Raw genomic sequence first — 57,671 nt, forward strand, 5'->3', positions numbered from 1 at the left:
GCAGCGCAGGATGGTGTTGCCATTGCGCACGCGGTGCGGGCCATTGCCCGGATGCACCATGGCGCCGCGCGCGTCGAGCATGGCGCGGCCATCGGAGGCAAAGCGGTAGCCGGCCGTGTCGTGCTCGACAAAGGCGCTGACATTCATTTGCCAGCCGGCCGCGCCGTGCGTGTGCGGCTTGCTGCCGAACACCTGTTCGTAGCGGTTGGCGGCCTTGCGCATCATGTTAATGGTCCAGGCGGCGTTGCGCTTGGCCACATTGTCTTGCCACAGGGTGTGATCCCAGGTGTGGATGCCGCACTCGAAACCGGCATCGCGCACGGCGCGCAATTGCGCCGCGCACTGCTTGCCGATATCGGGTCCCGGCAGCAAGGTGCCGTACATCAATGTTTTCAAGCCGTAGTGCTCGACCACCGACGTGCGCGAGACCTTGCTGAAAAAGCCGGGCCGCAAGGCGCGCCGCAGGGCCCAGCCCGTGTGGTCGGGGCCCAGCGAGAACAGAAAGGTGGCCTTGGCCTGGTGCGCGGCCAGCATGCGCACCAGATTGCCCATGCCTTCACGGGTGCCGCGATAGGTATCGACGTCGATTTTGAGGGTCAGGAACGGCTTGCTCAACATTAATCCATCAGGGCTTTGGCTTGGGCTACCTGGCTGCGGTAGGCGTCGAAAATATTGCGCAGGGAATCGGCCATGGTGGTGGTCGGCGCCCAGCCCAGCTCTTCGCAGGTATTCGTGATTTTCGGCACGCGGTTCTGCACGTCCTGGTAGCCGGCGCCGTAGTAGGCGCCCGAGGTCGTTTCCACGATTTTCACGTGTTTCGCGCCTTCGGCGTATTCCGGGTATTCGGCGGCCAGGGTCAGCATCATGCCGGCCAGGTCGCGGATCGAATAGTTATTGGTCGGATTGCCAATGTTGTAGATCTTGCCGCTGGCGATGCCGTTCTTGTTGGCGATGATGCGGATCAGCGCATCGATGCCGTCGTCGATATAGGTGAACGCGCGTTTCTGCGCGCCGCCGTCGACCAGCGAGATGTTTTCGCCGCGCACGATGTGGCCGAAGAATTGCGTCACCACGCGCGAGGAACCTTCTTTCGGCGTGTGGATCGAGTCCAGGCCCGCGCCGATCCAGTTGAATGGACGGAACAGGGTGAAGTTCAAGCCTTCCATGCCGTAGCCCCAGATCACGCGGTCCATCAGCTGCTTGGCGTTCGAATAGATCCAGCGCGGCTTGTTGATGGGGCCGCAGATCAGTTCCGAGTTTTCCGGATCGAATTCCTCGTCATGGCACATGCCATACACTTCCGAGGTCGACGGGAAGACCAGGTGCTTGCCGTACTTGGCGGCCGAGCGCACGATAGGCAGGTTGGCTTCGAAGTCCAGTTCGAAGACGCGCAGCGGCTGCTTGACGTAGGTCGACGGCGTGGCGATGGCCACCAGCGGCAGGATCACGTCGCATTTTTTGACGTGGTACTCGACCCATTCCTTGTTGATCGTGATGTCGCCTTCGAAGAAGTGCATGCGCGACTTGTAGTTGTCATCTTCCAGCAATTCCGTGATGCGGTCCGTGTTCATGTCCATGCCGTAGACATGCCAGTCGGTGGTTTCCAGGATGCGCTTGGACAGGTGGTGGCCGATGAAACCGTTGACGCCTAAGATGAGGACTTTTTTCATATGAGATTCTCTTGAGTGATATCAGTGTGTGCTGACGCGGGCGGTCAGACTTGCTTGCAATTGCTGAGCCGAAATCGGCTCCCCGGCAGCCCTCAGCGCGGAAATGGCCAGCATGCGGCCGTCTCCGCAGACGCCAAAGATGCAATTATCCACTACCGCCAAGCCCGCTGGCAAACTTCCTGCTGAATGCTTGCTTAAACGGGCTTTTTCGATGGTGTAAACGACATTGTTGACTTCGGTGAACGCGCCAGGATACGGGGGCGCGACGGCCCGGTGCAGGTTGTACACCTGCTGCGCGGGTAACTTCCAGTCGATGCGGCCGTCTTCCGGCGTGCGGCCGCCAAAGTAGCCGCCCTGGCGTAAATCGTTGAGCTGGCGCGGCGCCGTGCCGTCCAGCAAGGCTGGCAGCACGTTCCACAAGGTTTGCTCCGCCGCCACCGTGACCTTGCCGAAGACTTCGAACGCCGTGTCGTCGGGCAGGATGGGCACGGCCGTTTGCGCGACGATGGCGCCGGCATCGGGCTTGACCGTCATTTCATGCAGGGTGGCGCCCGTTTGCGGGGCGCCATGCAGCACGGCCCAGTTGACGGGCGCGCGGCCGCGGAACTGCGGCAGCAGCGAGCCGTGCATATTGTAGGCGGGCGCGACTTCCAGGAGGCTGGCCGGCAGCATGTGGCGGTAGTAAAAGCTGAACAGCATGTCCGGCCTGGCCGCCTGCACCTGCGCCAGCAGCTCGGGCGCGCGCGCGTCCGGAGGCGTGATGTACGGGATGCCTTCGGCCTGGCACAGGCTGGCGACGGATTCGAACCACAGGTTTTCCGTGGGGCTGTCTTCGTGCGTGACGACGAGGGCGATATCGACGCCGCCGGCCAGCAGCACCTTGATGCAGCGCACGCCCACATTGTGGTAGCCGAAGACGACGGCGCGCGGGGCGCCCATCAGCGGCTCACCTGGCGCTTTTCCAGGCGCACGTACGATGGCGCCTCGGCTTCCGCCTGGACCATGCCATCCTGCAGGATGGTTTGCACCACATAGCGGGGACGGGCGCGCACTTGCTGGAAGATGCGTCCCACGTATTCGCCCACCAGGCCGATGCCAAACAGGATCACGCCCATGAAGAAGAAGGCGATGGCGAACAGGGTGAACACGCCTTCGGCCTCCGCGCCCAGCAGGAAGCGGCGTACCAGCAGGAAGATCACCAGCAGCGCCGAGCCCAGCGACATCGCCATGCCCAGCATGGAAAAGATTTGCAGGGGAATCAGCGAAAAGCCCGTGACGAGGTCGAAATTGAGGCGGATCAGGCTGTACAGCGAGTATTTCGACTCGCCGGCGGCCCGTTCCTCGTGCTCGACGGTGATTTCCGTGGGCTTGCGGGCAAACGTGTAGGCGAGGGCGGGCACGAAGGTGTTGACTTCGGCGCACTGGTTGACCAGGTCGATCACATTGCGGCCATACGCGCGCAGCATGTTGCCCTGGTCCGTGATCTTGATGTTGGTGATGCGTTCGCGCAGGCGGTTCATCATCTTCGATGCCAGGGTGCGCCAGGCGGAATCTTGGCGCTTGCGCCGGATCGAGCCCACGTAATCGTAGCCTTCGCGCATCTTCGCCACCAGGTTGCCGATTTCTTCGGGCGGGTTCTGCAGGTCGGCGTCGAGCGTGACCATGATCTGCCCGCGCGAGGCTTCGAAGCCGGCCAGGATGGCCATGTGCTGGCCATAATTGCCGTTGAATAAGATCACGCGCGTGACGTCGGGGCGCTGGCGGAACTGTTCCGCCAGGATGGCCACCGAGTTGTCGCGGCTGCCATCATTGATGAAGATGATCTCGTAGCTCGTCTGCAAGGCATCGAGGGCCGGATACAGGCGGGCGAACAGGCTGGCCAGGCCATCCTGCTCGTTGTAGATCGGAATGATTACGGACAGTTCAGGTTTCATCGGCGCGCTGCTCATTTGATGAGAATGGATTTGACGGTGGCGACGGCGCGTTCCACGTCCTGTGTCGTCATGGCGTAGAACATCGGCAAGGTCACGGTCAGGCGGCCGATCTGTTCCGAGACGGGGAACATGCCCTCGGTAAAGCCGCGTTCGCGGTACATGGTAAACAGGTGGATCGGTGCGTAATGATAGCCCGTTCCCACGTTTTGCTGCGCCATGGCCTGCATGAACGCGGCGCGCGTGCCGGGGCCATTGTCGGGCAGGATGATCTGGAACAAATGCCAGTTGCTGTTTTCAAAGTCCTGCACGGGCAGCCGGGCGCCGCTCTGCGCTTCGAAGTCGCTGCCGAACTGCGCGAAATAGTGGCGTGCCAGCGCGCGGCGGTGGGCCGTGATGGCGTCGATATTGGCGAACTGGCCCAGGCCGATGGCGGCCATGATGTCGCTCATGTTGTATTTGCCGCCCAGCACGTCGACGTCGATGCCGTCGACGCCGCTGCGGGTGACGCCCTGCAGCCGGTATTTCTCGGCCAGCTTCGCTTCTTCCAGGTTGTTCAGGACGAGGCAGCCGCCTTCGCCCGTGGTGATGTTCTTGTTGGCCTGGAAGCTGAACGAGACGAAGTCGCCAAACGCGCCGATGCGCTTGCCCTTCCATTCGGAGCCGAAGGCCTGCGCCGCGTCTTCGACTACCCGCAGCTTGTACTTTTCAGCAATCGCGTACAGGCGGTCCATGTCGACGGGCAGGCCGGACAGGTAAACGGGGATGATGGCTTTCGTACGCGGGGTGATGGCCGCTTCCAGCTTGTCGAGGTCGATATTCCGGGTGACGGGATCGATATCGGCGAACACGGGCGTGGCGCCCACTTCGATGATGACGTTGGCCGTCGCGACCCACGACACGGGTGTGGTGATGACTTCGTCGCCGGGGCCAATGCCGGCGATGCGCAGCGCGATTTCCATGGTGCACGTGCCCGAATTGAAGGTGCGCACGGGACGCCCGCCGAAATACTCGGACAACTGGGCTTCGAATGCCTGCACTTTCGGGCCGCTGGTGATCCAGCCCGAGCGCAGCACCTCGCCGACGGCGGCGATGGTCGCCTCATCGATGGTGGGTTTGGAAAAAGGCAAAAAGGGCAGGGTAGAGGTCATGGGGCGCGGTTCTTGAGTCGGTATGGTGTCAGGGTATCTGTGTCGCCGAGGCTGCCGTACGGTGAAAAGCGGCCGGCAGGCATGGCTATTTTATATCGTCAGTATGGCGGCGCAGCCGGTTCAGCGGTGAAAAAATCATGCCGATGCGGGGGCGGGGCAAGCTGGCCGGGGGCGCGATCCGTGCTGCCTCGCGCCCCAGTTAAACATTATTTGTTGGCAATGACCATGCGGCGCGCGTCCTCGGCAATGACACGCATGGGTACGCCACGTTGTTGCAATTCCTTGTAGCGGCCCAGGCTGATAATGGCCATGTCGCGCACGCCGGCGTTGGCATCGTTCGTCCATTGCGTGATGAAAGGCTCGATGTTCGGGATCGACAGTTCCGGCTGCTGTTTCAGGCCAAACGTGAATTCATCCCAGTAATCGACGAGGATCACGGGCCGCTGCAGATAATAGGTCAGCGACTGTTCGTAGATGCCGACCGAATAGAGCTTGGTATCGGCCGTCAGTTCGGCCTGGATCTGCGGCAGCATGTCGGTGCCTGCGCGGTTCTGGCCATACAGTTCGGAGCCGGCCAGGATGCAGTGCGTGGCCAGGAAGCCGGCGCCGGCGATCGTCAGCACCGTCATGTCGCGGCGCAGCTGGCGCGCATGCAGCAAAGCCAGGGCGCCGCCGGCCAGGGCGAAGAAGCCGGCCGCCATCAGCCATGGCTGGTAGCCTTTCAATGCGATCAATGCTGCCGGATCGCGCGCGCTGGCCTTGCTGAACGCGATCGGTCCGCCGATCAGGATGGCCGCGCCCAGCACGCACAGCAGGCCGGCGGCGAACAGGCGCTGGCGGCGCGACGCCGATTCCAGGTACAGCGCCACCAGCAAGGCCAGCGCCGGGAAGATGGGCACGATATAGCCGGGCAGCTTCGAGGTCGAATAGCTGAAGAAGAAGAAAATGAAGACGGCCCAGACCAGCAGCATCAAGCGGGGCTGGAAGGCGCCTTGCTGGCGCTGGAAGGCGGCGGCCAGGCTTTGCGGCAGCAGGCCTATCCATGGCAAGATGCCGGGAATGAGCAGCACGAGGAAGTAGTACCAGGCGCCTTCGCGCTTGTGGCCCTTCATCAGGAAACGCTGGAAATGCTCGTGGATGAAGAAGAAATGCGGCTGCTCCGGATTGCGCAGGGCGACCAGCACGAACCACGGCGTGGCGATGGCAAAGAACACCAGCAAGCCCTTGACCAGGTGCAGACGCGTCCAGATGCGCCAGTCGCGCGCACACAGCGAATACAGCACCAGCACGGCGCCCGGCAGCACGATGCCGATCAGGCCCTTGGCCAGCACGGCCAGCGCCATGGCGGCCCAGCAGGCCAGCATCCAGTTGCGCCGTTCCAGCGCCGTGGCGTCGTCGCGCTGGGCGATCAGCAAGCTGCCCAGGGTCAGGGTCATCATGCCCGACAGACCCATGTCCAGCGAATTGATCTGGCCGGAAGCGAGCCAGAACAGGCTCGACGCCAGCACCAGGCCCGCATACAGGCCCACGCGCGGGCCGAACACTTTCTTGCCCGCATAGGCCGTCATGCACACGCCGATGATGCCGCACAGCCCAGTCCACAGGCGTGCCTGCCACTCGCCCAGGCCGAAGGCGGCGAAGGTCAGCGCATTCATCCACGTTTGCAGCGGCGGCTTTTCAAAGTACTTGATGCCGTTCAGGCGCGTGGTGATCCAGTCGCCCGTGACGAACATCTCGCGCGCCATCTCGGCGTAGCGGCCCTCGTCGGGCGGCACCAGGGTGCGCACGCCCAGCGCATACAGGGTGACGACGATGAAGATGCCCAGCAGGGACCACATCAGCACCCGCGACGAGTGCAGTTCGTTGACATTGATTTTCATGCAGCCTTGCCTGCGGCCGGGGCCAGGATCAGTGCCAGGGTGACTTTGCGGCCCTCGCCCATGAGGATGTTGTAGGTGCGGCAGGCAGCCTGGCTATCCATGCATTCGACGCCGATGCGGCGCATGGTCAGCGCGGCCGTCAGCTTCGGGTGCACGAAGCGCTGGCGCTCGCCCGTGCCGAGGATGACCACGTCGGGCGCATCGGCCAGGATTTGCGCGAAATGCGCCTCGTTCAATTCTTCGAAACTGTCCACTTCCCACGCGCGTGGCGGCGTTTCCGGCATGACGATCAGGCTGTAGTTGTACGGCTGGGCATTGATCTCGACGCCGTTTTCGTCATAGCCGGTGACAGTCTGGTATTGTTGGGTGCTGCTGGCGTGGAGTTTCATGGCGATATCGGGGCTGGTCGTGTCGGTTGATCGGTACGCGCGCGGCCAAACTGGGTGCCGCGGCCAAGGGCGTAAGCATGCCATAAATGACAGAAAAGAGCGACTGAAAAGCAACATCCTTTCCAAATTGCAATGTTCGGCACCACAGTGGCGCTGCATGCTGGCGCCATGGTAATGCTGCAAGATTAAGGGAAGATGAAGATGGCGCCCGCCCGATAGTCGTCCAGCTGCGCCGGCGTGGCAGAATCGGCGTCAAATGCTGCAGTTCGCCATGTTTAATTTGATAAAATGGCCTGTTTTCGGCGAGAATGGTTGTTTTCGCCTTGCAGTCTTTCGCATCGCAGTTTCACGGGTTCATAGTTCTGGCGCGGCGGCCACGCTGCAAGCTCAAGTCTCCGCGCCGCATCACGACAGGGATTTATTTTGCGACCGATTCAGAAATCGAATAAATTGGCGGACGTCTGCTACGACATCCGCGGCCCGGTCCTGGAAAAATCCAGGCAAATGGAAGAAGAAGGCCACAAGATCACCAAGCTCAATATCGGCAATCTGGCCGTATTCGGCTTCGATCCGCCCGACGAGATCGTGCGCGACATGATGCTCAATCTGCAGAACGCGGCCGGCTATACGGATTCGAAAGGCATGTTCGCGCCGCGCAAGGCCGTCATGCACTACACGCAGGGCAAGAATATCGCCGGCGTGACCATCGATGACATTTACCTGGGCAATGGCGCTTCCGAACTGATCGTCATGTCGATGAACGCCCTGCTCAACAGTGGCGACGAAGTGCTGGTGCCGGCGCCCGATTATCCGTTGTGGACGGCCGCCGTCAGCCTGTCGGGCGGCAATCCCGTGCATTATGTGTGCGACGAGCAGAACGAGTGGTATCCGGACATCGAGGACATGCGCCGCAAGATCACGCCGCAGACCAAGGCGATCGTCGTCATCAACCCGAACAATCCGACGGGCGCGCTGTATCCGGTTTCCGTGCTGCTGCAGATCGTCGAACTGGCGCGCCAGCACCAACTGATTATTTTCGCCGACGAGATCTACGACAAGGTGCTGTACGACGAAGCCGAGCACGTGTCGATCGCCTCGCTGGCCGACGACGTGCTGTTCATTACCATGAACGGCCTGTCGAAGAATTACCGCTCCTGCGGCTACCGTTCCGGCTGGATGGTGGTTTCGGGCGAAAAGCGCCACGCCAAAGATTACATCGAGGGCCTCAACATGCTGGCCTCGATGCGGCTATGCGCCAATGCGCCGGGGCAGTTTGCCATCCAGACGGCGCTAGGCGGCTACCAGAGCATACAAGACCTGGTGGGGCCCGGCGGGCGCCTGTTGAAACAGCGCGACCTGGCGCACAAGCTGCTGACCGATATCCCCGGCGTCACCTGTGTCAAGCCGAAGGCCGCGCTGTACATGTTCCCGCGCCTGGACCCGGAGATCTACCCGATCGCCGACGACCAGCAGTTTGCCTATGAATTACTGGCCGAAGCCAAGGTCCTGATCGTGCAGGGCACGGGGTTCAACTGGATCGCGCCCGACCATTTCCGCGTCGTCTTCCTGCCCAACTCCGATGACCTGACCGAGGCCATGGGGCGCATTGCGCGCTTCCTCGAAGGCTATCGCAAGCGTCACGGCCGGGGCTGAAAGCCAGCAGCAGCAATCTCGATCAACCTGGCGCCGCCCAAGGGGGCGCCACTTATGAGCAGTCAAGCACAACTATGAAATCCATCAAGATCGGCCTGCTGGGCCTGGGCAACGTCGGTTACGGCACGTTCAGCGTCCTGAAACGCAACCAGGAAGAAATCAAGCGCCGCGCGGGCCGCGGCATTGACGTCGTCGCCGTCGCTGTGCGCGACGTGGCGCGCGCCGAAGCGCTCGTCGCCGGCGGCTGCAAGGTCGTCAATGACCCTTACCTGATCGTCAACGATCCCGAGATCGACATCGTCGTCGAACTGATCGGCGGCTACGACCTGTCGAAAACCCTGGTGATGCAGGCCATCGCCAACGGCAAGCACGTGGTGACGGCCAACAAGGCGCTGCTGGCCGTGCACGGCAACGAAATCTTCGCCGCCGCCCAGGACAAGGGCGTGATGGTGGCCTTCGAGGCGGCCGTCGCCGGCGGCATCCCCATCATCAAGGCGCTACGCGAAGGCTTGACGGCCAACCGCATCGAATGGATCGCCGGCATCATCAACGGCACCACCAATTTCATTCTGTCCGAGATGCGCGACAAGGGCCTCGATTTCGCCACCGTGCTGAAACAGGCGCAGGAACTCGGTTACGCGGAAGCCGACCCCACCTTCGACATCGAAGGCGTCGACGCCGCACACAAGGCCACCATCATGTCGGCGATCGCCTTCGGCATTCCGGTGCAGTTCGACAAGGCCTACGTGGAAGGCATCAGCAACCTCAATGCCGTCGACATCCGCTACGCCGAGCAGCTGGGCTACCGCATCAAACTGCTGGGCATCACCAAGCGCGCCACCGTCAATGGCGTGGAAGGCATCGAGCTGCGCGTGCATCCGACCCTGATCCCGGCCAAGCGCCTGATCGCCAACGTGGAAGGTGCCATGAACGCGGTGCTGGTGCACGGTGACGCCGTCGGCGCCAGCCTGTACTCGGGCCGTGGCGCGGGCGCCGAACCGACCGCTTCGTCGGTGATCGCCGACCTGGTCGACATCACGCGCCTGGCCACGGCCGATCCGGAACACCGCGTGCCGCACCTGGCGTTCCAGCCGAACGCGATGACCGATATCGCGATCTTGCCGATGTCGGAAATCACCACCAGCTACTACCTGCGCATGCACGTGGCCGACCAGCCGGGCGTGCTGGCCGACCTGACGCGCATCCTGGCCGAGCGCGGCATTTCGATCGACGCCATGCTGCAAAAAGAGCCGGCCGAGGGCGAGACGCATACGGACATCATCATGCTGACGCACCAGACGCAGGAAAAGAACGTCACGGCCGCCATCGAGAAGATGGAAGCGTTGAACAGCGTGGTGGGCACGGTCACCAAGATCCGCCTGGAAAACCTCAGCTGATCGTTGTCAGCGATCCATGCAAAACGGCGCCTGCGGGCGCCGTTTTTTTATGCGTAATGTCGTCGGATTACGCTGCCGTACCGACGGGGCCCACGTCCATGCCGTCATAGCTGGCCAGCTGGTTGTCCTGCGCAAACGCCATCAGTTCTCCATTGCGCGCGTGCAGGCTGTCGACGCCGTGCACTTCGGCCTTTTCCACGTGCAGCACCCACACGGGCGGTGCCGCCGGATCGTCGAGCTCGGGCTGGTACAGTTCCACGGGGCGGTAGCCCTGCAGCGCCAGCAAGGTGGCGGCCTGTTCCAGCGGTTCGGACGTCGGGTTGGTGAAGTAATAGCCCCACAGCAGCGGCTGGGACAGGTCCCATGGCGCGTTCTCGGCGATATTGGCAAACAGTTCGGTTACGTCGTCTTTGGTCATCATGGCGGGATCTTTCGGTCGATTTCAGGGCGCGATCTTAACATCGGTGCCCGTGACGCGCCACGCGCCCATAAAAAAACCGGCTGTGCAGCCGGTTTCTTATCCGCCATTACATCGACAGGAGATTCATTCGCGCAAGCGTGAATTAGAACTTGTAGCGCAGGCCGATCGACAGCAGGTCAGCTTTCAGTTTCATGCCATCCTGGCTCAGCGTTTTGCCGAAGTTTTCATATTCAGCAACGGCCGACAGGTTTTTATTGATGTTGTAAGCAGCACCGATGCCAAACAGGGCGGCGGTTTTGTTTTTCGATTCGCTGGCATTGAAACCGACCAGGTTCAATTTCACTTTGGTGTGGTTTTGCGTGACGCCAGCTTTTGCAAACAGCGAGAACTGTTCGTTCAGTGGCAGTGTAGCCGTGGCTGCTGCGTAGAAAGCGCTGGTTTCCATGCTCAGCGATTCCTTGCCTTCGCTTTCTTTCAGTTTGCCGAAATTGACGTAGCCGGCTTCTGCGCCGAAGTTAGGCGTGAAGTCGTAACCAGCGTAAACTTTAAAGCCGGTTTTGTTTTCTTTGCCCGAAACTTCGTCACCCGACAATTTTAATTCCGAACGGCCGACATTCGCGCCGACATAAATGTTTTCAGCTTGTGCAAACAAAGGGAATGCCAGGGCGGCGCCAACGACTACTGCGAACAATTGCTTTTTCATATTAATCCTAGATAATTAATGCGGGGAGACTGCCTCGCCGCTTAATGGGAACCGAATTGTATAGGGATGAATATGTTTATGTAAGGCAATTATTCAAAAAATATTACAAATAATGTACTTGTTGTTTTGGTGCAACATTGAATATCGAAGACATATCTGTCTGGTACCTCATGCGGCGCCGCCGAAATGCACGCTGACCTTCAATCCGTGCCCATTCGCCGCCGTCGCCAGTTCCAGCCTGGCGCCGTGCAGGGCGGCGATGTCGCGCACGATGGCCAGGCCCAGACCGGCGCCGCCGGGGTTGCTCTCGAGCGCCGCGCCGACGCGGTAAAACGGCGTGAACACGCGTTCGCGCTCGGCCGGCGGGATGCCGGCGCCGCTGTCTTCCACTTCCAGCACCGTTTCGTTTCCATGACCGCCCCCGCGCACGCGCAGGATCACGCTGCCGCCCTGCGGCGTGTAGCGCAGGGCGTTGTCGACCAGGTTGGCGACCAGTTCATGCAGCAGCAGCGCCTGGCCATGCACGGGCGCCTCGTCGGGCGCTTCCAGCGACAGGTCGATATTTTTGGTGACGGCGGCCATGGCCATTTCCAGTCCCACCTGCTGCGCCACGTCGCGCAGCGCGACGGTGTCCATCGCCAGATTTTCGCCGCCATGCTCGATGCGCGCCAGGGTCAGCAGGCGGTTGGCCAGCAGCACGGTCGAATCGGTGGTGACGGCGATCGAGCGCACGATGTCGCGCAGGGCGGCGATGTCCGGCGGCGCGCCCGCCTGGCGGTCGCACTCGCGCATGGCCAGTTCGGCCTGGGTTTTCAGCACCGTCAACGGCGTGCGCAGCTGGTGCGAGGCGTCGGCGATGAAGCGGCGCTGGCTGGCGATCAGCTGCTGCAGGCGCGACATGGAACCGTTCATGGCGCTCACCAGCGGACGCATTTCCTTGTGCACCAGCGCGGGATCGACGTCGGACAGGTCGGACAGGGCGCGCGTCTCGACCTCCGTTTTCAGCCGCATCAGCGGCTGCAGCACCAGGCGCACGGCAAACCACACGAGGGCGCCCATCACCAGCACCATCGCCGCCTGCCAGATCAGGGTGTCGAACAGGATCTGGTTCGACAGGCCGCGCCGCGCATCCAGCGTTTCGGCCACCTGGATCAGGGCGATGCCGCGCATCGAGTCGTCGTACACGGGCTGCAGCAGGGCGGCGATGCGGATCGGTTTGCCGTGGTAGTCGGCGTGGTAGAAGCGCACCAGTGCCGGATAATTCTGCGAACGGGGCACGTTTTTCGGCACGGGCGGCAAGTCGCCGTAGCCCGACACCAGTTCGCCGTTGATGCCCGTGACCTTGTAGTAGATGCGGCCCAGGGTATCGGTCTCGAAGCTGTCGAGCGCCACATAGGGCACTTCGGCCACGACCTTGCCGTTGACGATGGAGACGCGCTCGGCCAGCGCCCGCGTCGACGCCAGCAAGGAGCGGTCGTAGGCCATGTCGGCCGCGTCGAGCGCGTTGCGGTAGACAAAAACGGCATCGAGCAGCACCAGCATCACCAGCGGGATGAGCAGCCAGCGCAGCAGCTGGCTGCGCAGGCTGCCCAGCGGCCGGCCCTGCGCCCAGCGCCGGCGCAGGCGCTCGAACAGGGGCCGGCTGGGGGCGCGCACGGTCATTTTGAGGCGGCGGGCGCCATCGCGCTGCGCGGCTGCAGCAGGTAGCCGATGCCGCGCAGAGTGGTGATGACGGCGCCGTCGGGCGAACCGCTTTCCACGCCGTTCTCGAGTTTTTTGCGCACGCGGTGGATATACAGTTCGATGGCGTCCAGGTTGGCGTCGTCGGCCAGCGCGAAGACTTCGTCGAACAGCTTTTCCTTCGAGACGGCGCGTCCCGAGCGCGTGATCAGCGCTTCGAGCACCGCGTGTTCGCGCGGCGTCAGGGGAAAAGGGGCGCCGGCATAGCTGAACATGCGCGTGACGGTGTCGAAACTGAGGGCGCCGCAGGTGTGCACGAGCGCTTCGTTGCCCTGGCTGCGGCGCAGCAGGGCTTTCACGCGCGCTTCCAGTTCGGCCAGTTCGAACGGCTTGGCCATGTAGTCGTCCGCGCCCAGGTTCAGGCCCTGCACCTTGTCATCGAGGCCGCCGCGCGCCGTGAGTATCATGACGGGAGTCTTGCCGCGCGTGCCGCCGCGCGCGCGCAGGCGGCGCAGCACGTCCAGGCCATCCATCTTCGGCAGGGAAAGGTCGAGCAGCACCAGGGAATATTCCTGCGTATGCAGCAGGGCGTCGGCATCGGCGCCGTTGTGGGCGGTCTCCACCGTCAGGTGCGCGTCGCGCAGGGCCTTTGCCAGCCAGTGCGACAGCTCCAGATGGTCTTCCACTAATAATATGCGCATGGTCTCCGCCATTCGTTTGAATTGGTGCAGTGTAAGCCTCTCGGCACGCCGCCGACAGGGGCCGCAGTGAATTTGTTGGTATTGCCTGTGGCTGGCCGGCGACACCTGTCAGTCTGAAAGCGAATTGAAAGGATCACGATCATATAGTGTGATCCTGATTCATGAAATTGATCAGGCATATCACTAATAACTATATCTAAGGGAGACACTCTACATGAAGAAAACTGCATTCTCGCTGGCCGCCATGGCGGTACTCGCCGCCGCTGGCAGCGCCCACGCCCAGTCGAACGTCACCCTGTACGGCCGCCTGGACGCCGGCATCAGCAACACCAGCAACGCCGGTCCGAACAAAAGCTCGATGACGCAAGTCAGTTCGGGTGGCATGAACACCTCGCGCTGGGGCATCCTGGGCAGCGAAGACCTGGGCGGCGGCCTGAAAGCCGTCTTCAATCTGGAAGGCGGCATCCTGGTCGACACGGGCGCGGCCGACGGCGCGCTGTTCAAGCGCCAGGCCAACGTGGGCCTGGAAGGCGCGTTTGGCCGCGTCGTGCTGGGACGCTCGTTCACCACCGTGTACGACTTCGTGCTGCCATTCGATCCGATGGCCTATGCGCCGTTCTATTCGTGGGCCACCTCGGCCAACGCGACGGGGCCGAGCAAGTACGGCATGACGACGGCCTTCGACAACATGGTCAAGTACTCGGGCAAGACGGGCGACTTCAGCTATGGCGCATCGTACGGCTTCGGCGAACAGTCGACGGGCAGCTCGGACAGCGCCAAGCTGTCGACGGCCGTCACCTACAAGACGGGTCCCGTCAGCCTGCTGGCCACGTATGAACAGGTGAACGGCAATGCCATCGCCGGCGGCGCGCGCGACAAGACCACCGTGTACCACCTGGGCGCCATGTACGACGACGGCCCGTGGAAAGTGCAGGCGGCGGCGCGCGACTACAAGCTCGATCCGGCAGCAGCCGGCAAGGCCGACGTGCGCGGCACCCTGTACTGGGGCGGCGTCAGCTACAAGACCACGCCGGTCATCACCCTGACGGGCGTGATCTACTACCAGGACGTGAAAAACGTGGCGGCCAACCTCGATGCCGATCCGATCATGTACGTGGCGCGCGTGCGTTATGCCTTGTCCAAGCGCACCGACCTGTACGTGGCCGGCGCCTATGCCAAGGCCAAGCACAACCAGCTGGTCAGCCTGTCGCGTGACGATGCCGGTTTCGGCGACACGCAGCGCGGCCTGATCGCCGGCATCCAGCACCGCTTCTAAGGCATGACGATGCCGCGCACCGCGTTCCTGTCGTTGCTGCTGTTGTCGGCGCTGCTGCCCGCGCCGGCAACAGCCGCCGCGCCTGAAGTCGATTGCGTGGTGCCGTCCAAGCCGGGCGGCGCCATGGACCTGACCTGCAAGCTGGCGCAGAAAGGGCTGCTGCAGCCCGATCCGGCGGCGGCAGCGCCGTTCGCGTCCTCGGTGCGCATCAGCTATCTGCCCGGCGGCATCGGCGCGGTGGCGTGGCGTTCGATGGGCTCGCAGCGCCGGCGTGCCGAAGCCAACACCCTGGTGGTGTTTTCGGGCGGCTCGCTGCTGAACCTGGCGCAAGGCAAGTTCGGCAACGCCAAGACGGGCGACGTGCGCTGGGTGGCGGCGCTGGGCGCCGACTACGGCATGATCGCCGTGCGCAGCGACTCGCCCTACAAGACCCTGGCCGACCTGATCGCCGCGCTCAAGCGCCACCCCGACAAGGTGCTGATCGGCGTGTCCGGCACCATCGGCAGCCAGGACTGGCTGAAGATGGCGCTGGTGGCGCGCAAGGCCGGCATCGACCCGAAAGTGCTGCGCTTCGTGGCACTGGAAGGCGGCGGCGAGATATTCACGGCGATGCAGGCCGATTACGTGCAGGTGATGTCGGGCGACACCTCGGAAGCGACCCTGAATGCGGGCGACAGCCATGCGCGCGTGCTGGCGGTGCTGTCGGAAAAACGCCTGCCCGGCGTGCTGGCCGGCGTACCGACGGCGCGCGAGCAGGGCATCGACGTGGTGTGGCCCATCATCCGCGGCGTGTGGATGGGGCCACAGGTGCCGGAAGCGGATTACCAGCGCTGGGTGGCCAGTTTTGAACGCGCCATGGCCACGCCGCAGTTTGCCCAGTGGCGCACGCAGGCGGGCATGTATCCGTTCGCGCTGACGGGAGACAAATTGACGCAGTACGTGAACCAGGCGGTCGAACGCTATTCCAGGCAGGCCGCCGAACTGGGCCTGATGCGCTGAAGCCAATAGCAAACCATACAACAATCACAGACGGAGACAAACCATGCAAACCAAGACCATACTCGCCATCGCCCTGGCAGCCGCTTTCGCGGGTACCACCGGCGCCGCCTTCGCCCAGGTGCCGGCAGGTTATCCGGCCGACTACCAGAAGATCATCGACGCGGCCAAGAAGGAAGGCAAGGTGGTGATCTACAGCGCCACCGACAGCAAGGCCGCCGCGCCCCTGATCAAGGATTTCAGCGCGCTGTATCCGGGCATCTCGGTCGAATACAACGACATGAATTCGACGGAAGTGTACAACCGCTTCATTTCCGAAGTGGCCGCCGGCGGCAATACGGCCGACGTGATGTGGTCGTCGGCGATGGACTTGCAGATGCGCCTGGCCTCCGACGGCTACGCCCTGAAATACAAGTCGGTCGAAGCGGCGAAGATCCCCGGCTGGGCCATGTGGGACGACCAGGCCTACGGCACCACGTTCGAGCCGGCCGCCATCGTCTACAACAAGCGCCTGCTCGATCCGAAGGAAGTGCCGAAGAATCACGACGACTTCGTCAAGCTGATCGCCACGCCGAAATTCAAGGACAAGGTCACCACCTACGACATCGAAAAGTCGGGCGTCGGCTTCATGTTCATGGCGCAGGATGCGAAGGAATATCCGCAGTTCCTGGCGCTGCAAAACGCGTTCGGCACGGCCAAGGTGCGCGTGCAGTCGTCGACGGGCACCATGATGGAGCGCATCTCGTCCGGTGAAAACCTGATCGGCTACAACGTGCTCGGCTCCTACGCCCTGGTGCGCGCCAAGACCGATCCGTCGATCGGCGTGGTGCTGCCCAAGGATTACACCTTGATCCTGTCGCGCGTGCAGTTCATCAACAAGAACGCGAAGAACGTCAACGCCAGCAAGCTGTGGCTCGATTACATTCTGTCGCACCGCGGCCAGACCATCATCGCCAACGGCGCCAAGCTTTTCGCCATCCGCGCCGACGTCACGGGCGAAACGACATCGGCGGAACTGATCAAGGAAATCGGCGCGGCCAACGTCAAGCCGATTCCCGTGCACCCGATCATCCTGCAATTTCTGGGACCTGCCAAGCGCATGGCGTTCCTGAAGCAGTGGAAAGAGACCGCCGGCAAGAAGTAAAAATAGCCAATGCCGTCTTGGCCGCCCGCGAGCCTGGCTTGCGGGCGCACGCCGCACCCTTCATTCATTGGATTCATCATGCAAACTGCTATCTTGCCGCTGCCTGCACGGTCGCGCTCTCCCTTGTCGCGCCTGAACTGGCCGCGCGGCGTGGTCGTGGCGATCACGCTGGTCGCCATCTTCCTGCCGCTGTTCCTGATTTTTTACCAGAGCTTTTTGAACGCGCCGTTTTTCATGCCCGTGCGCGAATTTGGCTTTGATTCCTATCGTTTCATCTTCGATGATCCCGATTTCGCCATGGCCTTCAAGAATGGCCTGATGCTGGCCTTCGGCCTGACCGTGATCGCCGTGCCGCTGGGCGGCATGCTGGCCTTTTTGATGGTGCGTACGGACCTGCCTGGCCGCGGCTGGGTGGCCCCGATGCTGCTGGTGCCGATTTTTGTGTCGCCGATGGTGATGGGCTTCGGCTACGTCGTCTCGATGGGGCCCGTGGGCTTCTATTCGATCTGGGCCAAGGAGCTGCTCGGTTTCGTGCCGTGGAATATTTATTCCTTCACCAGCATCGTCATCATCGCCGGCCTGACGCACGTGCCGCACGTCTACCTGTACGCTTCGTCGGCCCTGAAAAGCCTGGGCTCGGACGTCGAGGAAGCGGCCCGCGTGGCCGGCGCCTCGCCGATCCAGGTGATGCTCAACGTGTCGCTGCCGATGATCATGCCGGCGCTGGCGTATGCGGGCGTGCTGGTATTTTTCCTCGGCTTCGAAGTGTTCGGCCTGGTGCTGGTGCTCGGCGATCCGGAAGGCCACCTGGTGCTGCCGACCTATCTGTACAAGCTGACGAACAAGCTCGGTACGCCGTCGTATCACCTGATGGCCGCCGTCGCCGTCTGCCTGGTGATGGTGACCATGCCGCTGGTGATGATACAGCGCTGGCTGCTGAAATCGGCCAACAAGTATGTGTCGATCAAGGGCAAGGGCGCGCGCAGCAAGGCCATGCCGCTGGGCCGCTGGAAGTGGCTGGCGTTCGCTTTGCTGGCCGGCTGGCTGATCTTCACCATCATCCTGCCGTTGACGGGTATCGTGCTGCGCTCCTTCGTGCAGTACTGGGGCGAGGGCGTGCACCTGGCCGACGTCTTGACCTTGCAGCATTTCCGCGACATTTTCGACCAGCCGTCGCTGGTGCGCGGCATCGTCAACACCATCCTGATCGGCGTCGTCGGCGGCGCGCTGGCCGTCGGCTGCTACAGTTTCATCGCGCTGGCCATGCACCGCAAGCAGGACGGCATCACGCGCCTGCTCGACTACAGCGTGCTGGTGCCGCGCGCCGTGCCGGGCCTGCTGGCCGGCCTGTCGTTCCTGTGGGTCTTCCTGTTCGTGCCAGCCTGGCTTGACGGCATCTTGAAAGGCATGGACAACGGCGTGGCGCTGTGGCTGAGCGGCCATGTGATCCCCGTGCTGCGCGAAGTGCGCTCGACGATTTTCGCCCTGTGGCTCGCGTATTCGGTGGTGTGGATGGCCTACGGCATGCGCCTCATTTCCACGGCGCTGCTGCAAGTGGGGCCGGAGCTGGAAGAGGCGGCGCGCGCCGTCGGCGCCAGCCGCGGCCAGGTGACGCGCGACGTGACCCTGCCGCTGATCAAATACGGCTTGCTGGGCGCCTGGCTGATGGTGTTCCTGATCTTCGAGCGCGAATACTCGACGGGCGTGTACCTGCTCTCGCCGGGCACGGAAGTGATCGGCGCCATGCTGGTATCGCTGTGGGCGGGCGGTTCGACCGACCTGGTGGCGGCGCTGTCCTTCATCAATATCACCCTGGTGGCCATCGGCCTGGGCATCGCGCTGCGCTTCGGCGTGAAGTTGCATAACTAATTAGAAACTGAGACCACATCATGAATGAACTGACCGTCAATGAATTGCACCTGGACTACGGCACGGGCGCTGCCGCCAACCAGATACTGAAGGGTGTCTCGATGCACCTGCAAAAAGGCGAAGTGGTCGCCCTGCTGGGGCCTTCGGGCAGCGGCAAGACCACCTTGCTGCGCGCCGTGGCGGGACTGGAAAGCCCGAAGGCGGGCACGATCCAGATCGGCGAGCGCAATGTCTTCGACGGCGCGCAGCATTTCGAGATGCCGGCCGAGCACCGCAACCTGGGCCTGGTGTTCCAGTCGTACGCGCTGTGGCCGCACAAGACCGTGTTCGACAACGTCGCCTACGGCCTCAAACTGCGCAAGATGGGCAGCACGGAAATCGCCGCGCGCATCAAGGAAGTGCTGACGCAGCTGGGCCTGGGGCACCTGGGCGAACGCTATCCGCACCAGCTGTCCGGCGGCCAGCAGCAGCGCGTGGCGATCGCCCGTGCGCTGGTGTACAACCCGCCCGTGATCCTGCTCGACGAACCGCTGTCGAACCTGGACGCCAAGCTGCGCGAGGAAGCGCGCGCCTTTCTGCGCGAGCTGATCGTGCGCCTGGGCCTGTCCGCGCTGATGGTGACGCATGACCAGGGTGAGGCGATGGCCATTTCCGACCGTATTTTGCTGCTCAATAACGGCAAGATCGAGCAGCAGGGCACGCCGCAAAGCATGTATGAAACGCCCGACACCCTGTTTACGGCCGAATTCATGGGCAGTAACAACCGCCTGCCCGGCAAGGTGGTGCAGCGCGATGGCAGCGCCGTGCGCCTGCTGGTCGATGGCGCCTCCATGCAGGGCGTGGCGCGCGGGGCCAACGTGGGCACGGAAGTGACGACGATGATACGCGTCGAGGAAGTGAAGATCAGCGCCACGCAGGTGGACAACGCCATCGAGCTGCCGCTCCTGACCTGCATGTATCTGGGCGACCGCTGGGAATGCCTGTTCGAGCGCGGCGGCGCCGAGAACATCAGCCTGCGCGCGTATTCGCGCCACAAGCTCGAAGCGGGCAAGTACTGGCTGCACATGCCGGCCGATAAACTCTGGGTGTTTTAACGGTGCCGTGGTGGCCGCGCTGGCGCGCCTTTGCTGCCGCGCTGGCCGCCGGGCTGGCGGGCGTCGCCATCTGCCTGTGGCTGCACACGCCGCTGCCGTGGATGATCGGCCCCCTGTTTGCCACGGGCGCCCTGCGCCTGGCAGGGCGCGAACTGGTCTGCCCCGTGCGCGTGCGCGAGGCGGGCCAGTGGGCCATCGGCACGGCCCTGGGCCTGTATTTCACGGCGCCCGTGCTGGCCGTCCTCATTCTCTATATGCCGTGGATCGCCGGCGCCGTGCTGTTCGCGCTGGCGCTGGGGGCGTCTGGCGCCATGCTGCTGCGGCGCCTTTCCGGCGTCGACCAGGCCACCGCCTTTTTTGCCATGGCTGTCGGTGGCGCGTCCGAGATGGCGGTGCAGAGCGAGCGCCATGGCGCCGACGTGGGCAAGGTCGCCGCCGCGCACAGTTTGCGCATGATGCTGGTGGTGGCGACGATTCCCTTCGGCGTGCGCTACTGGGGCAGCCATGGCCTGGCCGCGGGGCATGAAAGCTTCGTGCCGGGCGCCGCGCTGGTCGACTATGGCGGGCTGGCGCTGCTGGTCGGCATCACGGTGCTGGCGGCCCTTGCCTTCAAACGGGGCCAGTTGCCGAATGCCTGGGTCATCGGCCCGCTGCTGGCCGCGCTGCTGCTGACGGCGTGTGGCATCCATTTGTCGCGCCTGCCCGAATGGATGATACGCGCGGGCCAGCTGTTCATCGGCATCGCCCTGGGCACGCGCTTGAGTCCCGCCTTCCTGCATGCCGCTCCCCGCTACCTGGCCGGCGTTGCCCTGTGCAGTGTCCTGATGCTGCTGTTGGCGGCCGCCTTCGGGCTGGGCTTGGCGCACTGGCTGGGCATCCACCCGGGCACGGCCATCCTGGCCACTTCGCCCGGCGGCATCGCGGAAATGTCGCTGACGGCCAAGACCCTGCAGTTGGGCGTGCCCATCGTCACGGCGTTCCACGTCGCGCGCATGGTGGTGCTTGTATTGCTGACAGGTCCGCTGTTCCGGCTGCTGCAGCGTCCTTAGTTCCGCACGACGATTTCCTGCACCTGCGGTTCGCGCTGGCGCATGAAGCGCACGATGGAGTCGACGGTGACGACGTCGATCTGGCGCGTCATGCGGCGCTCGAACGGGTGATCGTCGAAGGCGATATTCGCGCGGAACATGCGCGCGCCCAGTCGCGTGGCGGCGGGTATGCTCAGCGTTTGCGGCGCGTAGCTGGCGCTGCGCAGCCAGCCTTGCGCTTCGGCGCGCGTTTCGATCTTGCCAGGCTCGTTGCTGGCGGCGGCCAGGGTTTCCAGCACCCACTGGTTCGAGTTCTGGTACTTGGTGGAAAACGGGTAGGCCAGCATATTGTAGTGCGGCTCATGCAGGCGCTTGGGCGTGTTGCTGGTCAGCAGGCGCACCAGTTGCTGCTGCGTATCCTGGCCGGGAATCAGGATCAGCGTTTCGTACATGAACACATCATCCATGAAGAAATTGCCCAAGCCTTCGTTGTACAGCGACGACTGCGCCGTGCCGCATTCATTGAGTTCATGCACCACCAGCCAGCGGCCTTTCGGGTGGTCGCGCCAGGCCAGCGCCATGTGCGAATAGCGCAAATTGTACTTCGACAGGTCCTGGCCGGCGCGCGCCACCAGCGCCACCTGCGCGCCCGAAGCGTCGAGCGCCCGCAGGGTCTTTTGCGCCAGGTCCATCGATTTGACGAGGGTGGTCGCATCCGTTTGCTTTTCTTCGCACGAGCGCCCCGCATGGGCGGTGCCGGCCAGGGCCAGGCTGAGAACAATGACGGTCAGGCGTTTCATGGGGTTCACGCTTTCGAATGGTGGAGGATGGCATTGCCGGCCGCGTTCGGCACATAGGCGATGGCCTTGCCCGACAGCATCAGCATGTGGCCCGTCGAGACGGCCACTACCTTGACGGCCGTGCCGGCCGCCAGCGACAGGCCTTGCATGGCCTTCTGGCTCAGCTTGACGGAGGCCGTAGCCGCCTGCGAGGCACCGTTGGCCGCGCTTTTGAGCACGAGCACGCTGCCGTCGGCCACGTCTTCCACCTTGTCGATGACGATTTCACCGGCGGCGGCCAGCACGGACATGGAGCCGACCAGCACGATGGCCGAGGCCATGCTGGCGTTGTCGGACGCGTTGGTGGTATCGGAGTTTGCCTGGGCCAGCGGCGCCATGGTGGCGGCGCACAGCAGGGTCATGGCGAGCAACTGTTTCATGGAATTTCCGTTCTTCATGGTGGTTACACTTTGGAGTGGTGCAGCAGCGCCTTGCCCAGTTCGTTCGGGATGAAGGCGATGGCCTTGCCGGAAAGAACCAGCATGTGGCCGGTGGACAGCGCCACCACATTGACCACGGTGCCGGCCGCCAGCGACAGGCTCTTGGCCGCTTGCGTGCTCATCTGGATGGATGCGCCGCCCGCTTCGGAAGCGCCTTTCAGCACGATGACGATGCCTTCGCCCACCGTTTCCACGCTGGCAACGACGACCTGGCCGGAGGCGACCAGCATCGACATGGAGCCGGCGACGACGACGGCGGAACCGTCGCTGAGGTTTTGCGAGCCTTTCGACAGGTTCTCCGAGGCGGCGGCGTGCACCAGGCCGGGAGCGGCCAAGGAAAGCGTCAACAGCGACAGGGACAGGCAGAGGGGCAGCAGGCGTTTCATGTGTTTCTCCTTCAAATGTGCCAAGTGGCAACGCCATCATTGTAGACTGTGGGCAATTGGTCAATGAAAACGCTACTCGTAGCGGGCAGGCATACCGCAGGTAGCGTATTGCGCTACTTTTTTGCCGCCTGAATCAATGCTATTTTTATAAAGGAAGTGCATGCCGCAAACCCACGCCCTGATTGAGGCCTTGAAACGCTTGTTGAAAGCGCGTTCCGTCACGTATGCCGAGCTGGCCCAGCGCATCGGCGTGTCCGAAGCCAGCGTCAAGCGGATGTTTTCGCAGAAACAATTTACCCTGCAACGGCTGGACCAGATCCTGGTGGCCATCGGCAGCGATTTCCAGCAGCTGGCACTGGCCGTGCAGTCAGCCCAGGCCGCGCCCACCCTGATCACGGGCCTGACGTATGCGCAGGAAAAGGAAATCATCGAGGACACCCGGCTGTTCGTGGTGGCCGTGTCCGCCCTGAACCTGCTGCCGCTGGAACAGATCGTCGGCATCTATGACATCAGCGAAGCGCAAGCCGTGAAATACCTGCTGCGTCTCGACAAGATCGGTTTTCTGGAACTGCTGCCGAATAACCGGGTCAAACTGCTGGTGGCACGCACGTTTGCGTGGATACCGAACGGTCCCATCCACACGTATTTCAAAAAGGAAGCGTATGGCGACTATCTGAATTCGCAATTCGATGGCGAAACGGAACTGCTGCGCCTGGTGAACGTGATGCTGTCGAAGAAATCCACGGCGGCCTTGCTGGAGCGCCTGAAGCAAGTGGCGGTGGAATTTTCGCAGCAGCACCAGGAAGATGCGCGTCTGCCTGGTGACGAGCGCCTGGCCATCAGCTTCATGCTGGCGGCACGTCCCTGGATGCCGCAGACGTTCAAGGCGCTGCTGCGGCAGTGAGGCAGCAATGTCGCGGCCAAGCGGCTAATGTTCCTGCTTGTCCGTACTGCTTTGCTCCTCTTTCATCTGCGTCAGCAAACGCCAGGCAAAAAAGCCCAGCACGCCCACGCCCAGCAGCAGTGCCGCCCACAGTGCGGCCAGGCGCCACGGCGCCCCGTCCTTGCTGACGCGCGGGGGGGCTTCAGCGCCGGCATTGGTCTGGAGCGGGCCGGCGCTGGCCGTCTTCAGCGCCAGCAATTCGTCCGCCTTGAAGCCGGGCGCCACCTGCGACAGCGGCTGCGCGACGGCGGCGGCGTTGCTGTTGCCGAATGCCAGCTGGTAGGGCGGCTTGCCGCTGGCCAGGAAGACGACAGTGGCTGGTGTCCAGCCCAGGCGCAAGGCGGGCGCATTGCCGGCGGCGAGCGGGTGTTCCGTGGATGTCTGCAGCACCCATTCGCTGGTCTGCGTCACGGGCATGGCCAGATCGCCCGAAATCCGTTCCTTGCCATCGAGGCCGATGCGGTAAAACGTTGTGCTCAGCAGGGGATCGAAATAGGCGCCTTGCGCGGGACGCGCCTGCTGGCGCAGGTGCAGCCGGTGCCGGGGAACATAGCTGTTCTGGCGATACACGCCCAGGGTCACGGGCAGCACCGTATTGGTCAGCGTCAATTGCAGGGCGATGCTGTCGGCGGGAATGGCGAGGGGTGTGGCATAGCGCCATTCATTCGCCTGCTTGCCAGGCAAGCCTTGCAGCACGACGCTGGCGCGCGGCGCGGCGATGTCCGTTTCGCTGACGGCTTGCGCCGTGATCGCGGCAAAGGCCAGCGGTTCGCCCGCTTGCCAGCTCAGGCGCGCATAACGAAACGCGCGCGGCGCAAAGGCGATGCTGTCGTTGGCCAGGGTTTGCGTGTCGCTGTTGCTGAGCCAATTCAGGGTGGTGGTACCGATGGCGTCCCATTGCTTCAGGTCGTCGCTTACTTCCAGCAGCACTTGTGCACTGTAATTGTCCGTGCGGGCCGGCGGCGTGAAGCGCAGGGCGGCTATGCGCTTGTCTTGCCCTTGCTTGCCCAGGTCGAGGATCAGCGCCTGCAGCGCCGTCGTCGCCGCTGCCGTGCCGGCGCGCGTGCTGACCGACAGCAGCCGGCCATCGTCGGCCGTGCGGATATCGATGCCTTGCAAGCCATCGCCAGTTGCCGGCGTGCCCGTCACGGGGAAGATACGGGCTGGAATGTTCGTGCGCTGCGTGGCCGATTGCGCGGGCGGCGCGCCGATGGCATAGGCCAGGCGCTTGCCGTCGGCGTCGAACAGGCGCAGGTCGGCCAGGCTGGCCGAGCTGGCGTGCAGGTAGACTTCCCTGGGCAACGATAGCTGGACGATGCCCGCGCCCGCCGGCACCTGGATGGGCATGCTCCAGCGATAGTCCTGCGGCCGGTCCTGGCCGGGCGCGGCCAGCGCGGCGCCCGCCAGCAGCAGGCTGCAACAGATCAATATGGGTTTCATGCGGCTCCCGGGTGCGGTTCGGCCGGCGCTGTCGCGGCAGCCTTGGGAAAAGGTGCCAGGTAGCCGATCAAGACCATCAGCAAGCCGACACCCACGAAAGAGATGATGCGTTCGATGCCGCCCACGTTCGACAGGTCGATCAGGAACAGTTTCAAGACAACCAGTCCCAGCAGCACGGCGCCCATACTCCATTGCTGGCGCCGCTGCTGGCGGGCCGCATGGCGCATCAGCAGCAGGGCCGTGACGCTCCACACGAGCGACAGCATCGCTTGCACGAACTGCGAGGCCAGCATGGCGTCAAAGGTGTAGGGCACGCCGAGGTAGTGCGACACCGTGCGCAGCAGCATCAGGTTGAACCAGCCATACAGCAAACACGCGGCCACGACGGGCAAGCGCGCTTGCCACAGGGATGGCAGCGGGATCTGGCCGGCCGGGAATAAACGGTAGCTGGCAATGGCCAGCAGCACGGCAAAGCCCGTGCTCAGGTCCAGTGGATTGAGCAGCGGCAAGTAGGGCAGCGGTGCCATGGCGCCATCGTCAAAGACGTTCCATGCGGCGATCAGCAGCAGCGACCACAGCGCGCCCAGCGGTATCAAGGTGCGCTGGTACCACGCGGCAATCGGCGCCACCGGCCAGGCGCCCGCGCGGCAGCGGCGGATCAGCCAGGCCAGTGCCAGCATCATGGCCCAGGCCGGCAAGTAGCGGGCCCAGGCGGGGCTGACGCTGTCTTCATGCTGGGCCAGCCAGGCGCCGACGTGCATGGCGCCCACGGGCCACAGCATCAGCCATGGCGCGGCCGTGCGCAGCGTATGCAACAGGCGCAGCGCCCGCACGTCGAGTGGCCAGCCCGCTTGCGGCCAGGCCCGCAGCAGGTATTCGCCGGCCGCCAGCGCGCAGGCCAGCGCCAGCCAGCTCAAGCCCGTCGGCAGGTAATCGCGCACATACAGCGCCAGCAGCAGCTTGGCGCTCCACAGGCCCAGGCCGAGCCAGGCTGCCACGGTCAGCCAGCGCAGTTGCGGCCAATCGAGGCGCCGCGCCAGGATGGCGAACACGGGCGTCGTGACGCACACGGCGATCAGGTACAGCGCCAGCCAGTGCACGCCCGCGTGCGGCTGCATGGTCAGGTCGCCGTCGATCAGGCGCAGCAGCCAGCTGACGAACGGCATGAGGATGGCGGCAAACCACAGCAAGCCGCTCCAGACCAGCAGCGGGCGCGCTACCAGGGCCAGCAGCGCGTCGCCGCCGCGCGCGCGCAGCGCAAGGAAACGGGCGCTGGCAAAGGCGGCGGCGCCCAGCAGCAGCGCGCTGAGGAAGGAGCCGCCGAACAGGCTGGCCGGATGCTGGTCCCAGGCCCAGCTGGCGCGGCTGAGCATGACCATGCCGGCCAGTACCTGCACGGCCAGCAGCAGCGCGCGCGGCGCATGCCATTGCTCGCGCCGCGCCAGAGCCGCCAGCAGGGCCGCCACTGCCAGCGCGCTGATCGTCAGCAGGTTCAGTTGCGTGGCGGCGTCCGTGCGCAGCAGGATCTCGCTCCAGATACCGCCCAGCAGCCAGACCGTGGCGGCCGTCAGGAACAGCACGGACATGCTGCTCATGAACTCCGGATGCAAGTGGCTGCCATGGCGGCGGAAATTGTAGGCCATCACCAGCGCGGCGGCGGCCAGCAGCGCGCAGCCGAGCCAGATGTTGGCCTGCAGGGCCGATGCCGTATTGAGTTCCTGCATGGCGGTGAGGAAGGCAAGCCACGCGGCCCCCTGCACCAGCAGGCCGAAGGCCCAGGCCAGCGTTTGGCGCTGGCGCAAGCCGACCCAGACGATGCCCGCGCCTTCCAGCGCCCAGGCGGCCGACGTCCAGCGGCCATCGAGGGCGAACGGGATGGCCAGGGTGCCGAAGACGATGCCCAGCGCGAGGAAGGCTTCGGCCAGCAGACGGAAGCCTTCGCGGCGCCACAGGGCCACGGCCAGGCCCGTGTAAGTCAAACCGGCGACCAGGGCGGAAAACGCCAGGCCAAATTCAAAGTGCCGGACCAGGCCGTATTGCAGGCCCATGGCGGCCAGCGGCGTGCCGAACACGAGCGTGCCATCCACGTAGTGCTTGAGGCGCGGCGCTTGGCGTGCGCAGTAGGCGATCGCGATGCCGATATAGAACAGCACGAACAGGATCAAAAACAATTGCGTCGACAGGTAGTTGTCCGGGGTGTAGCGCAGCAGGCCCCAGGTGGTGGCGACGACGAAGGTGAAGCCAAAGCTCAGCACATTCAGCACGCGCCAGGCGCGTTTCAGGGCGATGGCGAAGACGCCCGCATTGAGCAGCGCGTAATAGCTGAACAGGCCGATATGGTTGCCGCTGCCCGTCGACACGAGCAAGGGTACGGCAAAGCCGCCGACGATGCCGAAGACGGCCAGCCAGACGGCGTTTTGCAGCACGGCCAGCAAACACGTGAACGCCGTCAGCACGAACAGCACGGCAAACGCCAGGCCGGCCGGGATCAGTTCATACAGGCGGAAGGCGCCGAACGTCACCAGCATCAATATCGCCAGCGCCGTGCCCTGCAGCGGCAAGCTGATGCCGGGACGCTTGACGCGGATGCGCCAGGCCCAGGCCAGCAGGGCGATGTCGGCCAGCGCGATGCCGGCCAGGCGCAGCTCGATGGGCAGCGTGACCTGCGCCGACACGTATTTGAGCAGGAAGCTGACGCCGAGGAAGAGGATCAGCAAACCCAGCTTGGCGACCAGATTGCCGGTAAACAGCCAGTTCTTCGCCTTGGCAAACAGGCCATCCGGGCGCGCGATCCAGGACGGGGTATTCGGAACGGCGGGGACGGGTTTGGCGGGAGCCGGCGCGGCGGGTGGCACCGGCTTGGGCGTCACGGGGGCGGCTGGCGCCGGCGCGGCCTTTGCCAGTTCGACCGGCTCGGTCATGGCCGCTTGCGGCACCGGCGTCGGCGCGGAAACAGGCACCGGCACAGGCACAGGCACAGGCACCGGCACCGGCACCGGCACCGGCACCGGCACAACACTCTCTACGGCGGGCGGGGCAATTGGCGCGTCCGCCTGGCCTTCCAGCGCTTGCAGGCGCTGCTGGATGCCGCTGACTTCCTTGCGCAGGCGCGCCGTCAGCAGCTCCAGATCGGCCACCTTTCTGCGGTATTGCAATGCCAGCACGAAGGCGGTAATCAGCAAGCCTAGTATGAACAGCGTGATCAATCCAAACATGGAGTAGCTTTCCTGGAAGGGCAGGGCGAAGGCGCCCGAAGTATGCGCACATTACCTTATTATTAAGAGACTGGCGATTTCTGTTGCGTCATGGCAAGTGCCAGGGGCGGCATCAGGAAGACATGGCCAGCATGGCGTGGCAGGTTGTTTCCCGTATTGACGCCGAGCAATATGACGACATTCAGATTGTCGCGCGCAAGATAGTGCTGTATTTTAGCAATTCCTTAATTGCCGGTTCCCCATGCCATGAGTCAAAGCAGCCAGTTTTCCTTATTGTCGCAGCGCCGTTTCGGGCCCTTCTTCTGGACCCAGTTCTTTGGCGCCTTCAACGACAATCTGTTCAAGACGGCCCTGATGGTGATCCTCGCCTACGATGCGCTGAGCTGGACCACGCTCGACCCGTCCACCATCACGAATCTGATTCCCGGCCTGTTTATCCTGCCCTACGTCGTGTTTTCGGCCACGGCCGGCCAGCTGGCCGACAAGTTTGAAAAGGCGGGCCTGGCCCGTTTCGTCAAATGGATGGAGCTGGCCATCATGGCCGTGGCCGCCGCCGGTTGGATGACGCACACGCTGTGGCTGCTGGTGGCCGCCGTGGTCGGCATGGGCGTGCATTCGACCCTGTTCGGCCCCGTCAAGTATGCGTATCTGCCGCAGCAGCTCAAACCCGAGGAATTGGTCGGCGGTAATGGCCTGATCGAGATGGGGACGTTTGTCGGCATCTTGTTGGGTGAAATCCTCGGCGCCGTGCTGATCGTGCACAAGCCGCTGGGCGTGGAACTGGTGGCCGGCGCGACGATTGCCGTGGCCGTCTTCGGCCTGATCGCCAGCTACCGCGTGCCGCGCACGCCCGCGCCCGAGCCGGACTTGAAGGTGAGTCTGAATTTTGTCGCCGAATCGTTGCGCAACCTGAATTTTTCGCGCAAGAACCGCCCCGTCTTCCTGGCCATGCTGGGCAACTCCTGGTTCTGGTTTTACGGCGCCCTGATCCTGGCCCAGTTTCCCGTGTATTCGAAGGATTTCCTGCATGGCGATCACAGCGTGTTTGTGCTGCTGCTGACGGTGTTTTCCGTCGGCATCGGCACGGGCTCCCTGTTGTGCGAGCGGCTGTCGGGCCACAAGATCGAGATCGGCCTGGTGCCGTTCGGCTCCATCGGCCTGTCGCTGTTCGGCATCGACCTGTATTTCGCCAGCAATGCGTATGTCAACACGCAGGTGGTCGATGCGCTGGCGTTTGTGGGCCAGGCGGGCGTGCCGCGCATCCTGATCGACATCGTCATGATCGGCGTGTTCGGCGGCTTTTTCATCGTGCCCCTGTTCGCCCTGATCCAGACGCGCTGCGACCCCAAACACATTTCGCGCACGATTGCCGGCATGAATATCCTGAACGCCCTGTTCATGGTGGCGGCCGCCGGCGTGGCCATCGTGCTGCTGGGAAAGGGTTTCACCATACCCCAGCTGTTCCTCGTCACGGCGATTCTGAATGCGCTGGTGGCTGCCTATATCTTCTCGCTGGTGCCGGAATTCCTCATGCGCTTCCTGGCATGGATACTCATCCAGACCGTGCACCGGGTCAAAGTCGTCGATGGCGAGCGCATCCCCGCGGAAGGCGCGGCCGTGCTGGTTTGCAACCACGTCAGCTATGTGGACGCCATCGTCATCATGGCGGCCAGCCCGCGTCCGATCCGCTTCGTCATGGACCACCGTATCTTCAAGATGCCGCTGATGGGCTGGATTTTCCGCACGGCCAAGGCGATTCCCATCGCGCCGGCCAAGGAAGATCCTTTCCTGATGGAAAAGGCCTTCATCGATATCGCGCAAGCGCTGCATCAAGGCGAACTCGTCTGCATTTTCCCCGAAGGGAAACTGACCCGCACGGGCCAGATCAGCGAATTCAAGGGCGGCATCGCCAAGATCGTCGAGCGCAGCAAGGTACCCGTGATTCCGCTGGCGCTGCGCGGCTTGTGGGGCCATCTGTTGAGCCATCGCAACGGCCATTTGTTCGAGCGCGCCTTCAAGGCGGGCTTGCGCTCGCGTCTGTCGCTGGCCGTGGGCATGCCCGTGGCGCCCGAGGCCGCCACGCCGGAACTGTTGCAGCAAAAGGTGCAGGAACTGCGCGGCAAGTGGAAATAAGCGCTATGGCGTTTGCGTAGCCGTCCCTTCCTGCCGCGCCAGGTGGGCGCGCAGCAGGGCGGTGATGGCGTCGAAATCCACGGGTTTCGTCAGGTGATGGTCGAAACCGGCTTGCTCCGTGCGTGCGCGCGCTTCGCCCTGGCCCCAGCCCGTCAGGGCGATCATCAGCACGTCGCGCCCGTGCGCACGCTGGCGTATCTGGCGCGCCGCTTCGTAGCCATCCATGTCCGGCATGCCCAGATCCATCACCACCAGTTGCGGCCACGCCATCTCCACGGCTGCCAGCGCCTGCGCGCCGCCATACGCGACCTGGGCGGCATAGCCCTCGAGCTGGAACAGGCTTTGCAGGGAATCGGCCGCGTCGCGGTTGTCGTCCACCACCAGCACTGGCACGGGCTGGCCCGCGCCGGCGGGCGTGCCGCTTCCGGCGGCGGACGGCGTGGCGGGCGGGGCACCGCCGGCGCTGGCCGGCAAGGTGACGATGAAACGGCTGCCACGTCCGGGGCCGTCGCTGTAGGCCTCGATGCTGCCGCCATGCATTTCGGCAAATTGGCGCGCCAGGCTGAGGCCGATGCCCAGGCCGCTGGTCATCTGGCCCGCCACCGTGCGTCCCTGTTCGAACATGGAAAAGATGCGCGCGATGGCGTCCGGGTCGATGCCGATGCCATTGTCTTCGATCATCACCTGCAACTGGCCCTGCGCTAGGCGCGCCGTAATGTGGATGAGCCCGCCGTCCGGCGTGAATTTCACGGCATTCGAGACGATATTGGCAAAGATCTGCACCACCCGGGCATAGTCGGCGTGCAATGTCACGGCATGCGGCGGTAGATCGACGGTGATGCGGATGTGCCGGCTGCTGGCCGCAGGCAGGCATAGTTCGATGACATGCTCGAGCACTTGCTGTAACTCGAACTCCTTGCGCTGCAGCAGGACCTTGCCGCTGGTGATGCGCGCCACGTCGAGCAAGTCGTCCACCAGCCGCGTCAGGTGCGTCACCTGGCGCTCGATCACGTCGCTCACCTTGCCGACCTGCGCCGATGCCGGAAACAGGTGCTTGAGCAGGGCCACCGACGACTTGATGGGCGCCAGCGGATTGCGCAGTTCATGGCCGAGGCTGGCAATGAATTCGTCCTTGCGCCGCTGCGTCTCGCGCAACTGGTACTGGCGCTGGCGCGCGCGCAGCATGGCGTGCGCCGAGGTGATCAGGGTCAGGATGTGCACGGGGCGTTCCAGCAGGGTCAGGTTGCCCAGGGTGGAAATAGCTTGCCGCACGGGCAGGGAATCGAGTCCCGCGTGCGTCAGCAGGATGATGGGCAAGTCGGACCAGTCCGGCTGCTGCCGGGCATAGGCGTCGAGCACGGTGTAGACGCCGGCATGCAGCGCCTCTTCCACCGTCAGCACGCCGCCGGCGCCCAGCGCCAGCTGCTCGGCCAGTTCGCCGGGCGAGCGGCAGGCGTGGCTGGCGATGGCGCTGCCCGCCAATACCGTGCCGGCCAGGGCGGCATCCTGGCCGGCAGGCGCGTAGATCAGGATGCGCTGCTCCATGGTAGTCCTAAGGGAAAGGCGTGCCGCCGATGGTGGGCAAGCCCGACAGGATGCCGTGAAAGCCGGCCAGGGCCGGGCCGATGCGGATGCCCTGCGGGCTGATCTCGAAACGGCGGATGGTGCGCTCGTGCGCGCTGTCGCGTTTCTTGAAGACGGAAATGGCTTGCCGCACCTCGCCTTCCGTTTCGTAGTAGCGCAGCATGATGACGCTGTCGGCCAGGTAGCTGGCGTCGGCCGCCGTCGTCATCGAGGTGCCCAGCATGTTTTGCTGCACGCCGACGAGCAGGGTGGCCACGCCGTGCCGGCTCAGGTAATTGAGCAGTTCATGCAGGTAGGTGCTCTGGAAGCGTTCATCGGGCACGGCATGCATGTAGCCATTCAGGCTATCGATGACGATCACCCTGGCGCCCCGCTGCGCCGCGTCGACCACGGCCTGGGCGAATTCGCCCGGTGTCATCTCGGCCGGATCGATCTGCTGTGCGCTCAGCAAACCCGTGTCGAGCGCCTCCTGCAGGCGCATGCCCACGCTGTCGGCCCGGTTCACGAGCTTGCTGCGCGCTTCCTCGAACAGGAACATGGCGCACGGTTCGCCGCGCGTTGTTGCCGCGTGTACGAATTGCGCCGCCAGGGTGGACTTGCCGCTGCCGGCGGGGCCGGAAAGGAGCGTGCTCATACCTTCTTCCAGGCCGCCGCCTATCATGGCGTCGAGTTCGGGCACGCCGCTCGACAGGCGCCGATGGCCGCCATCGCGGCGTGTGTCGGCCGCCACCAGACGGGGATAGACGACCAGGCCGTCACGGGCGATCTTGTAGTCGTGCGTGCCGCTGCGAAACGCCACGCCCCGGTATTTCACCACCCGCACGCGGCGGCGGTCATTGCCATAGTCCTGGTTTTGCAGCTCCAGCGAGATCACGCAATGGGCCACGCTACGCACTTGCAAGCCGTCGTCCAGCGCGGAGCGGTCGTCGATCAGCACGGTGGTGCAGTGCCGGCTGGCCAGGTATTGTTTCAACGCCACGACCTGGCGCCGATAGCGCAAAGGGTTTTCCGCGAGCAACTGCAGTTCGGACAGCGAATCGAGCACGAGGCGGGCCGGGCGGTGCTTTTCGATGGCGGCCAGGATGCGCTGGTTGGTCGAGGCCAGTTCGATTTCCGACGGGTGGAAGATCGTGTACTGGCGCTCGGGGTCGAGTATATCGTCGCTGGGCGCCACTTCTTCGATGGCGATGCCGGCCAGGTCCCAGCCGTGCGACAGGGCGGCGCCGCGCAGCTCGATTTCCGATTCGGCCAGGGCGATATACAGCACGGGCGTGCCGTTGCGCGCCCCTTCGGCCAGAAACTGCAGCGCCAGGGTGGTCTTGCCTGTGCCTGGCACGCCTTCGAGCAGGTACAGGCGCTCGGGCAGCAGGCCGCCCGTCAGTATGGTGTCGAGACCGGGGATGCCCGTCGACAGCAGTGGCGGCGCGCCCAAGCCGCCTGCGCCATCGTCTTGCGCCGTTCCTTGCGCCTGTGCTGTCGTCATCGCGTCCTCGCTTCGCCACGCTGTGGTCAATATATTAGCGCGTCCGCCGTGGCATGTCTTTTCGATACCATTGGTAAATAATCACGCCGCCATGCCAGCGGGGGCCGGTAGTGTTGCACACTTGTTGGCAGGTTCAGCAAAGAAATCTTGACCCTGCTAAAGTATTCACTCAATCCAACTCTCCCGCTTTGCCGTTTTGCCGCCGCCAGCCCGTATTCCGATCGATCCTGCTGGTGTGCGCCTGCTGTTGTTGTCGTCATTTAATTGCATCATTAGCAACTAAAAACGCTTAAAGGTTACTTTGTTTCAATTGTAACGCTGCTTGACGATTTTAGAATGATCGTTCATTCTTTGATCTGCGTTAATAAATTTAGTCATTTCTAACGACACTAGCCAGCTTCTTTTTCAGAAAGTCCAAGATGCAACCAACCTTTTCCCTGACGTCGCCGCGTACGAGCGGCGCTATTGCCGTTCTGTGCGCCACTGTAATCATGGCCGGCTGCAGTAAAAAACAGGAAGCACCTCACGCGCAGCAAGCGCCGCAGGTGGTCGTGTTTACTGTTAATCCGGCCGCGTTGCCGATGAGCGCCGAATTGCCCGGCCGCACGAATGCCTACCAGGTCGCCGATGTGCGCCCGCAAGTGGGCGGTTTGATCCAGAAGCGCCTGTTCGTCGAGGGGAGCGATGTGAAAGCGGGCACCGCCCTGTATCAGATCGATTCCGCTACTTACCAAGCCGCCGCCAATTCGGCCAAGGCCGCCCTGTCGAAAGCCAAGGCCAACCTGCTGACGGCCGGTCCGAAAGCATCGCGCTACAAGGAGCTGGTGGCCATCGAAGGCGTCAGCCGTCAAGAGTACGATGATGCCGTCGCCGCGTTCGAGCAAGCGAAGGCAGACGTCGAGTCCGCCACTGCGGCGCTGGAATCGGCGAACATCAACCTGCGCTACAGCACCGTGACGGCGCCGATCAGCGGCCGCACCAGCCGTTCGAGCGTGACGGCCGGCGCGCTGGTGACGGCAGGCCAGGCCGAAGCGCTGACCACCGTGCAGCAACTCGACCCGATCTATGTCGACGTAACCCAGTCGAGCACCGACCTGCTGCGCCTGAAGCGCCAGATGGCCGACGGCTCGCTGAAGAAAGTGGGCGAAGGCCAGGCCAAGGTCGACTTGATTCTGCCGGACGGCAGCAAGTACGGCGCATCGGGCAAGCTGCAGTTTGCCGGCGTGACGGTCGATCCGACCACCGGCAACGTGATCTTGCGCGCGCTGTTCCCGAACCCGAAAGGTGAATTGCTGCCAGGTATGTACGTGCGTGCGCAGCTGGAAACGGGCGTCGATGAGAAAGCCATTACCGTGCCGCAAGTGGGCGTGACGCGCAACCAGAAGGGCCAGGCCACCGCCATGATCCTGAACAAGGAAAACAAGGTCGAGCAGCGCGTGCTGACCACCAGCGGCACCGTCGGCACCAACTGGCTGGTGACGTCCGGCCTGGCCGCAGGCGACCGCGTGATCGTGGAAGGCTTGCAAAAAGTCAAGCCAGGCGCGCCAGCCGTTGCCGTGCCAGCCAAGGCCGAAGCTGCTCCTGCGCCCGCCGCTGCCGCTTCTGCCGCCGCATCGGCTGCCAGCGCCCACTAATTCAGGAGAATATTAATGGCCCGTTTTTTCATTGACCGCCCGATTTTTGCCTGGGTGGTCGCGATCGTCATCATGCTTGCCGGCGTGATTTCGATCCTCAGCCTGCCGATCGCGCAGTACCCGAGCATCGCTCCGCCGTCGATTTCGATCAGCGGCTCCTACCCTGGCGCCTCCGCCAAGACCGTGGAAGATGCGGTCACCCAGGTCATCGAACAAAAGATGAAGGGTATCGACGGCTTGCGCTACATGTCCTCGTCGAGCGATGCGACTGGCGGCATCAGCATCACCTTGACGTTTACCAGCGGCACCAATCCCGACATCGCCCAGGTGCAGGTACAGAACAAGCTGCAGCTGGCCACGCCACTGCTGCCGACGGCTGTCACGCAACAGGGTCTTGTCGTGTCGAAAGCCACGAAGAACTTCCTGATGGTGTTCGGCTTCATTTCCGAAAACGGCAAGATGGACCAGACCGACTTGAGCGACTATGTGGCCGCCAACGTCGTCGATCCGCTGAGCCGTGTTGCCGGCGTGGGCGACGTGACCCTGTTCGGTTCGCAGTACGCCATGCGTATCTGGCTCGACCCGGCCAAGCTGCAAAGTTTCAACCTGACCCCGGCGGACGTGATCACGGCCGTGCAGGCGCAGAATGCGGAAGTGTCGGCCGGTGAACTGGGCGGCACGCCGTCCGTCAAGGGCCAGCAGCTGAACGCGACCGTGTCGGCGCAAAGCCGTTTGCAAACGGTGGAGCAGTTCGGCGCCATCTTGCTGAAAACCACGACCAACGGTGCCATGGTGTACCTGAAGGACGTGGCCAGCATGGAACTGGGCCGCGAGAACTACAACACCGTGGCCCGCTACAACGGCCATGCGGCCACCGGCGTGGCGATCAAGCTGGCGACGGGCGCCAACGCGCTCGATACGGCCAATGCGGCGAAAGCCATGCTGGGCAACCTGAGCAAGCAATTCCCTGAAGGCATGAGCTACCAGGTGGCGTTCGACACCACCCCGTTCGTGAAACTGTCGATCGAGGAAGTGGTCAAGACCCTGGTCGAAGCGGTCATCCTGGTGTTCCTCGTGATGTATCTGTTCCTGCAAAACTTCCGCGCCACGCTGATTCCGACCATGGCCGTGCCGGTCGTGCTGCTCGGTACCTTCGGCATCCTGAACGCCTTCGGCTATTCGATCAATACCCTGACCATGTTCGCCATGGTGCTGGCCATCGGTCTCTTGGTCGACGATGCGATCGTGGTGGTGGAAAACGTCGAGCGCGTGATGAGCGAAGAGGGCTTGTCGCCGCTGGAAGCGACGCGCAAGTCCATGACGCAGATCACGGGCGCGCTGGTCGGTATCGCCATGGTGCTGTCCGCCGTGTTCGTGCCGATGGCCTTCTTCGGCGGTTCCACGGGCGTGATTTACCGCCAGTTCTCGATCACGATCGTGTCGTCGATGGTGCTGTCCGTCGTCGTCGCGCTGGTGTTTACGCCAGCCTTGTGCGCCACCCTGTTGAAACCGGTAGAGAAGGGCCATCACGCGACGAACAAGGGTTTCTTCGGCTGGTTCAACCGCAGCTTCGACCGCAGCAGCAATAAATACCAGGGCTGGGTCGGCGCCATGATCACGCACCGTTTCCGCTCGATGCTGCTGTACGTGCTGCTGCTGGCTGGCCTGGTGTTCATCTTCATGCGCCTGCCGACCTCCTTCCTGCCGGAAGAAGACCAGGGCATCCTGTTTACGCAGATTCAATTGCCGACGGGCGCCACGCAAGAGCGCACCCTGAAAGTGATCGAACAGGTCGAAGACCACTTCATGAACAGCGAGAAAGACAACGTCGCTTCCGTGTTTGCCGTCGCCGGTTTCAGCTTCGGCGGTAACGGCCAGAATACGGGTATCGCCTTCGTGCGCCTGAAAGACTGGTCGCTGCGCAAGGACGTGGCGCAAAAAGCGCCGGCCGTGGCCGGTCGCGCCATGGGCAAGTTGTTGCAGATCAAGGATGCGATGGTGTTTACGTTCGCCCCGCCTGCCGTGCTGGAACTGGGTAACGCCACCGGTTTCGACATGCAGCTGCAGGATATCGGCGGTGTCGGCCATGACGCCCTGATGGCGGCGCGTAACCAGTTGCTGGGCATGGCGTCGCAAAACCCGGCCATGGTGGGCGTGCGCCCGAACGGCCAGGAAGATACGCCGCAATACAAGATCGACATCGACCAGCAGAAAGCCACCGCGCTGGGCTTGCAGATCTCGGAAATCAACCGCGTGCTGAGCGTGGGCTGGGGTAGCTCGTATGTGAACGACTTCCTCGACCGTGGCCGCGTGAAGAAAGTGTTCATGCAAGGTAATGCCGAATCGCGCATGCTGCCGGAAGACTTGAACAAGTGGTTCGTGCGCAACACGGCTGGCCAGATGGTGCCGTTCTCCGCCTTTGCCACCGGCAAGTGGATTTACGCGTCGCCACGCCTGGAACGCTACAACGGCTTGCCGTCGGTAGAGATCCTCGGTACGCCGGCACCGGGCCAGAGCACGGGCGCCGCCATGAACGCGATGGAAGAGATGGTGGCCAAGCTGCCGCCTGGCATCGGCTTCAGCTGGACCGGCGTGTCGCTGGAAGAGCGCGAATCCGGTTCGCAGACGCCGCAGCTGTACGCGTTGTCGCTGCTGATCGTCTTCCTGTGCCTGGCTGCGCTGTATGAAAGCTGGTCGATTCCGTTCTCGGTGCTGCTGGTCGTGCCGCTGGGCGTGATCGGCGCCGTGCTCGGCACCTGGCTGTTCGGCCTGTCGAACGACGTGTACTTCCAGGTGGGCTTGCTCACGGTGGTGGGTCTGTCGGCGAAGAACGCGATTCTGATCGTGGAATTTGCCAAGGAAATGCAGGAATCGGGCATGTCGCTGCTGGACGCGACCTTGCACGCGGTGCGTCTGCGTCTGCGTCCGATTCTGATGACCTCGATTGCCTTCGGCCTGGGCGTGCTGCCGCTGGCCATTTCCAGCGGCGCCGGTTCCGGCAGCCAGAACGCCATCGGTATCGGCGTGCTGGGCGGTATGTTGACGGCCACGTTCCTCGGTATCTTCTTCGTGCCGGTGTTCTTCGTGCTGGTGCGCGGCTTCTTCTCGAAGCCGGACGCGCCCGCCACGCCGGCGACGCCTGGCTCGCCAGCCGTCACGCTTTCCAAGGATGCACATTAATATGAAAAAATCACTACTCTCCATGGCGGCGCTGGCCTTGCTGGCCGGTTGCAGCCTGGCTCCCACGTACGAGCGTCCGGCAGCGCCGGCGCCGACGGCGTGGCCGACGGGCCCTTCCTACAAGGCCGACACGGCCGCCGCCGACGCCAAGCCGGTGGCGGACGTCGCCTGGCGCGAGTTCTTTGCCGATGCGCGCCTGCGCCAGGTACTGGAACTGGCGCTGGCCAACAACCGCGACCTGCGCGTCTCGATCCTGAACATCGAGAAGGCGCGCGCCACCTACGGCATCGAACGCGCCGCCCTGATCCCGACCCTGTCGGCATCGGGCGGCCAGTCGGCCACGCGCATTTCGAAAAATGCCAGCCCGACGGGCGAAGCGTCCATCAACCGCCAGTACACGGCGAACCTGGGCGTGTCGGCCTACGAGCTGGACTTCTTCGGCCGCGTGCGCAGCCTGTCCGACAGCGCGCTGGAACAGTACCTGGGCACGGAAGAAGCACGCCGTGCACAACAGATCAGCCTGGTGGCCGAAGTGGCCAGCACCTATCTGAACCTGGTGGCCGACCAGCAGCGTCTGCGCGTGGCGCAGGACACCCTGAAGAGCCAGCAGTCGTCGTATGACCTGGCCGTGCGCCGCTTCAGCGCGGGCGCCACCTCGGGCCTGGACAAGTACGATGCCCAGACCAGCGTCGAGTCGGCCCGTTCCGACGTGGCTGTCTACACGAGCCAGGTGGCGCTGGACCAGAACGCGCTGGTCTTGCTGGTGGGCGGCCCCGTGCCGGCCGACCTGTTGCCGCCGGCCGAGTTCGGCACCGTGACGGCGCTGACGGACATTCCGTCCGGCGTGCCGTCGGACGTGCTGCAACGCCGTCCCGACGTGCTGGCGGCGGAGCGCACCTTGCGCGCCGCCAACGCCAACATCGGCGCGGCGCGCGCGGCTTTCTTCCCGCGCATTTCGCTGACGGCCACGGCCGGTTCGGTCAGCGACAACCTGTCGGGCCTGTTCAAGGCGGGCAGCGGCACGTGGAGTTTCTTGCCGCAGATCAGCTTGCCGATCTTCGATGGCGGCGTGAACCGCGCCAACCTCGATATCGCCAAGGTACAGCGTGAAATCTCCGTGGCGCAATACGAAAAGGCGATCCAGGTCGCCTTCCGCGAAGTGTCCGATGCGCTGGCCCAGCGCGGCACCATCGACGAGCGCCTGCAATCGCAGGTCTCGCTGGTCGAGGCGTCGACGAAGAGCTATACCATCCACGATGCGCGCTACAAGCAGGGCGCCGAGTCCTACCTGAACGCGCTGGTGGCCCAGCGCGCGCTGTACACGGCGCAGCAAAGCCTGATCACGGCGCGCCTGGCCAAATCGACCAACCTGGTCACCTTGTACAAGGTGCTGGGCGGCGGTTGGCAGCCTGAGCAGACAGCCGTCGCGGCGGCTGGCGGCGCCCAATAATCACGGGGACGCCGACGCCGGCCTTGCCCGCAAGGGCAGGGCCGGCGCGCTACTGGAAAAGTCATGAACCAAGTTGAAAAGAAGCATCCGGACCCCGAGCGCGCCAACACGCGGCGCAAGCAGGTGCTCGATGCGGCCGAAAGCTGCTTCAGCCGCCGCGGTTTCCACGGCGCCAGCATGGCCGAGATATCCAAGGCGGCCGGCATGAGCGCGGGCCACATCTATAATTATTTTGACAGCAAGGATGCGATCATCGCCGCCTTCGTCATGCAGAATACGGAGCGGGTGTCGAACCTGATGCAGGACCTGGCGCAGCGCGAAGACCCGCTGCAGGCCGTGATCGACAATGCGGGCGAGCATGTGCTCGAAGCGCTGGATCCGACCACGTGGATGATGCCCCTGGAAATCTTTGCCGAAGCGTCGCGCAATCCGGCGATCGCGGAAATGCTGCAATGCTCGGACCGGCGTTCGCGCCAGTTATTTCTCTCCATCATCCGCGACGCGCGCATCAAGCGCGGCTTGCCGGCGGACGAGGAAATGCTGCAGGGGCGCCTCGATGCCCTGGTGGCGCTGTATCAGGGCTTACCCGTGCGCTTCATTCACCATCCGGACGTGAAGGTCGAACCGCTGATCGCGGGCTTTCGCATCGTCCTGACGGCGCTGCTGCTGAGCGAATAGTGCGCTTGAGCTGCCCATGCAAAAAAGTTTGCGCAGATCGACATGAATCGCGCGCAAAAGCATGGCAAAAACCTAAAAGCGTCTGCTATAATTCCCACCTCGTCGGGGCGTAGCGCAGCCTGGTAGCGTACATGCATGGGGTGCATGGGGTCGGAAGTTCGAATCTTCTCGCCCCGACCATTAGATTCAAGGAGTTACAGCGCAAGCTGTATAAAAACCCAGTACTGTATATTATACGTTTGTATAATGTCGGTGCTGGGTTTTTCCGTTTACGTGACGTATGATTTTCGTTGCAGCATGCCGATGTCCGTTGAACAGGCATGCGCTGCTGCTTGCCTGCCTTTACGGGCAAGAACACAATCGTCTTCAACGATTCTGAACGCAAGTCGATTTTGCGTCGAATTTCCCCGGGCTACTTTCAGCGACGCTAACTACTGCAAGAGCAGCCGCTCGATAGAATAGCGATTGTTTAATTCAGGGCATGCAGTTGCCCATTTCTAATTATGGAATCAATGACAGTGATGGCAACAAAGTGGAAGAACCAGGAGGTGCGAAGCTGCAATGGCCTCCTGTGCAGCAATGGTGATCTCTACGACGTGCACGCAACCAGAATGGCCAGAGTACGTGAAAAACAGGAACTTGGCGGTTGGCTCAATGTCGCGATTCTGGCGCAAGAAGAGTTGTATGGCGGACAGTACATAGTTAAGTGCGGAGAGGCTGCGGAACACGGCTCGATCGGCGTAGTCGTTTTGGAATCGCTGCAAAATCATGAACCTGTTTGGACGTTTGTTTCGGATCAATCCAATCCATTTGATCAAATAACAATCAAGGGCGGCTTGGTGTTGGTGCTGTCAACGTCAGGCGCCGTGTTACGGTTTGGTGCGCCAATTAGGGAGGCAAGGCTTCTGCTCCCGAGTACTTCGATCCATGGTTCTAACGACGAGCGCTTGTAAAGTGAGACGCTGCGCGTCCGCTATGCTTAGGTGACGCCTTTTAAGCAGCCTCCGGCCACAAGCGGTCAGTCGTGAACAGGGAGACAGATGGGCTTCATCAACAGATGTGAAGCGTCGCTACGATTATTTGGCGACGACCTCATTCCCGAAGAGGTGTGCCGTCTATTCGGCCATTTCCCTTCGCAGGCATGGATGGTAACCCCCCTATTTTTTGAGCGCGTTAAAAGTAGAGCTTAAGCGGCCATGGCAAGCTTCTGTTTTGGCGTGATGGCGCCAAGTGCCATGTTCGGCCGGTCGTGATTGCAAGTCCACAGCCAGCGGGTTGCAAAATCCTGGATATCCTCGAGCGTTTCAAACAAATAATGGGCCAACCAGTCGTAACGCACCGTGCGGTTATGGGGCTCGACATAAGCATTCTGTTGCGCGATGATCCTGGTCAAATCGTCCAGTCCAGAAATGCGCTTGATCGACGTGCTGTCCGGCCACTTCGCGCGCCAATGTCGCTGAAAAATGGATTGATCAGCGCTTCCCTCAGCTATTCTCCTCAAAGCATTTGCCGACAGGCACCCGGCGGCTTGCCGATGACGCGCTTAAAAGCACGACTGAACGCGGCTTGCGATGTATAGCCAAGGCGTCGGGCGACGACGTCGATGGACACTCTTTCGTGAGTGAGCAATTGTCTCGCAAGGCGCATTCTCAATTCCGTGGCATAGCGCAGGGGCGGCACTCCGATGGTGGTTTCAAAGCGTCGTGCGAAAACAGAGCGAGAGATATGGCACTCCGCAGCCAACTGCGCAACTGTCCATTCTCGACCAGGCTGGCGGTGCAGCGCCAATATGGCACGAGCAAGGCGCGGATCACGCAAGGCGGCGAGGAGACCGGAAGCGTTTTCACAACCGCATTCAATCCAGCCGCGCACGATCATTGCTGCCGCGACCTCCGCCAGGCGAGCCAGAATGCCTGCAAAGCCAATACGGCCGGCACAGATTTCACGCTTCATTGAATCAAGAACAGGCAGCAACCCGGGATAGCCTTGCGCTTGCGTGTCAGCCACCATGACAGTTGGCATCAGCTTGCCGATCCCTTGCATCCCGCCGAGATCGAATTCCATGCAGCCGTAAAAAATAACTGCACTGGGCACGGGGTGCGTACTGGGACATGTGTCTACTCCGCTAACGGATTCACCCAGGGGCGCGGTATCGAACTTTTCGATGTCCTGAAATGCAATACCCGTATCCGATAGAAGCTGATGTCTCCTGCCGTGAGGCATGAACACCGCGCTACCGGCGGACAGCTTATGCAACTCACCATCATCGGTACACAGGAAAGCAGTGCCAACAGCGAGGAAGTGGAAGTAGGCGTGGCCTGGCTTGTCTTCAAAGCCTATGCCGAAAGCTGGACCGGTCTGAATACGCCGGTACTGGACTCCACGCAGGCGCATGCCTGTCAATAGTTCACTGACGAGATTAGATAATGGAAAAATTTGATTTTGCTTGCTCATTTTAGGTGTTTCGATCAAAACATCCGGACTTGCCATCATAGATCATCCTGGATTTTACCTCTAGACTTTCGACTCCGATTGTTTTAGGGATTTCAGAGATGAACAACGATGTTTTTGCTACCGAGCAAACGCCCAACGCGAACGATGTGTCTGTTCTAGAGCCAGCGACAGCAGCATGGATGGCAGTGTTTTCACTGGCCATGGGCGTTTTCGGTTTACTGACGGCGGAGTACCTGCCAGCCAGTCTACTGACCCCGATGGCCTTCGATCTTGGCGTATCGGAGGCACTCGCTGGTCAGGCAGTGACGGTGACGGCCGTAGTGGCCATGTTCGCCGGGCTGTTGGTGCCAGTTCTAACGCGTAATTTTGACCGGCGTGTCGTCTTGTTGGCTTTCACGGTGCTGATGATCGCCTCCAACTTGCTGGTGGCGTTGTCCTCAAGCTTGACAGTATTGTTGGTGATGCGCATTCTTCTGGGTGTCGCGTTAGGAGGCTTCTGGAGCATGGCGGCAGCCGTGGCCATGCGTCTGGTGCCGGCAAAGCTGGTGCCGCGAGCGCTATCCATCATATTCAGCGGCATCGCCATCGGGACGGTCGTTTCCGTACCGTTGGGCAGCTACTTAGGGGGGATATATGGCTGGCGCAGTGCATTTATAGCAGCCGCGGCTGTCGGAGGGCTAACACTTTTGTTTCAATTGTTCACGCTGCCCCGTATGGCGCCGCGCACGATGACGCGCACCACATCGGTACTGCGATTGCTCCGTCGCCCGGGGATCGGGATCGGGATGTTGGGCTGCGTACTGGCCCATACCGGGCAATATGCATTGTTCACCTATATTCGCCCCGCTCTTGAAAGCGTTGTCCATATAGATGTAAATGGTTTGTCTCTGATGCTCCTGGGTTTTGGTGTCGCCAACTTCGTTGGCACGCTGCTGGCCGGCTGGCTAATGGAGCGTAGCCTGCGTGCCACTTTAGTGCTCATGCCTGCGCTGGTGGGCTTGGCGGCATTCGGCATGATCCTGCTGCCAATCCAAGGAACAGGTCTGATGTTTTTGGTCGCTCTGTGGGGCCTGGCGTTCGGCGGCGTACCTGTCGCCTGGTCCAACTGGGTAGCCCGTGCTGTCCCGGATCAAGCGGAGACAGCAGGCGGCATGGTCGTCGCTGCGGTGCAATCTTCAATAGCTGCCGGCGCTGCATTGGGTGGCATTATGTTCGGCTTTGGTGGAGTGACAGGCGTTTTCATTATTGCTGGCGTTGTGATGCTGTTCGCCGCTCTCGTTATCGCTTTAAAAGTTCGCGTGGAACTGCCGCAGCACGGGGCGACCGCTGCCCCAGTGCTGCACGGTTGAACGCAAGCCACATCCGAATTTTCCATATTGGGCTTACGTCAGCCGAAAATTTTCCCATTAATCGTCACTTCAGTATGTTTGGTATGATGAAAATGCCCAGTCCTAAAATAGATTGACAGTACTTATTACTGGAAACGCCCGATGCACTGTATCGGGCGTTTTGCACTTCAGGGCCGTATGCGGTCGTTCCTGGTTGCAGACCCGCACCGATTGCGCCACCGGATTGGCCTTTTTCTTTTCTGTCCGCCGTCGCCATGCGGGCATGCATCATCTGCTATGCAGTTCATCCCTCCTTTCCACCATCCTGTGCCCCGATTTTCGTCCCCTGTCGCTGTCATCAACCTGGCAGTACGGCTTTGACCTATGATTTGCGAGCACATGCACCATGATTATGTTTTCCTTCATCCCACAACCATGAGGTGTCCATGATTCGCTATGTCCTGCCTGCCCTGTTGTTCGCCAGCGCCCTGCCGGCGCATGCCCAAGCCCCTGTCAAGGAAACGCCGCTGATCGAACGCACCAAGCTGTTCGGCAATCCCAGCAAGTCCGGTGGCAAGCTCAGCCCCGATGGACGGTGGCTGTCGTGGATCGCGCCGCGCGATGGCGTGCTCAATGTGTGGGTGGCGCCGGCCGGCGATCTGGCGCAGGCGCGGCCGCTGACGGAAGAAAAGGTGCGGCCCATCCGCAGCAGCTTCTGGTCGCCCGATTCGACAACCCTGCTGTTCATCCAGGACAAGGGCGGCGACGAGAATTTCCTGCTGTACGGCGTGAACGTGGCGACCGGCAAGCAGGTCAATTACACGCCGTTCGAGAAGACGCGCGTGCGCATCGTCCAGATCAGCAGCAAGGTCAAGGACCGCATCCTCGTCGGCATCAATAACCGCGATGCGCGCTGGCACGACGTGTACAGCCTGGACCTGGCCAGCGGCAAGCTGACCCTGGTGCAGCAGAACGATGGCTATGGCGGCTACCTGGCCGATGAATTGCTCAATCTGCGTATGGCCAGCAAGGCGCGTGCCGATGGCGGCATGCAGTATTTTCGCCTGACGGACGGCAAGGTCGAGAGCACGCCGCTGACCGAAGTCGGTCTGGAAGACTCGCAGACGACGGCGCCGCTGGCGTTTACGGTCGACGGCAAGACCTTGTACTGGACCGATTCGCGCGGCCGCAATACCTCGGCGCTGCTGGCGCAGGACGTGGCCAGCGGCAAGACCACGGTCATGGCGCAAGATCCGCGCGCCGACATCGCCGATGCGCTGTACGACACGCGCACGGGCCGGGTGCAGGCCTATACGGTCAATTACCTGCAGCAGGAGTATTTACCGCTGGCGGACGACCTGAAAGCCGACCTGGAGTTCCTGAAGAAAAATACCCAGGGCCAGTTCACGGTGACCTCGCGCACCGATGCCGACGATAAATGGCTGGTGAGTGTCGATGCCGTCACGGCGCCCCCATCGAGCTGGCTGTACGAGCGCAAGACCAAAAAGCTCACGCGGCTGTACGTGACGCGTCCGGAACTGGAAGGCGCGCCGCTGGTGCCCATGTATCCGCAGCAAATCAAGGCGCGCGACGGTCTGAACCTCGTGTCTTACCTGACCCTGCCGCAGGCGTCGAAGGCGGGCGCCGGCGGCAAGGCCACGCAGGCGGTGCCGATGGTGCTGCTGGTGCACGGCGGCCCGTGGGCGCGCGACACCTATGGCTACAACGGTTACCACCAGTGGCTGGCCAACCGCGGCTATGCCGTGCTGTCGGTGAACTTCCGGGGCTCGACGGGCTTCGGCAAGCAGTTCATTTCGGCCGGCGACTTGCAGTGGGGCCGCAAGATGCATGACGACTTGCTCGATGCGGTGCAATGGGCGGTGAAAAGCGGCGTGACGAGCGCCGACAAGGTGGCCATCATGGGCGGCTCCTACGGCGGCTACGCCACCCTGGCCGGCATGGCGTTCACGCCGACGACGTTTGCCTGCGGCGTCGACATCGTCGGCCCGTCGAACCTGTTTACCTTGCTGCAAACCATCCCACCTTACTGGGAAGCGGGCAAGCAGCAGTTCTACAAGCGCATGGGCGACCCGACTACGGAAGAGGGCAGGGCGCTGCTCAAGGAGCGCTCGCCGCTGAACTTTGCGCAGAATATCCAGCGCCCGCTGCTGATCGGCCAGGGCGCCAACGACCCGAGAGTCAACATGGCTGAATCGGACCAGATCGTGGCGGCCATGGCGGCGAAGAATATTCCCGTCACCTATGTGCTGTTCCCCGATGAGGGCCATGGCTTTGCGCGGCCCGTCAACAACATCGCCTTTAATGCCGTGACGGAAAACTTCCTGGGGCAATGCCTGGCGGGCCGCGCCGAGCCGATCGGCGCCACCCTGAAGGCGTCCACCGCGCAGGTCAAGCATGGCGCCGAGTTTGCGCCGGGCTTGCTGGAGGCGATGCGGTAAAGCTGCTAAGGTGGCGTGGCTTGCTGGACATGCGCCAGGCGGCCTTGCGCCAGCATGATGCCGGTTTCCGCACCAACGGCGTGTGTGTTCGCGCATCGGCGCGCTCGGCTCGAATACCGCCGCCAGTTCCCGGCCGCCGGCGATGTGCGCCTGGCGTATGCCGGCCTGGCGGCGGACGGCCCCGTGTACGTGATCCGCACGGTGCCGCAGCAGACGGGCAACCGGGCGGCGGGGCTGGGCGTCAAACTGCTGCGCTCGAACGGCTTGACCATCACGCTGGCCTTCTACCGCAATTTGAGCATCGATAGCGGGCGTACCCAGCCGGCGCTGTTTGGTATCGCCATGCCGCTCAAGTCATCACGTAGTCAAATTCGCTCTGGTCGCCGGCCCGGAAGCAATCCGGTTCGGCGACTTTTTTGCCCGCGCGCGTCACAGCATCCATGGATGTTCTTCCGCGCCGGCGACGATGCCGCCCAGCACGGCCTGATCGCGTTCGGCATGGCTCTGGCGCAGGAAGACGGGCAGGTCGGCCGCCAGGCGCGCGAAATGGGCATCGCGGCACAGGGGGCCGGCGCCCAGCGCGCGCGTGGCCAAGTGCAGCACCAGGGTGGTGGCGTCTTCCACGGCCAGGCGCAGGCGCAGCGCCAGGGCCATCGCATCGCTTTGCGGGTGCCGGTCGATCTCGGCGGCGCCTTCGCGCAGCAGGGCGCCGGCCGCACGCAGGCTGCAGTCGATCTGGCCCAGCTGCGCCAGACGCACGGGATCTGGCGCGGCGTGCTGCGCGCGCGCATGCAGGTGGCTGGCGATGGCGCAGGCCGCGCCATACCAGGCGGCCGCGATGCCGGCGCTGCCATGCCAGAAGCCGGGCCGCTCCAGGTAGGCGCCTGGCGCGCCGACGGGAAAGGCGCGCGCGGCGGAAAAGGTCACGTCGACGCTGGCGCAGGCGCGCATGCCGACGGCTTGCCAGCCTTCGTCCGTGACGTGCACGCCAGGTTGCGACAGGGCCACCGAGGCCAGGCAAGCCTGGTGATCCTCGTTCCAGCAGCTGATCAAGGCATGGCTGAGGCCATACGCGCCGGAACACCAGGCCTTGCGCCCGTCGAGCACATGGCGGCCATCGGCCATCGGCCGCAACCGCAGGCGCGCGCCCGGCAAGTCCGCGCACCAGACGCCCCAGCTACTGCCGGCCGGCACGCCGGGAGCGCCGATTTCCGCCAGGATGGCGAGCGCATCCGTATGGCTTTCATACAGTTTGAGCAGGGACAGGTCGATGGCGGCGATGGCGGCCAGCATTTGCCAGCGCTGCAGGGTAGCGCCGTGGCCGGGCAGGGGCAGCTGGTCCAGTCCCGCATCGCGCAGGCGCCGCAAGCCTTCGATGGGGAGAAAAGCGCTGTCCTGAGGCTGCAGCAGGGTGGCCAGCGCGACGGCGGACGGCAGGGAGAAAGCGTTGGGCGACATGGCAAGCTCCTTTTTTAATAGGATAGCTTTCTGTTTTTGCAATGTCTGTCCGATTCTACACCTACCCTCGCTGACGGGCTCGATGCCATGAAGCTGCAGGGCCATGGACCCCGCAGCAAGTCACGTGCTTATTTTTTTACGTACAGCATGTCTGGCGCATAACTGCTGCCGTTATGCGAGAAGGTGTAGAGATTGTTGTCGCGCAAAAGGATGCCGCCTTTGATGGTTTGCGCCGGGAGTGTGCCTTCGTCGAGCAGGCAAGTGGAGCCGCCTTCATATTCGATGCACCATTGCTGTTTGCCATCTTTCTTCACGTATTGCACGCCGGGCCCCGTGACGTTGAAGCTATAGGCGGGGATGGACAGGTTCAGCTTGTCGATGCGCACGTTGCTCGCGGCCCCATTCTCCGTCAGTTTGACGAGAACGTCAGCCACGCCATCCGGTGTCGCCGTGATTTTCGCGGTCATGGTTTCCGTGCCCAGCAAGGTGCCGCTGCAGCCGGTCTTGAGATAGGTTTCGGTGGTGGAGGTCAGTTCCATCGCGCCGCTGCCGTCGGCTTTGGCTGCGACGACCATGGTCTGGCGTTCATGCTCGTCGCATGGCGCTTGCCAGGTGCCGATGTAGGGCGCCAGCGTCGAGCCGGCATTGACATTGCCTGCATCACTGCTGCTGCCGCCGCCGCCACCGCCGCAGCCAGTCAGCAGTGCGGTGCTTGATGTCAGGAGTACTGCTACGATTTTTTTCATGCCCATCCTTTTATTCCGGCAAACATGCGTGCCGTAGACGCGGCAACAGTATAAAAGGATGGCTCAGGGGCAATTCTCACCGAATGTATTTGCCACTTGATTTACATCAAGGATAGCTTGCAATGACCAGGCAAGGCAGGCTTAAAACTCTTCCCAATCATCTCCTGCCGGTGCCTTGGCCGGCGCGTGCTGTGCCGCTTGCGGCTTGGCAACGGCCAGGCGCTTGGCGGGTGGCGCTGTCTTTTGCGGCGCGGCGCGCGGCGTTGCCACGGCTGCCGCCGGCGTTGCTGTCGGCGCCGTCTGGCGCACCTGCTCGCCCAGCTTGAACACGCTGACCACCTCGGCCAGATGGCTGGCCTGGTCTTGCAGGCTTTCGGCGGCCGCCGCCGCTTCCTCGACCAGGGCCGCGTTCTGCTGCGTCACACCATCCATCTGCGCCAGCGCCTGGTTGACCTGGGCGATGCCGTCGCTTTGTTCGTTGGTGGCGACGCTGATGTCGGCCATGATGGCGGTCACCTTGCGCACGCTGTCGACCACCTGTTCCATGGTGGCGCCCGCTTCATCGACGAGCTTGCTGCCGGCCGCGACCTTGCCCACCGAATCGTCGATCAGCAGCTTGATTTCCTTGGCCGCCGCCGCCGAGCGTTGCGCCAGATTGCGTACTTCCGTGGCGACGACGGCGAAACCGCGGCCCTGTTCGCCCGCGCGCGCCGCTTCCACGGCCGCATTCAGGGCCAGGATATTCGTCTGGAAGGCGATGCCGTCGATCACGCTGATGATGTCGACGATCTTGTTCGACGAGTCGTTGATCGAGGTCATCGTTTCGATGACCTTGCCGACCACCTCACCGCTCTTCTGCGCCACGCTCGATGCGGAAGCGGCCAGTTGATTCGCCTGGCGCGCATGGTCGGCGTTTTCCTTGACGGTGCCCGTCAGTTCTTCCACCGAAGCGGCCGTTTCTTCGAGCGAACTGGCTTGCTGCTCCGTGCGGGCCGACAGGTCGTTATTGCCTTGCGCAATTTCCGCGCTGGCGCGGGCCACGTTGTCGGCGCTGGCTTGCACTTGCAGCAGCACGGCGTGGATTTTTTCCACAAAGGCGTTGAAACCCTTGCCGATGACGGCCAGCTCGTCGGTCCCCTTGACTTCCAGCTTGACGCGCAGGTCGGCGTCGCCGCTCGACAGGTCCGTCATGGTGCGGCCCAGGGTGCGCAGGGGGCGCGTCAGCTGGTTGACGACGAGGATCAAAATACCGGCCGTGGCCGCCGCGCACAGCAGGGCGACGATCAGGGTATAGATCATCAGGTCGCGCGCCGAGGCGATGGCCACGCTTTTCGGGAAGTTCAGTTCCACGCTCCAGGGGGCGATATCGGGGTGGATCTGCAGCGGCTGCAGCAAATGGATGTAGCCCTGGCCGTCTTCATATTCGTACGGCTGGCCCTGGCGCACTTTTTCCAGGCCGGCCGCAGGCACGTCGTCGGCCTTCTTGCCCAGACGCTCAGGCACGGGATGGCTCGCGTACAGGCCGCCGTTCGAGATCAGGGCCAGCTTGCCGCCCTCGATCACTTTCAGGTCGGCCAGGATTTTCGCCAGGCGCGTGAGCATGAAGTCGGCGCTGGCCACGCCCTTGAAGCCGCCGTCGATCATGATGGGGGCCACCAGCGAGGCCATCAGTACATTCTTGCCGTCGACGGGGTAGATGTAAGGTTCCGTAAAGTAAGTCTTGCCCGTGCGCTTGGGCACGTCATACCAGTCGTTGGCGCCCGGTTTCGGGTCGAAGACGATGGGTTCGACTTGCAGTTTGCCGCCGGCGCCCCGCGTCCAGTAGGGCATGAAGCGGCCGCTGGCGTCGTAGTACGGCTTCTGGTTGGCGAAATCCGCATCCTTGCCGTCGAGCGCGTTCGGCTCCCACGTCACGGCCGCGCCCAGCAAGTCTTCCGAGCTGGTCAGGGTGGCCTTGGTCATTTCATTGATCTGCTCGCGCTGCAGGGGCAGGCTGGCGCTCTTGGTGCCGCGCATGGCGCCGGCCAGGCTGGAAACGCTGGACAGGTTGCTGGCGATGCGCGCCTGCAGCGCGCCGGCCACTTCGCGCGCCGACGTGCGCGCCAGGTCCAGCGCGGCCGCTTCCGCGCTGGCGCTGCTCTTGTAGCCGATCACCGCCGCCGTGACGCCGAGGCTGAGGACGGCGAGCGCGGTGGCGGCGACGCAGATTTTACTGTTCAGTGAGAGTTGCATGATGCTGTTCCTTGATGGGGAGGGGTATCGGTGCCATGGGCGTCGCGGGTGGCGCGCCTAGAACGTCTTGCTGATGGCCACGACCAGTGTGGCCGCGGCCGGGTTCGACGTGTCGAACTGGCCGGCCGCATTCGGGATGCCCAGCGTGTAATGGTCGTAGGCGTCGGTGGCGCCCCAGGCGCGCGTCACGGCCGCGCTGGCGCTCCAGCCGCCGTCGAAGGCCCTGGTGACGCCCACCTTGGCGTCACGCCAGTTCCAGATGGCATTGCCCGTGCCCGCCACCCGGCCATTGCCGGCGTGCAGGTTCAAGGTCCAGGCATTGCCCAGGTCGACATTCGCGCCCACGTCCAGGTAGCCCGTGCCGCGCGCATGCGTGATGCCGAAGAAGTCCGGCGTGACGGTATGGTTGTACTTGGCGTACAGCATCTTGTAGCTGAGGCCCAGCGACAGTTCGCCATAGTCATACTTGACGCCTGTGGCGCGGTAGACGGCGCCCGGATACTTGTAGTAATACGCGAGCACGCTGTAGCCCAGTTCGCCCACCGTGCCGCTGTAGCCGCCGTACAGATCCCATTCGACCGTGGCGTCTTGAATGTAGCGGTCGCTGACGGTGGAAGCCCAGGTGCCGAGCGACCAGCCGCTCGGGTGCGCGTAGTCGGCCCCCGCCTGCAGCGCCGGCTTGCCCCAGGTCTGGCGAAAGCCGCGCGAAATGTATTGGGAAGTGAGGCTGACATTGGCGCTGAAGGTGGCGGCAGGGCTGTCCGTGCTTTGCGCCTGCACGGGCAGGGCGGCCAGCAGGAAGAGGCAGCCGAGCAAGGATGTTCCAGGAAAATGGTGATGCGATGGCATGGCAGTCAGCTCCGTATTTGCTGGCAGCGGCCGTCCAGGCACGTTGCCCTGATGGTTGCAATAAAAATGCGGAATGGACTTTTGTGGAGGCAAGGCGGACCCTGCCTGCAGGCTCGCATGAACGGGCAGATATTCTCGCCAAACTTAACTGAAAGGATAGGGGGTGGGACTAGTGGAAGTCAACAAAGTTGCGCTACGGAAAACGTAAGTTGTTGTTTCCCGGCACTTTTTCATGCGCTTGTTACATGCGCTTGTTACATGCGCTTGTTACATTCGCGGCCCGCCACGGCTGGCTGCCTCCTGCAGGCTGGCCAGCAAGCCGGGCAGGGCCGCGTGCAAGGCAGACAGGTCGCCCGCCGGCAGGTCGGCCTGCGTTTCCACCTGGCCCGAAGGCTGGCCCCAGACGACCTGTGCGCTGAGCCGGGCGCCCGACTCGAGTCCCGTGACGCTGACCAGCAGGGCGACTTCCTCCGGGGCATCGTCGGGCACGTCCTCGAGCAGGCAGGAAATGCCGAAATGATAATCGTGGAAGACGCTGGCCGTGCCGCTGGAAAACGCGAATACGGAGGCGAGCGCCCTTGGCGCGGCGGCCGCGAGTGCGGGCAGGGCGGCGCGGAACAGGGGCAGCAAGTCGTTTTCCAGCTGAAGCACCAGCGGGTGGGTGTGGACGAGGACGGTCATGGCAGGAGGAAGTCAATGGCGGCGCGCGATGTTAGCAGCTTTCGCCGCCGCTGTGGCCATGGACTGTGGTCCTACCAGTGGCGTCAGTCGTCATCGCTGGTGACGCGCGTGCGCACGAAATCGATGTGGCTTTGCATGGCCGTGCGCGCCTCCTCGGGCTGGCTGGAGCAGATGGCCTCGCACAGCGTGCGGTGCTGTGACAGCAGCTGCAGCGAGGTGGCCTCGTCCTGCTGGCGCAAGCCCGTGCCGTTGATGGTGATGTGTTCGCGCAGCATGCCGATGATGCTGGTGTGCAAGTGCAAGAACATGGTGTTGTGCGACGCCTGCGCGATGACTTCATGCAGGCGCGCGTCGGCCTGCGCCTCGCCGTGCTTGTCGTCGCTGGCGCGTGCCTGCTCCAGTTCGGCCAGCAGCGCCATGATCTGCGCGCGCTCGTCGCCGTTGGCCCGCTGCGCCGCGAAATAGGCCGTCGCCCCTTCCAGCACGCGACGAAATTCCAGGATGTCGTCGCGCAGGGCGGGGTGGTCGGCCACCAACTGGCTCCACGGCGACGCCATGCCGGTGCGCAATTGATCCGTCACGAACACACCGGCGCCGCGCCGGCTGCGCACGAGGCCGCGCGCCGCCAGCCGCTGCACCGCTTCGCGCACGGTGTTGCGCGAGACTCCATATTGCAGCGCCAGCAGGCGTTCGGCCGGCAATTGCGCGCCCGCCGGCAAGCTGCCGTCCAGCAGGGCCGTCTCCAGCCTGCGCATCACCATCTCGACCCTGCCCCGTGTTTGCATGCCTGTCGCCATCGATGTCTTCCGGTGTTGTTTTAAAGTGGTCCGAGCAATTTGAAGTGGCTTGCGGAAGCTGGAATTATGCGTGAACCGGTCATTCTTAACAACACACAGCGGCGCCGCAGCAACACACAGAGCGCCGGGAGACACACTCATGCAGCCAGACCCGCAGCCAGACCCGCGCCAGCCGCGTCACGTAGCAAGCCGCGCACCACGCCACTATCCGCCCGCACCGCTCCAGGTGTACCTGTTCGCCACCTGCCTGGTCGACCTGTTCGTGCCGCAGGCGGGGCTCGACGCGGTGCGCCTGCTGGAACGGGAAGGCTTGCTGGTGCACTATCCGCGCGGGCAGAGCTGCTGCGGCCAGCCCGCCTACAGCAGCGGCAACCCGGAACAGGCGCGTGCCGTGGCGCGCGCCCAGCTCGACCTGTTTGCGCAGCCCTGGCCCGTGATCGTGCCGTCCGGTTCCTGCGCCGGCATGATGCGCCACCACTGGCCGCAGCTGTTCCAGGATGACCCGGTGGCCGGTCCCAAGGCGGTCGAACTGGCCGAGCGCGTGTACGAACTGAGCGAGTTTCTCGTCTGCGTGCTGCAGCTTGACCTGGCGGGCCTGGCCCTGGCCGGCGCCGGGCAGGCCGATGAAAACGTGGTGCTGCATACCTCCTGCGGCGCGCGCCGCGAAATGGGCACGCGCACCCACGGCGTGGCCCTGGTCGATGCCTTGCCCGGCGTGACGCGCATCGAACACCAGCGCGAATCGGAATGCTGCGGTTTCGGCGGCACGTTTTCACTAAAACATCCGGATATTTCCGGCGCCATGGTCAGCGACAAGATCGCCTCGGCCTGCGCCACGGGCTGCGACCGGCTCGTCTCGGCCGACTGCGGCTGCCTGCTCAATATCGGCCACGCCGCCCAGCACCAGGGCGCGCCGCTGCCCGTCGAGCACCTGGCCAGTTTTCTGTGGCGCCGCACGGGAGGCGCGCCATGAGTACGGCATTGACTGCCCGCGAACGCATGCTGGGGCGTTTGCGCGCCGCCGCGCCCTCGGCGCCCGAATCGGTGGATACCATCGATATGGCCATCGACAATCACTACCAGGCCCGCCGCGCTGCCGCGCCGCTGCCGGCATGGCACAGGATAGCCGCCATGCAGGCAGCTTTGCGCGCTGCGCATGCGGAAGTTGACTGCGTGAGCGCGGACGCCTGGCCAGCCCTGCTGGCGCAGCGCCTCGGTGAACACGGCGTGCGCCGTTTGCTGCTCGATACCGGCAGCGCCGAAGGGCAGGCCTTGCGCGCCGCCTTGCCGCTGGGCGTGGCAGCGCTGTCTTTTGACCGTCCGCTGGTGCAGTGGAAGGGCGAATTGTTCGACACCGTCGACGCGGGGTTGACCGTCGCGCGCTCCGGCATCGCCGCCACGGGCACCCTGGTCATCGCGCCCGATGCGGCCACGCCGCGCACGGTGTCCTTGGCGCCGCCCTTGCACATCTGCCTCGTGTATGCGAGCAGCCTGCACGTGGACTTGCACGCGGCGGCGCGCGCCGAGCGCTGGGCGGACGGCATGCCGGCCAACCTGGTGCTGGTGTCGGGCCCCTCGAAAACGTCGGATATCCAGCAAACCCTCGCGTATGGCGCGCACGGCCCGCGCTGGCTGTGGGTGCTGATCGTCGATGACTTGCCAGCCCATGAAGGAGGCCAGCCATGAGCGCCAAGCCCCTGCAATTCGTCAAGCCGGCCGATTTCCATGCGCGCGCCCGCGCCGCGTTGGACGACCCGAAACTGCGCCAGAGCTTTCGCGGCGCCATGGATTTTTTACAGGACAAGCGCAGCGCCCAATTTCCCGACGGCGACGAGCTGGAACGCCTGCGCGACATCGGCGAAGCCGTGCGCCGGCACGCGCTGGCGCGCCTGCCCGATTTGCTGGTGCAGCTGGAGGAGCGGCTGACGGCGGCCGGCGTGCAGGTGCACTGGGCCGAGGATGGCGAGCAGGCCAACGCCATCATCCACGCCATCGCACAGCGCAATCAGGCGACGCGCTTCATCAAGGGCAAGTCGATGGCTAGCGAGGAAATCGAGCTCAATCACTACCTGGAAGCGCGCGGCATGCGCTGCCTGGAGTCCGATATGGGCGAGTACATCGTCCAGTTGGCAGGCGAAAAGCCGTCGCACATCGTCATGCCGGCGATACACAAGACCAAGGCCGACATCGCCGGCCTGTTCGCCGAGCACATTCCCGATGCGCCCTACACGGAAGACGTCGACAGCCTGATCCAGACGGGGCGGCGCGCCCTGCGCCAGGCCTTCGTCGAGGCGGACATCGGCCTGTCGGGCGTGAACTTTGCGGCGGCCGACACGGGCACCCTGTGGCTGGTGGAAAACGAGGGCAATGGCCGGCTGACGACGTCCGTGCCGGAGGTGCACATCGCCATCATGGGCATGGAAAAGGTGGTGGCCAAGCTCGAACATATCGTGCCATTGGCCAGCCTGCTGACGCGTTCGGCGACGGGGCAGGCCATCACCACGTATTTCAACCTGATTTCCGGCCCGCGCCGGGAAGGGGAACAGGATGGCCCGCGCGAAGTGCATCTGGTCTTGCTCGACAACGGCCGCAGCCAGGCCTATGCCGACGAGCAGCTGCGCGCCACCCTGCAATGCATACGCTGCGGCGCCTGCATGAACCACTGCCCCGTCTATACGCGCATCGGCGGCCACGCCTACGGCACCACGTATCCGGGGCCGATCGGTAAGATCATTTCGCCCCACTTGCTGGGACTCGCTGCGACGGCGGACCTGGCCACCGCGTCGAGCCTGTGCGGCGCCTGCGGCGAAGTGTGCCCCGTGCGCATCCCGATTCCGCAGCTGCTGGTGCGCCTGCGCACGGAGGCGAACCGCAATCCTGACGAACAGGTGGCGCATCCGCTACGCGGGCAGGGGGCCAAGTTCAGCCGCGGCGAAAGCCTGATCTGGCGCTTCTGGAGCGGCGCCTTCGCGCGCCCCGCCAGCTACCGTTTGTTCCGCTGGGCCGCCACGCGCCTGCGGATGCTGACGCCGCGCGCGCAGCTGGGCTGGACGCAGCACCGCAAGCCGTTGACGCCGGCGCCGCGCAGTCTGGCCGACCTGCTCAACGCACGGGGGCAGGAAGAATAGCGACGCCCCCCATACCGCAAAAAACACGCTGCACACAATTACATCAAAAGCCGTTTTTTCATTCAACCCGCATCCACCGGAGGAGACCCGACATGCAAACCTGGACCCAACTTTACACACCGCTCGGCAGCCTGTGGCTGTCGTCGCTGGCGGCAGCCGTTCCCATCATTTTCTTCTTCATCGCCCTGGCGGCGCTGCGCATCAAGGGCCACGTAGCGGCCGCCGTCACCCTGGCGCTGGCGCTGGCGGTGGCCATCTTCGCGTATGGCATGCCCGTGCCGCAGGCGCTGGCGGCGGCCGGCTACGGTTTTGCGTATGGCTTGTGGCCCATCGCCTGGATCATCGTCACGGCCGTCTTCCTGTATAAAATCGTCGTGAAAACGGGGCAGATCGAGATCATCCGCGCCTCCGTGCTGTCGGTGACGGACGACCAGCGCCTGCAGGTGCTCTTGATCGGCTTTGCCTTCGGCGCCTTCCTGGAAGGGGCCGCCGGTTTCGGCGCGCCCGTGGCCATCACCTCGGCGCTGCTGGTGGGCCTGGGCTTCAACCCGCTGTACGCGGCGGGCCTGTGCCTGATCGCCAATACGGCGCCCGTGGCCTTTGGCGCCATGGGCATTCCCATCATCGTGGCGGGCCAGGTGACGGGCATCGACCCCTTCCTGATCGGCGCCATGGCGGGCCGCCAGTTGCCGTTGCTGTCGCTGCTGGTGCCGTTCTGGCTGGTCTTCATGATGGATGGCTTGCGCGGCGTGCGCGAAGTATGGCCGGCCGCCCTGGTGACGGGATTGAGCTTTGCCGTGACCCAGTATTTCACGTCGAACCATATCGGCCCTGAACTGCCGGACATCACCTCGGCCCTCGTCAGCCTGGTGTCGCTGACCCTGTTCCTGAAGGTGTGGCAGCCGAAGAATGCGAAAGTGGCGCATGCCGTCGGCGGCGGCACGGCCGCGCTGTCCGGTTTTGGCGGCGCGGGCGGTGCTGTGGACCTGCGCGGCGGCGGCAACCGCGCCGCTTCGCCCTACACGACGGCGCAGACCATGCGTGCCTGGGCGCCGTTCGGTCTGCTGACGGCCATCGTCACCGTGTGGAGCCTGCCCGGCTTCAAGGCCCTGTTTGCCGCCGGCGGTGCCTTGTCTGGCCTGGTCATCAAG

General features: G+C 63.5%; 46 protein-coding genes, 1 tRNA gene and 1 pseudogene (2 of these 48 cut by a window edge). 22 read left to right on the plus strand and 26 right to left on the minus strand.

The features are described 5' to 3' along the window. The 7 genes from CSQ95_RS14930 to CSQ95_RS14960 all read right to left on the minus strand — a co-directional run. Nucleotides 1–618: the 5' portion of a polysaccharide deacetylase family protein gene (locus CSQ95_RS14930; protein ID WP_099410067.1), read on the minus strand. The gene continues 342 nt to the left of window position 1, outside the view; 618 of the gene's 960 nt are visible here — the first part of the coding sequence; the start codon lies at nt 616–618; its stop codon lies beyond the left edge, outside the window. Further along, nucleotides 618–1,670 (minus strand): bifunctional UDP-4-keto-pentose/UDP-xylose synthase, encoded by a 1,053-nt coding sequence (locus tag CSQ95_RS14935; protein ID WP_070290550.1) that lies wholly within the window; start codon nt 1,668–1,670, stop codon nt 618–620. Before CSQ95_RS14935 ends, CSQ95_RS14930 begins: the two co-directional genes overlap by 1 nt. A 21-nt stretch (nt 1,671–1,691) precedes the next feature. After that, nucleotides 1,692–2,609, minus strand: coding sequence for a formyltransferase (locus CSQ95_RS14940; protein ID WP_099410068.1), 918 nt, complete (start codon nt 2,607–2,609; stop codon nt 1,692–1,694). Beyond that, nucleotides 2,609–3,604, minus strand: a complete 996-nt coding sequence (locus tag CSQ95_RS14945; protein ID WP_099410120.1) for a glycosyltransferase — start codon at nt 3,602–3,604, stop codon at nt 2,609–2,611. Before CSQ95_RS14945 ends, CSQ95_RS14940 begins: the two co-directional genes overlap by 1 nt. 11 nt (nt 3,605–3,615) lie before the next feature. Then, nucleotides 3,616–4,752, minus strand: coding sequence for a DegT/DnrJ/EryC1/StrS aminotransferase family protein (locus tag CSQ95_RS14950; RefSeq protein WP_099410069.1), 1,137 nt, complete (start codon nt 4,750–4,752; stop codon nt 3,616–3,618). 206 nt (nt 4,753–4,958) lie between these two features. Further along, entirely contained in the window at nt 4,959–6,632 is a 1,674-nt protein-coding gene (locus tag CSQ95_RS14955; RefSeq protein ID WP_099410070.1) for a glycosyltransferase family 39 protein, read from the minus strand. Further along, entirely contained in the window at nt 6,629–7,021 is a 393-nt protein-coding gene (locus CSQ95_RS14960; RefSeq protein ID WP_099410071.1) for an Mth938-like domain-containing protein, read from the minus strand. The genes CSQ95_RS14955 and CSQ95_RS14960 overlap by 4 nt, the downstream gene beginning before the upstream one ends. 423 nt (nt 7,022–7,444) lie before the next feature. Here CSQ95_RS14960 and CSQ95_RS14965 point away from each other — a divergent pair, with 423 nt between their 5' ends. Continuing rightward, entirely contained in the window at nt 7,445–8,674 is a 1,230-nt protein-coding gene (locus tag CSQ95_RS14965; RefSeq protein ID WP_034750427.1) for a pyridoxal phosphate-dependent aminotransferase, read from the plus strand. Nucleotides 8,675–8,748: 74 nt separating this feature from the next. Beyond that, nucleotides 8,749–10,071 (plus strand): homoserine dehydrogenase, encoded by a 1,323-nt coding sequence (locus CSQ95_RS14970; protein ID WP_070219142.1) that lies wholly within the window; start codon nt 8,749–8,751, stop codon nt 10,069–10,071. A 67-nt stretch (nt 10,072–10,138) separates the two neighbouring features. On the opposite strand, the gene CSQ95_RS14975 is transcribed toward CSQ95_RS14970, so the two are convergent. The 4 genes from CSQ95_RS14975 to CSQ95_RS14990 all read right to left on the minus strand — a co-directional run bounded on the left by CSQ95_RS14975 (nt 10,139) and on the right by CSQ95_RS14990 (nt 13,576). Next, on the minus strand, nt 10,139–10,492 hold the full coding sequence (locus CSQ95_RS14975) for a ribonuclease E inhibitor RraB (protein WP_083293510.1): 354 nt from the start codon (nt 10,490–10,492) through the stop codon (nt 10,139–10,141). A 142-nt stretch (nt 10,493–10,634) separates the two neighbouring features. Continuing rightward, nucleotides 10,635–11,195, minus strand: a complete 561-nt coding sequence (locus tag CSQ95_RS14980; RefSeq protein WP_071653794.1) for a porin — start codon at nt 11,193–11,195, stop codon at nt 10,635–10,637. A 168-nt stretch (nt 11,196–11,363) separates the two neighbouring features. After that, a complete protein-coding gene (locus CSQ95_RS14985; protein ID WP_373632036.1) occupies nt 11,364–12,851 on the minus strand; it encodes a sensor histidine kinase N-terminal domain-containing protein in 1,488 nt (495 codons plus the stop codon). 2 nt (nt 12,852–12,853) lie between these two features. Continuing rightward, entirely contained in the window at nt 12,854–13,576 is a 723-nt protein-coding gene (locus CSQ95_RS14990; protein WP_070219206.1) for a response regulator, read from the minus strand. A gap of 214 nt (nt 13,577–13,790) precedes the next feature. On the opposite strand from CSQ95_RS14990, the gene CSQ95_RS14995 reads away from it, so the two are divergent. From CSQ95_RS14995 to CSQ95_RS15020, 6 genes are all read left to right on the plus strand, one after another. Next, nucleotides 13,791–14,852 carry a porin gene (locus CSQ95_RS14995; protein WP_099410072.1) on the plus strand — a complete coding sequence of 354 codons (1,062 nt, stop codon included), beginning with the start codon at nt 13,791–13,793 and terminating at the stop codon, nt 14,850–14,852. Between the two features lie 3 nt (nt 14,853–14,855). Beyond that, nucleotides 14,856–15,851 (plus strand): tripartite tricarboxylate transporter substrate binding protein, encoded by a 996-nt coding sequence (locus CSQ95_RS15000; RefSeq protein WP_070219146.1) that lies wholly within the window; start codon nt 14,856–14,858, stop codon nt 15,849–15,851. A 43-nt stretch (nt 15,852–15,894) separates the two neighbouring features. Continuing rightward, nucleotides 15,895–16,992 (plus strand): ABC transporter substrate-binding protein, encoded by a 1,098-nt coding sequence (locus CSQ95_RS15005; protein WP_070219147.1) that lies wholly within the window; start codon nt 15,895–15,897, stop codon nt 16,990–16,992. Nucleotides 16,993–17,070: 78 nt separating this feature from the next. Further along, entirely contained in the window at nt 17,071–18,861 is a 1,791-nt protein-coding gene (locus CSQ95_RS15010; RefSeq protein WP_070219148.1) for an iron ABC transporter permease, read from the plus strand. Between the two features lie 20 nt (nt 18,862–18,881). Next, nucleotides 18,882–19,955 (plus strand): ABC transporter ATP-binding protein, encoded by a 1,074-nt coding sequence (locus CSQ95_RS15015; protein ID WP_099410073.1) that lies wholly within the window; start codon nt 18,882–18,884, stop codon nt 19,953–19,955. A gap of 2 nt (nt 19,956–19,957) precedes the next feature. Further along, nucleotides 19,958–21,004 carry an AbrB family transcriptional regulator gene (locus CSQ95_RS15020; protein WP_099410074.1) on the plus strand — a complete coding sequence of 349 codons (1,047 nt, stop codon included), beginning with the start codon at nt 19,958–19,960 and terminating at the stop codon, nt 21,002–21,004. On the opposite strand, the gene CSQ95_RS15025 is transcribed toward CSQ95_RS15020, so the two are convergent. The 3 genes from CSQ95_RS15025 to CSQ95_RS15035 are packed head-to-tail and all read right to left on the minus strand — an operon-like array spanning nt 21,001 to nt 22,648. Further along, nucleotides 21,001–21,783, minus strand: a complete 783-nt coding sequence (locus CSQ95_RS15025; protein ID WP_099410075.1) for a DUF2145 domain-containing protein — start codon at nt 21,781–21,783, stop codon at nt 21,001–21,003. The two genes, CSQ95_RS15020 and CSQ95_RS15025, sit on opposite strands and share 4 nt — an antisense overlap. A gap of 5 nt (nt 21,784–21,788) precedes the next feature. Continuing rightward, nucleotides 21,789–22,202, minus strand: coding sequence for a hypothetical protein (locus CSQ95_RS15030; protein WP_143449979.1), 414 nt, complete (start codon nt 22,200–22,202; stop codon nt 21,789–21,791). A 23-nt stretch (nt 22,203–22,225) separates the two neighbouring features. Next, on the minus strand, nt 22,226–22,648 hold the full coding sequence (locus CSQ95_RS15035) for a hypothetical protein (RefSeq protein ID WP_099410077.1): 423 nt from the start codon (nt 22,646–22,648) through the stop codon (nt 22,226–22,228). A gap of 160 nt (nt 22,649–22,808) precedes the next feature. On the opposite strand from CSQ95_RS15035, the gene CSQ95_RS15040 reads away from it, so the two are divergent. Further along, a complete protein-coding gene (locus CSQ95_RS15040; protein WP_143449980.1) occupies nt 22,809–23,552 on the plus strand; it encodes a helix-turn-helix transcriptional regulator in 744 nt (247 codons plus the stop codon). Nucleotides 23,553–23,576: 24 nt separating this feature from the next. Here CSQ95_RS15040 and CSQ95_RS15045 read toward each other — a convergent pair whose 3' ends face one another. Both CSQ95_RS15045 and CSQ95_RS15050 read right to left on the minus strand, forming a co-directional pair. Next, on the minus strand, nt 23,577–25,031 hold the full coding sequence (locus tag CSQ95_RS15045) for a DUF3999 family protein (protein WP_099410078.1): 1,455 nt from the start codon (nt 25,029–25,031) through the stop codon (nt 23,577–23,579). Next, a complete protein-coding gene (locus tag CSQ95_RS15050; RefSeq protein WP_099410079.1) occupies nt 25,028–28,246 on the minus strand; it encodes a DUF2339 domain-containing protein in 3,219 nt (1,072 codons plus the stop codon). Before CSQ95_RS15050 ends, CSQ95_RS15045 begins: the two co-directional genes overlap by 4 nt. Nucleotides 28,247–28,492: 246 nt before the next feature. Here CSQ95_RS15050 and CSQ95_RS15055 point away from each other — a divergent pair, with 246 nt between their 5' ends. Continuing rightward, nucleotides 28,493–30,379: an MFS transporter gene (locus CSQ95_RS15055; RefSeq protein ID WP_099410080.1), complete on the plus strand. Its 1,887-nt coding sequence runs from the start codon at nt 28,493–28,495 to the stop codon at nt 30,377–30,379. A gap of 3 nt (nt 30,380–30,382) precedes the next feature. On the opposite strand, the gene CSQ95_RS15060 is transcribed toward CSQ95_RS15055, so the two are convergent. Next, nucleotides 30,383–31,924: an ATP-binding protein gene (locus CSQ95_RS15060; RefSeq protein ID WP_099410081.1), complete on the minus strand. Its 1,542-nt coding sequence runs from the start codon at nt 31,922–31,924 to the stop codon at nt 30,383–30,385. 7 nt (nt 31,925–31,931) lie between these two features. Then, a complete protein-coding gene (locus CSQ95_RS15065) occupies nt 31,932–33,446 on the minus strand; it encodes an ATPase domain-containing protein (protein ID WP_099410082.1) in 1,515 nt (504 codons plus the stop codon). A gap of 419 nt (nt 33,447–33,865) precedes the next feature. Here CSQ95_RS15065 and CSQ95_RS15070 point away from each other — a divergent pair, with 419 nt between their 5' ends. The 6 genes from CSQ95_RS15070 (at nt 33,866) to CSQ95_RS15095 (ending at nt 41,341) form a co-directional block, all read left to right on the plus strand. Further along, nucleotides 33,866–35,080, plus strand: a complete 1,215-nt coding sequence (locus CSQ95_RS15070) for an efflux RND transporter periplasmic adaptor subunit (protein WP_099410083.1) — start codon at nt 33,866–33,868, stop codon at nt 35,078–35,080. 15 nt (nt 35,081–35,095) lie between these two features. Then, nucleotides 35,096–38,260 (plus strand): efflux RND transporter permease subunit, encoded by a 3,165-nt coding sequence (locus CSQ95_RS15075; protein ID WP_070219160.1) that lies wholly within the window; start codon nt 35,096–35,098, stop codon nt 38,258–38,260. Between the two features lies 1 nt (nt 38,261). Continuing rightward, nucleotides 38,262–39,710 carry an AdeC/AdeK/OprM family multidrug efflux complex outer membrane factor gene (gene adeC, locus CSQ95_RS15080; RefSeq protein ID WP_070219161.1) on the plus strand — a complete coding sequence of 483 codons (1,449 nt, stop codon included), beginning with the start codon at nt 38,262–38,264 and terminating at the stop codon, nt 39,708–39,710. 63 nt (nt 39,711–39,773) lie between these two features. Then, nucleotides 39,774–40,388, plus strand: coding sequence for a TetR/AcrR family transcriptional regulator (locus CSQ95_RS15085; RefSeq protein ID WP_070219162.1), 615 nt, complete (start codon nt 39,774–39,776; stop codon nt 40,386–40,388). Nucleotides 40,389–40,491: 103 nt separating this feature from the next. Beyond that, nucleotides 40,492–40,568 (plus strand) — tRNA-Pro (locus tag CSQ95_RS15090). Between the two features lie 332 nt (nt 40,569–40,900). Beyond that, the gene (locus CSQ95_RS15095) at nt 40,901–41,341 is read left to right on the plus strand and encodes a hypothetical protein (protein ID WP_099410084.1); all 441 of its coding nucleotides are present in this window, start codon (nt 40,901–40,903) and stop codon (nt 41,339–41,341) included. Between the two features lie 233 nt (nt 41,342–41,574). Here the strand turns inward: CSQ95_RS15095 and CSQ95_RS15100 are convergent. Together CSQ95_RS15100 and CSQ95_RS15105 are read right to left on the minus strand one after the other, a co-directional pair. After that, nucleotides 41,575–41,763: pseudogene (locus CSQ95_RS15100) on the minus strand (integrase core domain-containing protein); the annotation flags it as partial. Between the two features lie 122 nt (nt 41,764–41,885). After that, nucleotides 41,886–42,881: an AraC family transcriptional regulator gene (locus CSQ95_RS15105; RefSeq protein ID WP_099410085.1), complete on the minus strand. Its 996-nt coding sequence runs from the start codon at nt 42,879–42,881 to the stop codon at nt 41,886–41,888. A gap of 59 nt (nt 42,882–42,940) precedes the next feature. Between CSQ95_RS15105 and CSQ95_RS15110 the strand changes: the two genes are divergently transcribed. Both CSQ95_RS15110 and CSQ95_RS15115 read left to right on the plus strand, forming a co-directional pair. After that, nucleotides 42,941–44,191 carry an MFS transporter gene (locus tag CSQ95_RS15110; protein ID WP_099410086.1) on the plus strand — a complete coding sequence of 417 codons (1,251 nt, stop codon included), beginning with the start codon at nt 42,941–42,943 and terminating at the stop codon, nt 44,189–44,191. Between the two features lie 425 nt (nt 44,192–44,616). Beyond that, nucleotides 44,617–46,629, plus strand: a complete 2,013-nt coding sequence (locus tag CSQ95_RS15115) for a S9 family peptidase (RefSeq protein WP_099410087.1) — start codon at nt 44,617–44,619, stop codon at nt 46,627–46,629. Between the two features lie 429 nt (nt 46,630–47,058). Here the strand turns inward: CSQ95_RS15115 and CSQ95_RS15120 are convergent, their stop codons facing one another. The 6 genes from CSQ95_RS15120 to CSQ95_RS15145 form a co-directional block, all read right to left on the minus strand. Next, a complete protein-coding gene (locus CSQ95_RS15120) occupies nt 47,059–48,087 on the minus strand; it encodes an acyl-CoA dehydrogenase (RefSeq protein WP_099410088.1) in 1,029 nt (342 codons plus the stop codon). Between the two features lie 128 nt (nt 48,088–48,215). Then, nucleotides 48,216–48,839 carry a hypothetical protein gene (locus tag CSQ95_RS15125; protein WP_099410089.1) on the minus strand — a complete coding sequence of 208 codons (624 nt, stop codon included), beginning with the start codon at nt 48,837–48,839 and terminating at the stop codon, nt 48,216–48,218. Nucleotides 48,840–48,974: 135 nt separating this feature from the next. Further along, nucleotides 48,975–51,065, minus strand: a complete 2,091-nt coding sequence (locus CSQ95_RS15130; RefSeq protein ID WP_099410090.1) for a methyl-accepting chemotaxis protein — start codon at nt 51,063–51,065, stop codon at nt 48,975–48,977. Between the two features lie 57 nt (nt 51,066–51,122). After that, the gene (locus CSQ95_RS15135) at nt 51,123–51,881 is read right to left on the minus strand and encodes a TorF family putative porin (protein WP_099410091.1); all 759 of its coding nucleotides are present in this window, start codon (nt 51,879–51,881) and stop codon (nt 51,123–51,125) included. A 300-nt stretch (nt 51,882–52,181) separates the two neighbouring features. Further along, nucleotides 52,182–52,595 carry a hypothetical protein gene (locus CSQ95_RS15140; protein WP_099410092.1) on the minus strand — a complete coding sequence of 138 codons (414 nt, stop codon included), beginning with the start codon at nt 52,593–52,595 and terminating at the stop codon, nt 52,182–52,184. Between the two features lie 83 nt (nt 52,596–52,678). Continuing rightward, nucleotides 52,679–53,380: a FadR/GntR family transcriptional regulator gene (locus CSQ95_RS15145; protein ID WP_257218057.1), complete on the minus strand. Its 702-nt coding sequence runs from the start codon at nt 53,378–53,380 to the stop codon at nt 52,679–52,681. Nucleotides 53,381–53,531: 151 nt separating this feature from the next. On the opposite strand from CSQ95_RS15145, the gene CSQ95_RS15150 reads away from it, so the two are divergent. The 4 genes from CSQ95_RS15150 to CSQ95_RS15165 form a co-directional block, all read left to right on the plus strand. Then, nucleotides 53,532–54,365: a (Fe-S)-binding protein gene (locus tag CSQ95_RS15150; RefSeq protein ID WP_099410094.1), complete on the plus strand. Its 834-nt coding sequence runs from the start codon at nt 53,532–53,534 to the stop codon at nt 54,363–54,365. After that, nucleotides 54,362–55,078 (plus strand): LUD domain-containing protein, encoded by a 717-nt coding sequence (locus CSQ95_RS15155; protein ID WP_099410095.1) that lies wholly within the window; start codon nt 54,362–54,364, stop codon nt 55,076–55,078. Before CSQ95_RS15150 ends, CSQ95_RS15155 begins: the two co-directional genes overlap by 4 nt. Further along, nucleotides 55,075–56,520 carry a LutB/LldF family L-lactate oxidation iron-sulfur protein gene (locus tag CSQ95_RS15160; RefSeq protein WP_099410096.1) on the plus strand — a complete coding sequence of 482 codons (1,446 nt, stop codon included), beginning with the start codon at nt 55,075–55,077 and terminating at the stop codon, nt 56,518–56,520. Before CSQ95_RS15155 ends, CSQ95_RS15160 begins: the two co-directional genes overlap by 4 nt. A 92-nt stretch (nt 56,521–56,612) precedes the next feature. Then, nucleotides 56,613–57,671, plus strand: the 5' portion of a protein-coding gene (locus CSQ95_RS15165) for a lactate permease LctP family transporter (protein WP_099410097.1). Its footprint extends 648 nt past the window's final position; only the first 1,059 of its 1,707 coding nucleotides appear in the window; its start codon is at nt 56,613–56,615; its stop codon lies beyond the right edge, outside the window.

It is taken from the genome of Janthinobacterium sp. BJB304 (assembly GCF_002735765.1).
Taxonomy (GTDB): domain Bacteria; phylum Pseudomonadota; class Gammaproteobacteria; order Burkholderiales; family Burkholderiaceae_D; genus Janthinobacterium.

Bases quoted from the DNA above. Each gene is read 5' to 3' on its own strand.
- CSQ95_RS14935 (WP_070290550.1), bottom strand. From the start codon at position 1,670: ATGAAAAAAGTCCTCATCTTAGGCGTCAACGGTTTCATCGGCCACCAC.
- CSQ95_RS14940 (WP_099410068.1), bottom strand. From the start codon at position 2,609: ATGGGCGCCCCGCGCGCCGTCGTCTTCGGCTACCACAATGTGGGCGTG.
- CSQ95_RS14945 (WP_099410120.1), bottom strand. From the start codon at position 3,604: ATGAAACCTGAACTGTCCGTAATCATTCCGATCTACAACGAGCAGGAT.
- CSQ95_RS14950 (WP_099410069.1), bottom strand. From the start codon at position 4,752: ATGACCTCTACCCTGCCCTTTTTGCCTTTTTCCAAACCCACCATCGAT.
- CSQ95_RS14955 (WP_099410070.1), bottom strand. From the start codon at position 6,632: ATGAAAATCAATGTCAACGAACTGCACTCGTCGCGGGTGCTGATGTGG.
- CSQ95_RS14960 (WP_099410071.1), bottom strand. From the start codon at position 7,021: ATGAAACTCCACGCCAGCAGCACCCAACAATACCAGACTGTCACCGGC.
- CSQ95_RS14970 (WP_070219142.1), top strand. From the start codon at position 8,749: ATGAAATCCATCAAGATCGGCCTGCTGGGCCTGGGCAACGTCGGTTAC.
- CSQ95_RS14975 (WP_083293510.1), bottom strand. From the start codon at position 10,492: ATGATGACCAAAGACGACGTAACCGAACTGTTTGCCAATATCGCCGAG.
- CSQ95_RS14980 (WP_071653794.1), bottom strand. From the start codon at position 11,195: ATGAAAAAGCAATTGTTCGCAGTAGTCGTTGGCGCCGCCCTGGCATTC.
- CSQ95_RS14990 (WP_070219206.1), bottom strand. From the start codon at position 13,576: ATGCGCATATTATTAGTGGAAGACCATCTGGAGCTGTCGCACTGGCTG.
- CSQ95_RS14995 (WP_099410072.1), top strand. From the start codon at position 13,791: ATGAAGAAAACTGCATTCTCGCTGGCCGCCATGGCGGTACTCGCCGCC.
- CSQ95_RS15000 (WP_070219146.1), top strand. From the start codon at position 14,856: ATGACGATGCCGCGCACCGCGTTCCTGTCGTTGCTGCTGTTGTCGGCG.
- CSQ95_RS15005 (WP_070219147.1), top strand. From the start codon at position 15,895: ATGCAAACCAAGACCATACTCGCCATCGCCCTGGCAGCCGCTTTCGCG.
- CSQ95_RS15010 (WP_070219148.1), top strand. From the start codon at position 17,071: ATGCAAACTGCTATCTTGCCGCTGCCTGCACGGTCGCGCTCTCCCTTG.
- CSQ95_RS15015 (WP_099410073.1), top strand. From the start codon at position 18,882: ATGAATGAACTGACCGTCAATGAATTGCACCTGGACTACGGCACGGGC.
- CSQ95_RS15025 (WP_099410075.1), bottom strand. From the start codon at position 21,783: ATGAAACGCCTGACCGTCATTGTTCTCAGCCTGGCCCTGGCCGGCACC.
- CSQ95_RS15030 (WP_143449979.1), bottom strand. From the start codon at position 22,202: ATGAAACAGTTGCTCGCCATGACCCTGCTGTGCGCCGCCACCATGGCG.
- CSQ95_RS15035 (WP_099410077.1), bottom strand. From the start codon at position 22,648: ATGAAACGCCTGCTGCCCCTCTGCCTGTCCCTGTCGCTGTTGACGCTT.
- CSQ95_RS15040 (WP_143449980.1), top strand. From the start codon at position 22,809: ATGCCGCAAACCCACGCCCTGATTGAGGCCTTGAAACGCTTGTTGAAA.
- CSQ95_RS15045 (WP_099410078.1), bottom strand. From the start codon at position 25,031: ATGAAACCCATATTGATCTGTTGCAGCCTGCTGCTGGCGGGCGCCGCG.
- CSQ95_RS15050 (WP_099410079.1), bottom strand. From the start codon at position 28,246: ATGTTTGGATTGATCACGCTGTTCATACTAGGCTTGCTGATTACCGCC.
- CSQ95_RS15055 (WP_099410080.1), top strand. From the start codon at position 28,493: ATGAGTCAAAGCAGCCAGTTTTCCTTATTGTCGCAGCGCCGTTTCGGG.
- CSQ95_RS15060 (WP_099410081.1), bottom strand. From the start codon at position 31,924: ATGGAGCAGCGCATCCTGATCTACGCGCCTGCCGGCCAGGATGCCGCC.
- CSQ95_RS15065 (WP_099410082.1), bottom strand. From the start codon at position 33,446: ATGACGACAGCACAGGCGCAAGGAACGGCGCAAGACGATGGCGCAGGC.
- CSQ95_RS15070 (WP_099410083.1), top strand. From the start codon at position 33,866: ATGCAACCAACCTTTTCCCTGACGTCGCCGCGTACGAGCGGCGCTATT.
- CSQ95_RS15075 (WP_070219160.1), top strand. From the start codon at position 35,096: ATGGCCCGTTTTTTCATTGACCGCCCGATTTTTGCCTGGGTGGTCGCG.
- adeC (WP_070219161.1), top strand. From the start codon at position 38,262: ATGAAAAAATCACTACTCTCCATGGCGGCGCTGGCCTTGCTGGCCGGT.
- CSQ95_RS15085 (WP_070219162.1), top strand. From the start codon at position 39,774: ATGAACCAAGTTGAAAAGAAGCATCCGGACCCCGAGCGCGCCAACACG.
- CSQ95_RS15095 (WP_099410084.1), top strand. From the start codon at position 40,901: ATGACAGTGATGGCAACAAAGTGGAAGAACCAGGAGGTGCGAAGCTGC.
- CSQ95_RS15105 (WP_099410085.1), bottom strand. From the start codon at position 42,881: ATGATGGCAAGTCCGGATGTTTTGATCGAAACACCTAAAATGAGCAAG.
- CSQ95_RS15110 (WP_099410086.1), top strand. From the start codon at position 42,941: ATGAACAACGATGTTTTTGCTACCGAGCAAACGCCCAACGCGAACGAT.
- CSQ95_RS15115 (WP_099410087.1), top strand. From the start codon at position 44,617: ATGATTCGCTATGTCCTGCCTGCCCTGTTGTTCGCCAGCGCCCTGCCG.
- CSQ95_RS15120 (WP_099410088.1), bottom strand. From the start codon at position 48,087: ATGTCGCCCAACGCTTTCTCCCTGCCGTCCGCCGTCGCGCTGGCCACC.
- CSQ95_RS15125 (WP_099410089.1), bottom strand. From the start codon at position 48,839: ATGGGCATGAAAAAAATCGTAGCAGTACTCCTGACATCAAGCACCGCA.
- CSQ95_RS15130 (WP_099410090.1), bottom strand. From the start codon at position 51,065: ATGCAACTCTCACTGAACAGTAAAATCTGCGTCGCCGCCACCGCGCTC.
- CSQ95_RS15140 (WP_099410092.1), bottom strand. From the start codon at position 52,595: ATGACCGTCCTCGTCCACACCCACCCGCTGGTGCTTCAGCTGGAAAAC.
- CSQ95_RS15145 (WP_257218057.1), bottom strand. From the start codon at position 53,380: ATGCAAACACGGGGCAGGGTCGAGATGGTGATGCGCAGGCTGGAGACG.
- CSQ95_RS15150 (WP_099410094.1), top strand. From the start codon at position 53,532: ATGCAGCCAGACCCGCAGCCAGACCCGCGCCAGCCGCGTCACGTAGCA.
- CSQ95_RS15155 (WP_099410095.1), top strand. From the start codon at position 54,362: ATGAGTACGGCATTGACTGCCCGCGAACGCATGCTGGGGCGTTTGCGC.
- CSQ95_RS15160 (WP_099410096.1), top strand. From the start codon at position 55,075: ATGAGCGCCAAGCCCCTGCAATTCGTCAAGCCGGCCGATTTCCATGCG.